This is a genomic window from Nostoc sp. (assembly GCF_036917755.1).
In the GTDB taxonomy this organism is placed as follows: Bacteria; Cyanobacteriota; Cyanobacteriia; order Cyanobacteriales; family Nostocaceae; genus Nostoc.
In genome coordinates this window covers 1-40,372 of sequence record NZ_JBALFC010000043.1, presented here as the reverse complement: position 1 = coordinate 40,372, position 40,372 = coordinate 1, and the positions used below count along the sequence as shown (strand labels likewise).

The 40,372-nt window shown below is 42.8% G+C and carries 36 protein-coding genes and 1 pseudogene; 18 read left to right on the top strand and 19 right to left on the bottom strand.

Features of this window, described 5'->3' with window-relative positions; all coding sequences use genetic code 11:
* Nucleotides 1-130: 130 nt before the first annotated feature.
* Nucleotides 131-262, top strand: a complete 132-nt coding sequence (locus tag V7L05_RS10970; protein ID WP_335164182.1) for a hypothetical protein — start codon at nucleotides 131-133, stop codon at nucleotides 260-262.
* Between the two features lie 125 nt (nucleotides 263-387).
* On the opposite strand, the gene murI is transcribed toward V7L05_RS10970, so the two are convergent.
* From murI to V7L05_RS10955, 3 genes are all read right to left on the bottom strand, one after another.
* A complete protein-coding gene (murI, locus tag V7L05_RS10965; protein WP_334949502.1) occupies nucleotides 388-1,254 on the bottom strand; it encodes a glutamate racemase in 867 nt (288 codons plus the stop codon).
* Between the two features lie 129 nt (nucleotides 1,255-1,383).
* A complete protein-coding gene (locus tag V7L05_RS10960) occupies nucleotides 1,384-3,294 on the bottom strand; it encodes an N-acetylmuramoyl-L-alanine amidase (protein WP_335164181.1) in 1,911 nt (636 codons plus the stop codon).
* Nucleotides 3,295-3,830: 536 nt separating this feature from the next.
* The gene (locus V7L05_RS10955; protein WP_335164180.1) at nucleotides 3,831-5,723 is read right to left on the bottom strand and encodes an N-acetylmuramoyl-L-alanine amidase; all 1,893 of its coding nucleotides are present in this window, start codon (nucleotides 5,721-5,723) and stop codon (nucleotides 3,831-3,833) included.
* A gap of 605 nt (nucleotides 5,724-6,328) precedes the next feature.
* Here V7L05_RS10955 and V7L05_RS10950 point away from each other — a divergent pair.
* A complete protein-coding gene (locus V7L05_RS10950; RefSeq protein WP_335164179.1) occupies nucleotides 6,329-6,436 on the top strand; it encodes a histidine kinase in 108 nt (35 codons plus the stop codon).
* On the opposite strand, the gene V7L05_RS10945 is transcribed toward V7L05_RS10950, so the two are convergent.
* The 3 genes from V7L05_RS10945 to V7L05_RS10935 all read right to left on the bottom strand — a co-directional run bounded on the left by V7L05_RS10945 (nucleotide 6,437) and on the right by V7L05_RS10935 (nucleotide 8,612).
* Nucleotides 6,437-7,915 carry a cation:proton antiporter gene (locus V7L05_RS10945; RefSeq protein ID WP_335164178.1) on the bottom strand — a complete coding sequence of 493 codons (1,479 nt, stop codon included), beginning with the start codon at nucleotides 7,913-7,915 and terminating at the stop codon, nucleotides 6,437-6,439.
* Nucleotides 7,916-8,001: 86 nt separating this feature from the next.
* A complete protein-coding gene (locus V7L05_RS10940) occupies nucleotides 8,002-8,415 on the bottom strand; it encodes an EVE domain-containing protein (protein ID WP_334949506.1) in 414 nt (137 codons plus the stop codon).
* Nucleotides 8,397-8,612, bottom strand: coding sequence for a hypothetical protein (locus tag V7L05_RS10935; RefSeq protein WP_335164177.1), 216 nt, complete (start codon nucleotides 8,610-8,612; stop codon nucleotides 8,397-8,399). The genes V7L05_RS10940 and V7L05_RS10935 overlap by 19 nt, the downstream gene beginning before the upstream one ends.
* Nucleotides 8,613-8,641: 29 nt before the next feature.
* Here V7L05_RS10935 and V7L05_RS10930 point away from each other — a divergent pair, with 29 nt between their 5' ends.
* Complete coding sequence (locus V7L05_RS10930; RefSeq protein ID WP_335164176.1) at nucleotides 8,642-9,382, top strand: SIMPL domain-containing protein; 741 nt, start codon at nucleotides 8,642-8,644, stop codon at nucleotides 9,380-9,382.
* Nucleotides 9,383-9,621: 239 nt separating this feature from the next.
* Here V7L05_RS10930 and V7L05_RS10925 read toward each other — a convergent pair whose 3' ends face one another.
* Complete coding sequence (locus V7L05_RS10925) at nucleotides 9,622-9,984, bottom strand: single-stranded DNA-binding protein (RefSeq protein ID WP_334823126.1); 363 nt, start codon at nucleotides 9,982-9,984, stop codon at nucleotides 9,622-9,624.
* 372 nt (nucleotides 9,985-10,356) lie between these two features.
* Between V7L05_RS10925 and V7L05_RS10920 the strand changes: the two genes are divergently transcribed.
* From V7L05_RS10920 to mreD, 3 genes are all read left to right on the top strand, one after another.
* Nucleotides 10,357-11,364 (top strand): rod shape-determining protein, encoded by a 1,008-nt coding sequence (locus tag V7L05_RS10920; RefSeq protein ID WP_292793711.1) that lies wholly within the window; start codon nucleotides 10,357-10,359, stop codon nucleotides 11,362-11,364.
* 101 nt (nucleotides 11,365-11,465) lie between these two features.
* Entirely contained in the window at nucleotides 11,466-12,260 is a 795-nt protein-coding gene (mreC, locus tag V7L05_RS10915; RefSeq protein ID WP_335164175.1) for a rod shape-determining protein MreC, read from the top strand.
* A 25-nt stretch (nucleotides 12,261-12,285) separates the two neighbouring features.
* A complete protein-coding gene (gene mreD / locus V7L05_RS10910; RefSeq protein ID WP_335164174.1) occupies nucleotides 12,286-12,945 on the top strand; it encodes a rod shape-determining protein MreD in 660 nt (219 codons plus the stop codon).
* A 431-nt stretch (nucleotides 12,946-13,376) separates the two neighbouring features.
* Here the strand turns inward: mreD and msrB are convergent, their stop codons facing one another.
* The gene (gene msrB, locus V7L05_RS10905) at nucleotides 13,377-13,871 is read right to left on the bottom strand and encodes a peptide-methionine (R)-S-oxide reductase MsrB (RefSeq protein WP_335164173.1); all 495 of its coding nucleotides are present in this window, start codon (nucleotides 13,869-13,871) and stop codon (nucleotides 13,377-13,379) included.
* Between the two features lie 654 nt (nucleotides 13,872-14,525).
* On the opposite strand from msrB, the gene ssuD reads away from it, so the two are divergent.
* Genes ssuD through ssuE form a run of 3 tightly spaced genes read left to right on the top strand, consistent with a single transcriptional unit; the run spans nucleotide 14,526 to nucleotide 16,915 of the window.
* Nucleotides 14,526-15,686: an FMNH2-dependent alkanesulfonate monooxygenase gene (ssuD, locus tag V7L05_RS10900; RefSeq protein ID WP_335164172.1), complete on the top strand. Its 1,161-nt coding sequence runs from the start codon at nucleotides 14,526-14,528 to the stop codon at nucleotides 15,684-15,686.
* Nucleotides 15,687-15,713: 27 nt separating this feature from the next.
* The gene (locus tag V7L05_RS10895) at nucleotides 15,714-16,352 is read left to right on the top strand and encodes a beta-class carbonic anhydrase (RefSeq protein ID WP_334949515.1); all 639 of its coding nucleotides are present in this window, start codon (nucleotides 15,714-15,716) and stop codon (nucleotides 16,350-16,352) included.
* On the top strand, nucleotides 16,349-16,915 hold the full coding sequence (gene ssuE / locus V7L05_RS10890) for an NADPH-dependent FMN reductase (protein WP_335164171.1): 567 nt from the start codon (nucleotides 16,349-16,351) through the stop codon (nucleotides 16,913-16,915). The genes V7L05_RS10895 and ssuE overlap by 4 nt, the downstream gene beginning before the upstream one ends.
* A gap of 80 nt (nucleotides 16,916-16,995) precedes the next feature.
* Here the strand turns inward: ssuE and V7L05_RS10885 are convergent, their stop codons facing one another.
* The 5 genes from V7L05_RS10885 to V7L05_RS10865 all read right to left on the bottom strand — a co-directional run bounded on the left by V7L05_RS10885 (nucleotide 16,996) and on the right by V7L05_RS10865 (nucleotide 22,081).
* Nucleotides 16,996-18,228 carry an LL-diaminopimelate aminotransferase gene (locus tag V7L05_RS10885; RefSeq protein ID WP_335164170.1) on the bottom strand — a complete coding sequence of 411 codons (1,233 nt, stop codon included), beginning with the start codon at nucleotides 18,226-18,228 and terminating at the stop codon, nucleotides 16,996-16,998.
* Between the two features lie 38 nt (nucleotides 18,229-18,266).
* Entirely contained in the window at nucleotides 18,267-18,602 is a 336-nt protein-coding gene (locus V7L05_RS10880) for a thioredoxin family protein (protein WP_335164169.1), read from the bottom strand.
* A gap of 126 nt (nucleotides 18,603-18,728) precedes the next feature.
* Nucleotides 18,729-19,511 carry a PspA/IM30 family protein gene (locus V7L05_RS10875; protein ID WP_335164168.1) on the bottom strand — a complete coding sequence of 261 codons (783 nt, stop codon included), beginning with the start codon at nucleotides 19,509-19,511 and terminating at the stop codon, nucleotides 18,729-18,731.
* A 162-nt stretch (nucleotides 19,512-19,673) separates the two neighbouring features.
* The gene (locus tag V7L05_RS10870) at nucleotides 19,674-20,429 is read right to left on the bottom strand and encodes a PspA/IM30 family protein (RefSeq protein ID WP_335164167.1); all 756 of its coding nucleotides are present in this window, start codon (nucleotides 20,427-20,429) and stop codon (nucleotides 19,674-19,676) included.
* A gap of 296 nt (nucleotides 20,430-20,725) precedes the next feature.
* Nucleotides 20,726-22,081, bottom strand: a complete 1,356-nt coding sequence (locus tag V7L05_RS10865; protein ID WP_335164166.1) for a hypothetical protein — start codon at nucleotides 22,079-22,081, stop codon at nucleotides 20,726-20,728.
* Nucleotides 22,082-22,365: 284 nt separating this feature from the next.
* Between V7L05_RS10865 and V7L05_RS10860 the strand changes: the two genes are divergently transcribed.
* Nucleotides 22,366-22,905 carry a DUF721 domain-containing protein gene (locus V7L05_RS10860; protein ID WP_335164165.1) on the top strand — a complete coding sequence of 180 codons (540 nt, stop codon included), beginning with the start codon at nucleotides 22,366-22,368 and terminating at the stop codon, nucleotides 22,903-22,905.
* A 466-nt stretch (nucleotides 22,906-23,371) separates the two neighbouring features.
* A complete protein-coding gene (locus V7L05_RS10855; protein WP_335164164.1) occupies nucleotides 23,372-23,686 on the top strand; it encodes a hypothetical protein in 315 nt (104 codons plus the stop codon).
* Nucleotides 23,687-24,086: 400 nt separating this feature from the next.
* On the opposite strand, the gene menB is transcribed toward V7L05_RS10855, so the two are convergent.
* Complete coding sequence (gene menB / locus V7L05_RS10850) at nucleotides 24,087-24,920, bottom strand: 1,4-dihydroxy-2-naphthoyl-CoA synthase (protein ID WP_335164183.1); 834 nt, start codon at nucleotides 24,918-24,920, stop codon at nucleotides 24,087-24,089.
* Between the two features lie 115 nt (nucleotides 24,921-25,035).
* Here menB and V7L05_RS10845 point away from each other — a divergent pair.
* A pseudogene (locus tag V7L05_RS10845) lies at nucleotides 25,036-25,921 on the top strand (Rpn family recombination-promoting nuclease/putative transposase).
* A gap of 370 nt (nucleotides 25,922-26,291) precedes the next feature.
* Nucleotides 26,292-27,425, top strand: a complete 1,134-nt coding sequence (locus V7L05_RS10840; RefSeq protein WP_335164163.1) for a hypothetical protein — start codon at nucleotides 26,292-26,294, stop codon at nucleotides 27,423-27,425.
* Between the two features lie 177 nt (nucleotides 27,426-27,602).
* Here the strand turns inward: V7L05_RS10840 and menD are convergent, their stop codons facing one another.
* Nucleotides 27,603-29,402: a 2-succinyl-5-enolpyruvyl-6-hydroxy-3-cyclohexene-1-carboxylic-acid synthase gene (gene menD, locus V7L05_RS10835; protein WP_335164162.1), complete on the bottom strand. Its 1,800-nt coding sequence runs from the start codon at nucleotides 29,400-29,402 to the stop codon at nucleotides 27,603-27,605.
* Between the two features lie 128 nt (nucleotides 29,403-29,530).
* On the opposite strand from menD, the gene folB reads away from it, so the two are divergent.
* From folB to V7L05_RS10820, 3 genes are all read left to right on the top strand, one after another.
* Nucleotides 29,531-29,899, top strand: a complete 369-nt coding sequence (gene folB, locus V7L05_RS10830) for a dihydroneopterin aldolase (protein ID WP_335164161.1) — start codon at nucleotides 29,531-29,533, stop codon at nucleotides 29,897-29,899.
* Nucleotides 29,900-31,238: 1,339 nt separating this feature from the next.
* Nucleotides 31,239-32,522: a GGDEF domain-containing response regulator gene (locus tag V7L05_RS10825; protein WP_335164160.1), complete on the top strand. Its 1,284-nt coding sequence runs from the start codon at nucleotides 31,239-31,241 to the stop codon at nucleotides 32,520-32,522.
* A 122-nt stretch (nucleotides 32,523-32,644) separates the two neighbouring features.
* Nucleotides 32,645-33,205 (top strand): sugar O-acetyltransferase, encoded by a 561-nt coding sequence (locus V7L05_RS10820; RefSeq protein ID WP_335164159.1) that lies wholly within the window; start codon nucleotides 32,645-32,647, stop codon nucleotides 33,203-33,205.
* 146 nt (nucleotides 33,206-33,351) lie between these two features.
* Here V7L05_RS10820 and V7L05_RS10815 read toward each other — a convergent pair whose 3' ends face one another.
* Nucleotides 33,352-33,843, bottom strand: a complete 492-nt coding sequence (locus tag V7L05_RS10815) for a hypothetical protein (protein ID WP_335164158.1) — start codon at nucleotides 33,841-33,843, stop codon at nucleotides 33,352-33,354.
* A 1,214-nt stretch (nucleotides 33,844-35,057) separates the two neighbouring features.
* A complete protein-coding gene (locus V7L05_RS10810) occupies nucleotides 35,058-36,026 on the bottom strand; it encodes a DUF1517 domain-containing protein (protein WP_335164157.1) in 969 nt (322 codons plus the stop codon).
* Between the two features lie 863 nt (nucleotides 36,027-36,889).
* On the opposite strand from V7L05_RS10810, the gene V7L05_RS10805 reads away from it, so the two are divergent.
* Complete coding sequence (locus tag V7L05_RS10805; protein ID WP_335164156.1) at nucleotides 36,890-38,122, top strand: glycosyltransferase family 4 protein; 1,233 nt, start codon at nucleotides 36,890-36,892, stop codon at nucleotides 38,120-38,122.
* Nucleotides 38,123-38,417: 295 nt separating this feature from the next.
* On the opposite strand, the gene thiS is transcribed toward V7L05_RS10805, so the two are convergent.
* Nucleotides 38,418-38,630, bottom strand: coding sequence for a sulfur carrier protein ThiS (gene thiS, locus V7L05_RS10800; RefSeq protein WP_335164155.1), 213 nt, complete (start codon nucleotides 38,628-38,630; stop codon nucleotides 38,418-38,420).
* 67 nt (nucleotides 38,631-38,697) lie between these two features.
* Nucleotides 38,698-39,813 (bottom strand): thiamine phosphate synthase, encoded by a 1,116-nt coding sequence (locus V7L05_RS10795; protein WP_335164154.1) that lies wholly within the window; start codon nucleotides 39,811-39,813, stop codon nucleotides 38,698-38,700.
* A 227-nt stretch (nucleotides 39,814-40,040) separates the two neighbouring features.
* Here V7L05_RS10795 and V7L05_RS10790 point away from each other — a divergent pair.
* Nucleotides 40,041-40,372: hypothetical protein (locus V7L05_RS10790; protein ID WP_335164153.1), on the top strand; the 332-nt coding region annotated here is incomplete at its 3' end.

The window sequence follows — 40,372 nt, the reverse complement described above, 5'->3', positions numbered from 1 at the left end:
AAATGCTTGAAACAAGACTCCAAGAATATGACTCCAAGTGACCTCGTGATTGCCGCATAATTTCCGACCCTTTTTTACGGTGACGTGTACTTAGTTATTTAAATAGTAAGCTGATTATCAAGAGGTTGCTTTGGCTGTTGCTACTAAAAAAGTAGATGCAGGAGTCAGTTCAGCATCGATTGCTAGTGCCTTTGGATTGGAATTTATTCCCTTACATAAGTTACGCAGTGCTTGGAGTTGTGCTAAACCGCGTCCATTTTGAAAGCTGGAGTTTTAAGGAGAGCATATTAATCAGCCAAGGCTTGAGTTTTGTGCTGTACCCTGATGACAAAAAACTATAGTTTTCAAGGTAGACGAGGTTTAACTTCTCATTTACTTCACATAGTTTTATTGGAGTTGGGAAATAGCGATATCAGTGAAGGAAACCTCTTCAACCATTGGGGTATAGCCTAGCCACTGCAATCCTGACTGGGAAAACTGTTGCGGACAACCGCTAACAGCGAAGCGAGTTGGTAGTGGTGGGTGAGTATTTCTTAAGCCTAGTAAGTCTAGCTCTTGGGCACAAGCTGCTACAACATGAACAGCTGGATCAATCAACTGGACTTGAGAGGGGAGGAGCGATCGCAATACTGGTGTAAGGTGGGGATAATGGGTACATCCGTGTACTAAGGTGTCAATTTCCTTCTCTAATAAAGGCTCTAGGTAGGCTCGTGCTACTTCAGCTGTGTAAGGGTCGTGAATGCGGTTTTGCTCGATGAGTGGCACAAACTCTGGACATCCAACTTGCCAAACTTGGACATTAGGATCAATTTCGAGTATGGCGTGCTTATAAGCATTACTCTTAGCCGTAGCTGGAGTGGCAATTACACCAATGCGTTTTCCTTGCTGTACTGCTGCCCTTGCCCCTGGTAAGATAATGTCAAGGATTGGTAGAGAAAATTCCTTACTTACTGTCTCCAGCGCTAGTGCCGAACTGGTGTTGCAAGCCATAACAACCATTTTCACACCCTGCTTTTCCATCCAGGTGAGGATTTCACGCATAAACTGGATAATTTCTGCTTGTGAGCGGATGCCATAGGGAACTCGAGCTGTATCCCCAAAGTAAATAATAGATTCATTGGGGAGTTGCCGATAGAGTTGTCGCAATACTGTCAGACCACCCACACCACTATCAAAGATGCCAATTGGGGCACGTTGGGGTTCTTGATCTGAAAACCCGTCAAGATTTCCTTCAAAGATGGAAGATGAATACACAGGCAGATATTGATTTAGGTTTTTGGATATAAAATACAGAATCTAGCAGAGAATTCGCTAATTTACTACTAAATTCTGCACTGAAAAGAGGTCTAAATACCACCTTTTGAATGAGTAATTTGTACTATATTAGCGGTGTAAGTATTTGAGGATACCACGAGCGATCGCTTCTGCCATGCGATTTTGATACTCTCGTGTTCCCAATCTAGGATTATCCTCGTAACCAGTCATATAGCCTGTTTCCACTAAAATAGAAGGTATGGAGTTTTTTCTGAGAACGTAGAATCTGGCTTTGCGGGTTCCCCGGTTTTTGATAGTACCGATGTCCTGAAGGATGGTATTGCGAACTACTTCAGCCAGAGCATAACCACTGTCGTAATAATATACTTCTAACCCATTCACATCAGGGCGATTATCAACCGAATTAGCGTGAATGCTAACAAACAAAGTCGCGTTAACTCGTTTGGCAATCTCTACCCGTCCCGGAAGTTCTACGAAAAAGTCAGCATCGCGTGTTAGTACTGCTTGCACACCATTTTGCTCTAAAATTGCTGCTACCCTTTTACCAATAGGCAGAATTACATCCTTTTCTAAAAGTCCGCCCAGACCGGGGGCACCTGAATCTTTTCCACCATGTCCTGGGTCAATAACTACTACCAATTTCCCTTTGGGAACCGATGTGTGTGTCCGTGGCTGGGAGATTGGCCGGGGATTATCTGTGGGATTTGGGAATTGTCCTGAGTTTAGCGATGGCAGGGGAGGTAAAGCAATGGGGGGTGTGATGCTACTGCTACTAGAGCGTTTTAATTCTAAAGCTAAAAGCTGGTCGCCAACCTGGTTGAGTTCCCCAATTTGCACTCCGGCTGCTGGTTGAACTAAGACGACGACAGTATTTGATTCTTGTGGTTGCAGGCGTACCCGCAGGATAGGGCTATTAGCATTAAAAGCAGGACCTATGACTTTGGGAGCTAATTTAGCATTGTTAATAGTGATGCGGAACAGACCAGAAGTTGTATCCCAGCCGCCTGTAGCAGATAAAGTTTGGTCGGCTCTAATTAGCAGTTGTGTACCATTATTAACCAGTTCCACAGACTGAATAGTAGCATTTGAGGAGGTGTTAGCAGGTTGTATAATCGGGCGTGGACTATTACCTCCAGGCAACTGGGCAACGCCACGATTGGGTAGAATCACAAAACCACCAACACTGCTAGTGGTTGTTCGCCAATTTGGACTATTTTCATCTACCTGTAAAGTCAGGCGAACAACAGATGGGCTTGTTTGCAGTTGGGTGAACTGGATACGGCTGACACCAAAGCGATTAATCGACAAATCTCTCTGCTCTAGATTGGGTGATAAAGTTGCGCCAGCAATGTCGATGTTGATTGCTTTTTGATCGTTGCTCCGATTTACCTGAATCTGAGGATTACCACCACTTGTACTGATGAAAAAACCATCGCCTGTGACTTGTAATTTCTCAATTTGAGTAACTCTGGCGACAACCATTCTGTTGTTAAGTGGATTGACAGAGCCGGTTCTCACTACATTGTAAATATTCCTTGGGGAGAAAGTTGGTGTAGATGTTCTCGGTGAAGTTTCTCTGGCTATAACTTCTCCTTGCTGCCCCTCAGTATTTTTTGAGGGGAGATTTTCGGCTTCTGGCGTAGGTAATTGCACTGTCCAGCGATCGCCAGTTGTAGCTACAAATTGCACTCCTTTGGGGTCAAGAGTATAACCAGGTGTCAATTCAACGACTATCCGCGTTGTTTGTTCATCAAACTGCCCAACCCGGATGGAACGAATTCCACCGCCCACTTGTTGGGTCAGCTGCGGACGCCCAAACGTGGTTCCTGGCAAATCAATTACCAAACGAGTCGGGTTAAAAATTAATTGTGCTTGGGGTTGAACATTCCCTAAAGTATTAAACTCCAGCCTGTTTTGATTGGCATCGAAACGCCAAGATTCTAGTTTCGCGGCCATTGCCGGCGACGATAGCATGAAGATAGTTCCAATAGTACTGGATAGTAACCAGTGTAATTTCACAGTCCTTTCTCCTGATTCACATTCATGGCAGCCGTCAACATCTGAACATATTGGCAAATCCTCACACCATCACCGCACACACTTGAGTTTTTTGCTGTTATTAACACACAGCTAATGGCGTAGAATATATCATGCTCCTCTGATTTTGCCATGCCATTAGCCCATATAAATTTGACTGCCAATTTTAGATTTTAGATTCCCGATTGAAGAAAATCCGATTTTAGATTCATGCTGAACTAAGGTCCGGCTACGCTAAGACTCTTTGTGAGTAACACAAATCGCAAATTTAAAATCTAAAAGCGTTCGACTGACTTGTACTGAACTTTGCCGTTGGCGTAGCCTCTCGTAGAGAAGTAGCGTCTTTGCACTGAGCGAAGTCCAAAATCTAAAATCTGCTTACTTGCAAGCTATCAGACGACAATAACAAAGAAGCTACTCTTGCCCCGCAGCAAGAATACTTAAATTGTTGTACTACTAAAGTTGGATAAAAATGGTAAAGATTAGATGTATTTACTCAATAGTTTCGACTAAATTACTTATCTTCTCTTTAGATACTGAAGGACACCACGAGCGATCGCTTCTGCCATTTGATTTTGGTAAGCTGAAGTTCTCAGCCTAGCCATATCCTCTCGACCAGTCATATAACCCGTTTCCACGAGAATGGAGGGCATAGAACTTTTTCTGAGGACATAAAATCTGGCTCGTCGCACTCCTCTGTCTTTGATAGTCCCAATACTTTGGAGAATGCTACTGCGGACAATCCGAGCTAGATCCAGACCACTGTCGTAATAATACACTTCCAAGCCATTAACATCTGGACGACTCGCACCTGCTGAATTAGCGTGGATGCTCACAAACACATCAGCATTAGCTCGTTCTGCTAATTGCACTCGTCCTGGAAGGGTAACAAAATAGTCAGAATCTCGCGTCAAAATTACTTGTATACCATTTTGCTGCAAAATCTGAGCAAGTTTCCTACCAATAGGCAAGATAACATCCTTTTCGCGTGCCCCCCCAAGGCCAAGCGCTCCAGAGTCTTTACCGCCATGCCCGGGGTCAATAATCACTACCACTCGCCCATTGCTAACTCGGCGCTGTGGTTGTAATAGAGGCTGGGGATTGGGATTATTTGGGTCTGGGAATGGCCCCCGGTTTGGCGGTGGTAGCCCCGGTAAAGCAAAGGGGGGTCTTCCGGGGAGGGCGACAACTCGCCGAGAGCCTTGTATGGGTAGAGACAAAAGCTGGTCGCCGATTTGCTTGGGTTGCCCAATTTGCACTCCGGCTGCTGCTTGAATTAAGACAACGACAGTGTTGGATTTTTGGGGTTGCAAACGTACCCGGAGAATGGGGCTATTGGCAGAAAAGGTAGGCCCTGTGACTCTCTTAGCTAGGTTAGCATTGGGAATTGTGACGCGGAACAGACCAGAGGCTCTATCCCAAGTTCCCGTAGCAGATAAAGGTTGGTCGCCTCTAATTAGCAATTGTGTGCCATTATCAGCCAGTTGCACAGACTCAATTGTGGCTGGCGAGTTGTTGGCAGATGGTCTGCTGGCAAAGGAAGCGGATTCTGATTGATTGTCCGGTAGGTTGTTTGAATTACGACTTTCAGGCAGTCTGACAAGCCGACTAGGTAGAACTACCAAACCAGTGCCGTTACTATTAGTTACTCGCCAATCTGGGCTATTTTTATCTACCCGCAAAGTCAGGCGGACGCCAGGAGGTTGGGTTTGCAATGAGCTGAATTCGACGCGGCTAAGACCATATTTATTAACGGGTATATTATTATGTTGTGCCAGACGTGGTGATAAAGATGCGTCAGAGATATCCATGAAGATGGTAGCGCGATCGCGGCTGCGAATTACCTGAATCGGAGGATTGCCACCACTGGTGCGAATGAACAACCCATCGCCTGTTACTTGTAAGTTCTCAAGTTGAGTCGCTCCTCGTGTAGTAGTAGCAACCCTTGAAATCCGAGGTTGAGGCTGAGAGTTTGGGGTAACAACACTGTAAGCACTTCTCGGAGATGAGGCAACTTTATCAACTTCCGGTCTAGGTAATTGCACCGTCCAGCGATCGCCAGTTGTCCCAACAAATTGGACTCCTTTGGGGTCTAAAGTATAACCAGGAGTCAGTTCGATGACTATACGTGTTGTTTCTGTATCAAACTGTCCGACACGGATCGAGCGAATTCCACCGCCCACCTGTTGGGTTAGCTGCGGACGCCCAAATGTAGTTCCTGGCAAATCAATTACCAGCCGAGTCGGGTTGAAAATTAGTTGTGCCTGGGGTTGAACTGCTCCTACAGTCTTAATTTCCAGCCTGTTTTGATTGGCATCAAAGCGCCAAGATTCAAGTCTCGCGGCCATTGCCGGCGACGATAGCATGAAGATAGTTCCAATAGTGCTGGGTAGTAACCAGTGTAATTTCACAGTCCTTTCTCCTAATTCACGTTCATGGGAGCCGTCATATCTCAACTTATTGGTAAATCATCACACCGTCACCACCTCAACTTGACCTCTGATGCCTTTTTTGATTTTTAAGCTGGTATTACACCACTTTTCAAGTAATTGAACTACACCACTCCCGTCTCAGTCGTAGTCTAAATACTTGAAAACTGCTGTAAGTACACACTTAAATCAGTTATCAGCTTTCATATTGGGTCTAAATCCCCATGCTAAATCTCCACCTGTAGAGGTGGGGGACTCTGACTCCCAATAAAGCTAGAAAACTGATAACTGATAGCCGTTCACTGATAAGTGTTTATTCTTTGTTGCCATTGATGCACTGAGTAAATTATTCCCATTACTGTCAGATGATCTAGCAAAATCTATGGGTGTTACTCCCAATTACCTGGAAAATATTCAGATAAAGGCTCACAAGCCGAGGACTGACAACTGAGACGGAAATAAGTAACATTCTGAATGCTGGTAGAAATTACAAACAAACGATTATTCTACAATCACACGGGACGGAGATTTAGGAAGAGAAGTTTCCACTGCACAATCGCAACATCCCAAGGCACTTGAGATAGCCTTTGGGAGATGGGGGAGATGGGGGAGATGAGGGAAATAACCAATGCCCAATGCCCCATGCCCAATGCCCAATGCCCAATGCCCAATGCCCAATGCCCAATGCCCAATGATTAACGATCGCCAGAATCTGGGGTTACTTCCAAATTGCCATTGTCATTTGATGCTGGCACCCTCGACGGAGGTGGTTCAATTACCAACGATGTCCCAGAGGAACCGTCTAAAATTAGTTGCTCTGAGCCTGCGTCTACAGTTTTTGGGTCTGGAAATACAAAGCGTAACAAAGGAGGAGCTAAAAAGGTTGTCAAGATAACCATCATGATAATTGCTGCCCCTAATGGTTTCGAGAGAGCGCCACTGGCAGCGCCGACACCAGCAAACACTAACCCAACTTCGCCTCTAGGTATCATCCCCACACCGATCGCTAAACGGTTGATTTCCGGTTGACCAAACACGCTTAAACCTGTGATTACTTTACCGAGAATGGCTACTGTGATCAGGAAAGTTGCCATAATTAGACCTTCACGATTGTCGGGAATTGCTGGGTTTAACACTCCCAAATCGGTTTTTGCCCCAACAGTCACAAAGAAAATTGGCACCAATATATCGGCAATGGGATAGACTTGGTTTTGCAGTTCTTTGCGCTTATCTGTCTCTTCTAAGACTAAACCCGCCGCAAAAGCTCCTAGAATTGCTTCTAAGTGGATGACGGCGGCAAAGTATGCCATAGCAAAGGCGAAGATGAATGCTGGTATTACTAGTCCACCGCGTGTTTTGAGTTGATCAGCGATCGCCACAAAGGACTTATTGAAAACATTACCTAGTAGGATTGCTCCCAAAATAAAACCAGTGGCGCTGATCATCAAATAAATGACTTTGCTGACATCGACCACGCCATCTTTAGCTAAACTGGCAACTACTGCTAAAACGATGATTCCTAGTACATCGTCAATTACGGCAGCACCCAAAATAATCTGCCCTTCTTTAGAATTGAGTCGCCCCAATTCTGACAGCACTTTGGAAGTAATACCAATACTAGTGGCAGTCAAAGCTGCCCCAGCAAAAATTGCGGGTACAGCGCCAATACCAAACAAAGTCATCAGTCCCACAGTCCCAGCAGCAAAGGGTACTACTACCCCGACTATTGCGACGACGGTAGCTTGGATACCAACTGCCATTAAATCTTTTAAATTCGACTCCAAGCCGATTTCAAACAGCAAGATGATCACACCCAATTCTGCTAAAACGGAAACGACCTCGGACTGCGCTGCAAACACCCCTGGAGTGGCTTCAGGTGTTAAACCGGCAGTGATTTGAAGGAAGGACATGATCAAAGAGCTAGAACTGTCTGTGCTGCCTTCTGGAAACACTAAAAGGTGGAAAGCAGAGATGCCAACTATCACACCACCTACGAGTTCTCCTAAGACAGGCGGCAAACCCACTTGGTTTGATAACTCTCCACCAACTTTGCTGGCGAGATAAATGACTACTAAGCTTAGTAGCACTGCTGCGACTACCATTGAACTGTCTGCGGCTTGTGTTGCGCTAGCCAGCAGAGGAAAAGTGAAGCTGATTGGATCTAACAAATGCATGGGTTCTGTGAAAATCCTTCTCTTTGATTCTGACGCGTTTCTGAAAAACATCTATCAATGGAGACGCAATTGGCAGCTTTTAAACCTTACTTTGTACCATTTGTCAACTCAATCAAGCGCTGCCAGTAGACTTCCCCAACCGGGACTACAGACAGTCTCGGAAGTCGCAGTAAGTCAAAATCTGTAAATTTATTGTCCTGTTTTATTTGGGCTAGGGTAACGGGTTGGTGTACTCTTCGTAATGCCCGCACATCTACAACTGCCCGTTTGCTGTCATTAAGTGCTGGATCGATATAGGGTTGACCAATTATCTCTGCTAAACCAATGACTTGCCGTTCTTTGCCTGTGTGATAAATTAACGCCAAGTCACCAAGAAGCATGGTACGTATATGTTTCAGCGCTAGAGAATTGTTGACTCCATCCCAAACTGTACTGCCATCCCGTTCCAAATCGAAGTAGGAATAATTTTCCGGTTCAGTTTTTAGCAGCCAATACGCCACGACAAAATCTCCAAAAAGGCGAGTGTAATTTTTTTAGTTTCCAAAAATGTAACCATTTCAGCATTTGACGATCGCAGTGTCAAAGTAAGAACATACAAATCGGATCTAGCGATCGCACTTAAGTTATGAAAAACTTGTGGTAGCCGTTGACTCTCAACGGCCACCAAAAGATTGTTACATACGTTTATCAAAAACATCTGTGGATACTTTGAGGAGTGCAAATCTTATGACTAGAGCCGCTTTTCCCGGTTCTCAGTTTCCCAATGGAAACTTGTGGAAAATACTGCCTTTAGCAATGCTTTTATGTGCAACTTTTGTACTACCTGCGTTGGCACAAGAAAAGGAGAAATTGTGGCGAACCCTTAGTGTCAGTGGTCGCGGAGTCGAAACAATTCCGACAACCCTGGCGCAAGTCAGTTTAGGAGTGGAGATTCAGGGGAAAACAGCACAGGAGGTACAGCAAGAAGCCGCCCGGAGGTCATCTGCTGTAGTTGCGTTTCTCAAGAGCAAAAATGTCGAAAAATTACAAACTACTGGTATCAGTCTCAACCCAGTTTACAGCTACACCAATAATGTGCAGAGGATTACAGGCTATGCTGCCAATAACACCGTGAGCTTTCGCATTCCTACCGAGCAAGCTGGTACATTATTCGATGATGCAGTGAAAGCGGGTGCAACACAAATTAACGGTATTAGTTTTGTTGCGAATGATGAAGCGATCGCCTTAGCGCAAAAACAAGCATTAAAAGAAGCCACTCAAGATGCCCAGCAGCAAGCTGATGCTGTTTTCAGTGCTTTGGGTTTAAAATCCAAAGAAATAGTGAGCATTCAAGTTAATAATGCCAGTCCACCTAGACCACCCATGTTTTTACGGGCTGAGGCTGCCAAGTCAGCAGATGCTTCCACCCCTGTAATTGGGGGTGAACAGGAAGTAGAAGCATCAGTGACGTTGCAAATTAGTTATTAGTCATTGGTCATTGGTCATTGGTCATTGGTCATTTGTCATTTGTCATTTGTCATTAGCATTACTAAGAACTAATGACCAATGATAAATTAAAAATGTTCTGAAGACGTATCTGCTGTACTGCCCTCTCCATCTCGCTTAGACGTAGGTTAGGTGGAGCGGAGCGCAGGGTTACGCAAAGCCTCCACCCAACCTACTAATAATCAATGCCCAATGCCCAATGCCCAATGCCCAATGCCCTATTAAAAATGTTCTGAAGACGTATCTCCCGTACCGCCCTCTCCGTCGCGCTTAGAGCCTAATAAATCTAATTGGTCTACTCTAATAATTGGTGTAGAACGATTTGCTCCTGTTTGCCGATCGCTCCATGTGTCAAACTTTAAGGAACCTTTGATACCAATTAGACTTCCCTTACGCACATAATTACCTGCTACCTCAGCCGTCTTATCCCATAATTCCAGCGTGAACCAGTCAGGCTCATCGCTGTTGCGCGATCGCCTTTTTACAGCTAGTGTCAATCTACACTTAACACTACCAGATTCAAAATATTTTATATCAGGGTCGCTACCTACACGACCAACAAGGGTGACAATATTAATACTCATGTGCGTTACCTTTCAGTACAGGTGTACTCATTAATTCTGACTTTCATCATAGCGAATTATGAAACACTTGAAAATAATGTGTTAAACAGTTAACAATATAGTTGACTTGAAAAATTATACATACTACTTGGAGAAACACATAAAAGTATACGGATATACTTAGTTAATCAGAAAATATCAAAAAATTGAAGCTTGAGAGATAGTAAATATTCCTGGGAATCATCTAAAAATATAGTCTAGTTTACTCAACTCAGGATACAAACTTCATCAAATCCGGCACGATTAACTCTTACCGTTGTAGTCAAAAAGTATCGCACATAGGGGGCTTAGAGACGCGTGGGTATTTTTAGGAACTTTCGCACATCATGGGATATGGGTATCGACCTCGGTACCGCTAACACCCTGGTTTATGTATCTGGTAAAGGTATTGTACTGCAAGAACCTTCTGTAGTTGCGATCGATGTCAACGAAAAGGTCGCACTAGCAGTGGGAGAAGAAGCCAAAAAAATGCTCGGTCGCACACCCGGAAATGTGATTGCCCTCCGCCCCTTGCGTGATGGTGTAATTGCTGATTTCGATATAGCCGAGCTAATGCTGAAAAGCTTTATTCAGCGTGTAAATGAAGGCAGATCCCTAATTTTACCCCGGATTGTTATTGGTATTCCCAGTGGTGTCACAGGAGTAGAAAGGCGAGCTGTAATGGATGCAGCCCATCAAGCAGGGGCAAGAAAAGTGTATTTAATCGATGAACCAATAGCTGCGGCAATTGGTGCAGGATTACCTGTTGCTGAACCGACTGGCAACATGATCATCGATATTGGTGGTGGCACAACAGAAGTTGCGGTGCTAAGTCTTCAGGGTACAGTAATCAGCGAATCAGTACGCATTGCTGGAGATGAACTGACAGAAGCGATCATTCAGTATATTAAGAAAGTTCATAACTTAGTCATTGGTGAACGTACAGCCGAAGACATCAAGATTCGGCTTGGTTCTGCCTATCCGACTCATGATGATAATGAAGCCATGATGGAAGTCCGAGGCTTACACCTGCTTTCTGGTCTACCGCGAACTGTCACAATCAAAGCCCCAGAAATCCGTGAAAGCATGTTGGAACCACTATCAGTAATTATAGAAGCTGTGAAGCGGACACTGGAACGCACACCTCCAGAACTGGCAGCAGACATTATTGACAGAGGTATTATGTTAGCTGGTGGCGGTGCTTTGCTGAAAGGCATAGATACCCTAATTAGCCATGAAACAGGGATTATTACCCACATTGCTGCCGATCCTTTGTGCTGTGTTGTGCTGGGAACAGGTCGTGTGTTAGAAAACTTCAAACAGTTGGAACGAGTTGTCACCGAAAGCTCTCGCAATATGTAGCAAAAAAAATATCATATTTGAGTTCTATTTGAGTTCTATTTGGGTTCTATATAAATAGAATCCAAGTAGAACTTCATTTATATAGGTAGATAAAGGTATATATGGTTACAATACGGCGTTGGTGGGATCGTAAAGGGTTACAAATCGGGTTGTTAGCTTTAGTAGTTGCTAGTGCTTGGATATTGCGACAGACTCAAGGTGAACTGGTGCTTGAGACATACCAGGCAATTACCCGTCCATTAGAGATGTTGCAGTCAGGGCCAACTCCAGAAGAACGTCTCAGAGATGCCCGGATATTGGAATTGCAAACTCGGATAGTAGATTTGGAAAGTCAAAAAACAAAACTACAAGATTTATTAGGTTATGTGGAAAAAGAGCCACTGACATCACGGCCAATTCCAGCACGGGTGGTAGGACGTAGTGCTGACCAGTGGTGGCAACAAGTTACCCTGAATCGTGGTGCGAATGTGGGGATTGGTGAAGGCTTCATAGTCAAGGCAGATGGCGGATTAGTGGGTCTGGTGGAGAGTGTAACTCCCAATACTAGCCGCGTGTTGTTAATCAGTGACCTCAATAGTCAAGTGGGTGTATCAGTTAGCCGCACGTCAGCTAAAGGCGTTTTGCGAGGAGATTCTTCGGCGGAAGCTGTGCTGGAGTTTTATGAAAAAGTCCCAAATGTCAAAGTAGGAGATTTAGTTTCCACATCTACTTATAGTCAGAAATTTCCCTCTGGCTTGGCAGTAGGACGAATTAAATCGCTGGATTTAAAGAAACTTCCCGCATCAGTGGCGAAAATTGAGCTTTTTCCGCCAATCCGCTCTCTCGATTGGGTAGCTGTTTATCCAAAGCCAGAAAACCAAGAGTCGGAAAATCAAGTGCCGCAAAAGTCTAAGTAAATTCTTTGAGAAAATCTATAGAAAAATGAAGATTCCTGCATTTGGTAACAGCAGGCAGACAAAGCCAAAATCGTCAGAGCGAAAATCGAAATTCCAAATCCCGCCGCTTTCTCGTTGGCATCCCGGTATACGTCAGTTGTTGGGTTGGATAGTGACGGTTGGATCTGTACTGTTATGTTTATTATTATTGCCAACTCGCCTGCCAGGGATGGAATTATTGGGAATTGGCCCTAATTGGCTGTTAATTTGGGTGGTGGCTTGGAGTGTGAAGCGCCCAGTGTTTTCTGGAGCATTCGCAGGTATAGTTCTGGGGCTACTTCAAGATTCAATGACATCACTTAACCCTACTCATGCGCTCAGTTTAGGTATAGTGGGAATTTTAACTAGTCTGCTCCAAAAACAACGTTTTATCGAAGAAGATTTTATTTCGATTGCTGTAATTGTCTTTGGTATGGCAGTTTTGGCAGAAACTATCTTTGGGTTGCAATTAACTTTGATCAGCGACGATGCCGAAGGCGGGCACAGCCTACGCAAAATAACAGATATTTGGACATATTACCAACGTGTCGCCCTAGCTTCTGCCATTCTTAGTAGTCTGTGGGCACCTGTAGTCTATTATCCCCTAAATCATTGGTGGCAGAGGATGAAATCGTTAGAGCAATTAGAAAAGGGAGTTAGGAGTTAAGAAGGAGATAGGTTACAGGTGAGAGTCAAAAAAATTATCCTGTATCCTAAATCTTTATGGAATTTGGGCAACCTCTGGCAATATAGATTTAACTGACAGTGAATTAAACAACACCCTATGATGGTAGTTGGTAGCATTCATGTCTGATGCTTTCTTTTTTGCCTTAAAAAAAAATCAGGTAAGTCATCTCCTGATTTCCTGAGGGCAGAATGTGGAAGCTTTCACTGATTAACCTAGTTGGAGAACGCTAATGTCTAAGGAAAGAAAAAGTAATAAAGAAGCTAAAAAACCTAAAAAAGATCCCAAAGACAAAAAGGAGAAACAAGAGCCAAGCAAATAGATGATTTAGGTTAGGGGGTGCGATATCTACCAAGGGCTGTGACGCTCGTGACGCTCAATGACTCGCTAACGCTATCGGTGACGCAACTGAATCAAGCAGGAGTAAACTTCAGCGAAACACCGTTCATGCAGTAGCGCTTACCAGTGGGTGCAGGGCCGTCATCAAAAACATGACCCAGATGACCACCACAGCGACTACAATGTACTTCAGTTCTGGTCATAAACAACGACTTATCTACAGTTAGAGCGATCGCACCTTCAATTGGATTAAAAAAGCTCGGCCAACCAGTACCACTGTTAAATTTTGTATCAGATGTAAACAGTGGCTGTTCACACGCGGCACAAAAATAAGTGCCATTGTCGTATTCCTTATCCAATGGGCTGGTGTGAGGGCGTTCAGTCCCATGCTTACGCAACACACTAAACTGTTCTGGCGTTAAAATCGTGCGCCACTCTGACTCTGGTTTGGTAATTTCAAATCCACTCTGAGAAGTTGTCATCGCTTCTGACTCCCAATTGATATACCTTGATAACAATGCTGTGCCGACTATTACTGCACTAGCCTGTAAAAAATAGCGTTTGTCCATATATCTATTATTTTCTATTTTCTCCTTAACTGGCCAATCAACTCCAGTACGGGATTCACTACTTCATGACTATAATCAGCGATCGCTCTGAATTAGCGCTGATAATCTCATTAAAATTAGCTAAGAAATAACAAAAGACTGCACGGGAATCAGATCAACTTTACCTGATTTTGGACAGTACACCTGGATGTGTGTTACAGGTCGTGCATAGATGTAGGGGAAGCAGGGGAGCCATAGGTGTCAACTTAAGCTGAAAGCCAGTCTATAAGCAGCTTTTAGAGATTTTCTCGTTCCCAGTCGGAGACTGGGAATGCCTATTAGAGGCTCCGCCTCAAGACTAGCGGCAGAGCCGCAATGAGCAGCATTTCCAGCCAGAGGCTGGAAACGAGGTTTGAAAAGGGTTTTGGCTTAAGTTGACACCAATGTAGTCGAGCAGGGGGACAATTGATGCCCAATGCCCAATGCCCAATGCCCAATGCCCAATTTTTCCGATCGCCACCTGATTGAACACAGCTTAATATACATTGGTTTGATAGAGATACCGTAGTTTTCTGAAAACTTTTTGCTTAATTAAGTAGAATATGTGCTACTTTCAGAACTATAAACAAAATACGGTATTTCTATCGACTTATCGTAGTTTTAAGGACAGGACTCATGCAGCTACTATGGTTCATCCCAACCCACGGCGACGGACGTTACCTTGCAACTGCTACAGGCGGACGGGCAGTAAGCTTTCCTTATCTGCGGCAGATAGCCCAAGCGGTGGATGACCTTGGTTATACAGGGGCATTGTTGCCCACGGGACGTTCTTGCGAAGATGCTTGGATTGTAGCGTCAACGTTGGTATCACTGACGCGACAGATGCGTTTTTTGGTGGCGATTCGTCCCGGCTTGGTATCACCTGGGGTAGCAGCACGGATGGCGGCGACTTTTGATCGCCTCTCTGGAGGACGGTTGCTGATTAATGTTGTTACCGGGGGCGATCCTGTGGAGTTGGCGGGAGATGGCTTGCATTTGGATCACGATCAGCGCTATGAATTAACAGATGAATTTTTGACAGTATGGCGAGCGATCGCTAGTGGTGAACAAGCCAATCTTCAGGGCGACTATCTCAACATTCAGGATGGTAAACTGCTGTTTCCACCCGTTCAGAAGCCATATCCGCCCTTGTGGTTTGGCGGTTCTTCTGGTGTTGCTCAAAAAATTGCTGCCAAACATATAGATGTCTATCTAACTTGGGGCGAACCACCGGCACAAGTAGCCGAGAAGATTGCATCAGTTCGCAGACTTGCTTTATCAGAAGGCCGGACTTTGCGGTTTGGGATTCGCCTACATGTGATTGTGCGCGAAACCGAGAGTCAAGCTTGGGATGCGGCGAATGACTTAATTCGGTATGTGGATGACGAAGCGATCGCTAAAGCTCAAAAAGCTTATGCCCGGATGGATTCAGAAGGACAACGCCGCATGACCCAATTACACCACGGTAATCGTGAGGCGCTAGAGATAAGCCCGAACCTCTGGGCAGGAGTCGGTTTGGTGCGGGGTGGTGCGGGAACGGCCTTAGTAGGCGATCCTCAAACCGTAGCTGCCAGGATGTTGGAATACGCTTCTTTGGGTGTTGAGTCCTTTATCCTCTCTGGCTATCCCCACCTAGAGGAAGCTTATCGAGTCGCAGAACTTCTATTTCCCCATCTGCCCTTGGAGAATCTGCCAGCAGTGGAAAAACAACATGTTTTGAGCCCATTTGGTGAGATTGTGGCAAATGAAGATTTCCCTAAGCAACAGCCTCAAGAAAGAGCTACGTCCATATCCTAGTAATTAAGAACTAGTAGATTACCAGCCATGTTGCACCAACAAATTGACCAAAAAATCTCAGAAAAAGAAGCGTGGGCATTGCGTCGTCAGGTGGGGATACCTAACAATAAACGCTTGTGGGTGCTAGCTTGCATGGACGAACGTTTACCTGTGGAGAAAGCATTAGGAATTGGTGAAGGAGATGCTCATATTTTCCGTAATGCGGGTGGGTTAGTTACAGATGATGCTATTCGGTCAGCGATGTTAACTACACAGTTTTTTGGCACAAAAGAAATCATCGTTATTAATCATACCGAATGTGGCATGATGACAGCATCAGGAGACTTTCTCAGTGAGGTATTGCGAAATCAAGGTATTGACGTGGATCAAGTTAGTGTCGATCCTGCTTTGCCAGAGTTGAAGCTACCAAAAGGCGTTTTTTCCAAATGGATCAAAACGTTTACCGATGTGGATGAAATCTGCATACAGCAGGTGGAATTGCTGCGTAATTCTGCTTTAATTCCCCAGGATGTAGTTATTCATGGCTACATCTGGGAAGTAGAGAGTATGAGTTTACGCCGTCCCTACAAACGTCTGAGTGAGAAGGTTAACACAGCATCAGCTATGAAGACCAAAACCACAAAACATACTCAACCCATTTTAGAAATTGGGAGTTTAATTGAATGACTCATATTCTAGCGATCGCTGGTAGTCCAACCCACCCATCTAGAACCTATGGTGTTGTCGAATACACTGCCAAGCTTTTACAAAAAGAAGGCTTGGATGTAGACATTATTTCAGTTCGGGATCTGCCTGCTGAAGATTTAATTTTTGGACGATACGATAGCCCTGCTTTAGAACACCCAAAAGCTTTATTAGCAAAGGCTGATGGTGTGATTATTGCCACTCCAATCTACAAAGCTGCTTACACAGGAGTGCTGAAAACATTTCTAGATTTGCTCCCACAAAAATCATTCACAGGTAAACCCGTGTTACCAATTGCTCTTGGTGGGACGATCGCTCATTTATTGGCAATTGAATATGCCTTGAAACCTGTGTTATCTGAATTAGGAGCGCGACATATCCTAGCGACTATTTATGCGGTAGACAAACAAGTTCAACGACAAGCTGATAACAGCGTCCTGTTAGATGAGGAAATTGAGCAAAGACTCAAAGATGTTCTCAAGGAATTTGTTAAAGCTGTAGAATATGATGCCGCAGCGCCTCAAGAATTGGTTCATGCCAATTAAATAATCAAGTTTATACCTCCGTTTGCTTGTAGCAGAGGGGTAAAAATTACCCCTCTGCTACCTTTTTTTTAAAAAGAAATTCAATCAAGGAACTGGGCGATTCTTTCCACAGCCGTTTCTAACAAAGGTGGCTCATGCACCAAGGCAAAACGGACATATCCTTCTCCAGATTTGCCAAAGCCAGCACCAGGGGAAGCAGCTACACCAGTTTGTTTGACTAGCTGAGTACAAAATTCTATGGAGTTTTGACTCCAAGGTGAGGGCAATTTTGCCCAGATGTACATTGTGGCTTGGGGAGTGGGAACGTTCCAGCCAATGCGGTGTAAAGCGTTGATGAAAGCATCACGCCGCCCCTGAAAAGTCGCAACAGCAGATTTTACCCCAGATTGAGAGCCAGTCAGGGCAGCGATCGCACCATTCAAAATCCCCCGATACTGATTAAAATCAACGGCGGCTTTTACCTGGCGTAAGGCGTTAATTAACTGAGGATTACCGATGGCGTAACCGATGCGGAAGCCGCCCATATTGTAGGACTTGGAAAGGGTGAAAAATTCAATCGAGACGCTTTTCTGTTGATCAGCTTGCAGAATTGAAGGAACTAGCGATTTTGGATTTTGGATTTTGGATTTTGGATTGGGAGAAGAATCTGTCCAGTCCCCACTCTCGCCAAATACCAAATCTACGTAGGGGAAATCGTGAACCAGCACGAGATTGTGTTGTTGACAGAAGGCGACAGCTTCTTGGAAGAAAGATAAAGGTGCGATCGCAGCTGTGGGATTGTGAGGATAACTTAATACCATCATCCGCGATTGAGCCAAGACAGGGGCAGGAATATCAGCAAACACTGGTAAAAAACCGTTTTCTGCCCGTAGTGGCATCGGGTAGATTTGACCACTAGCTAAGTAGACTCCCCCGGCGTGAGAGGGATAACCTGGATCGAGTAACAGGGCGAAATCTCCGGGATTGAGTATTGCTAGGGGTAAATGGGCGGTGCCTTCTTGAGAACCAATCAGAGGTAGTACCTCAGTTTCGGGATCGACTTTGATGCCAAATTTTTGTTCGTACCAGTTGGCTGCGGCTTGGCGAAACCCAAGGGTACCGTTAAACAATAGATAGCCGTGGGTACTGCGATCGTGTAGAGACTGGGCGATCGCCTCAATGACATGTGCTTCAGCTGGTAAATCAGAAGACCCCAACGACAAATCAATTACTTGTCGTCCAGCTGCCAAAGCGACTGCCTTGGCTCTGTCCATATCAGCAAATACATTAGATCGCAGGGGTTGTAAACGCTTTGCAAATTGTATGTTAGTCATTTGTCATTAGTCATTTGTCATTTGTCATGAATTATTGACTAATTACTATTTAAGTGCGTATCTAGGAGAGCGAGTAATTTATCTTTGCTGATGACTCCCTCAGTGGATATCAAAACTTCCTGGTCTTGAAATAGTCTAAGGGCGGGAACACCTTCCACTTGGTACTGCTTAACAGTGAGTGGGTTGGGGTCGATTTCCATTTTAACGACTTTGAGGCGATCGCTATATGTGGTAGCAGCTGAAGAGATCGCGGGCGACATCAATTGACAAGGCCCACACCAGGAAGCCCAAAAGTAAACTAATACAGGCTGCTCGGCTTTTAATACTTCGGTTTCAAACTCAGCATCAGTTATGGTGATTACAGCCTTACTCATTGCAGTCTCCATCAGGTAGCGATCAAACTTGGCACACACAATACTTTATCCCAAAGTATTGACTAATGACGTAAAATCCCACAGCCAACAGGCGTGGGACTGGCTCAAATAAGTTTTCTGCCAATTTTACAATTGATCCAATTGCTTGCGTAGGGAATCCAACTCGGCATCAACCACCTCATTAGACTTAGGAGCAGGAGCAGTGGTTTGTTGTTGTGGTGGTAGTTGGGGTTGATTTTGGGGAGTAGCGGGTGGTAACATTTGCGCTTTCAAAGCTGCCAATTCATCATCAACATCGCTACCACCTTCCAACTGAGCAAATTGGGTTTCTAAATCTGCACCAGCTAACTCTCCTAGTGCCTGGGCGCGAGATTCTTGGATCAAGACTTTTTCTTCCATCCGCTCGAAGGCAGCCATTGCACTACTGGTATTCATCCCACTCACCATGCCTTGAAGTTGCTCTTGGGCTTTGGCAGTAGTGATTCTAGCTCTGAGCATTTCTTTCTTGGTTTTAGCCTCAGAAATCTTGCTTTCCAGCTGGATTAAGTTGCGCTTGAGGGTTTCAACTTGAGTGCTTTGTGTATCCAAACTAGCTTTGAGGGCGGCGCTGGTGTCAGTATAAGTTTTCTTGCGCTCTAGAGCTTGTCGTGCTAAGTTCTCATCACCTTTTTGCAGCGCTAGTTGGGCATTGCGTTGCCACTTATTGATTTCATTTTGGGCATCATTGTACTGTTTTTCACTGCGTTTTTGGCTGGCGATCGTCTGGGCTACTCCCTGACGCAGTTGAACCAAGTCTTCCTGCATTTCCAGGATGGCTTGCTCTAGCATTTTTTCGGGGTCTTCGGCTTTGTTAACCAGGTCATTGAGGTTAGAACTAACTACTCGCTTAATGCGATCAAATAATCCCATAACTTTGTTTTTCCTTGTCTGGTTTACGCTTTTTGTTGGACAGTTAGCTTTTTTACTTTTTAATAGCTACCTATTTCAATGTAATCTTTCTGGTTTGAATCAGTACCTTCTAACAACTCTTAATTTTTAAGATATCTCGAAACTGGGGTAATTAGCCGAACTTCATGAGTCCTGAGTTTTAGGTAACTGCTGTTGGGGAGGCTGCGCTGTGTTCTGGTTCTCCTCAGTGAGGAGACTGTTGTGCTGTGTATTTTCTGCCTGGTTTAAAACCTGCACCTTCATTGCTGCCAATTCGGTATCTACATCATTAGTAGATTCCAAAGAAGTAAATTGTGTTTCCAAATCGTCGCTACTGAGTTGAGCGATCGCTTCTGATTTAGCTTCTATTTGCAAAACTTTTTCTTCCATGCGCTCAAAGGCACTCAGACTGCTGGTAGCAGAAACTCCGCCGAGCATTTCCTGGAGGCGATAAGACGCTTCCGCAGAACGGGCGCGAGCAATATACATATCTTTTTTAGTTTTGGCCTCGCCAATTTTTAACTCTAGCGATCGCATATCCTTTTTTAGCCTACCTACTATCTCATTTTGCTGCTCTATCTGGGAAAAGAGGGCTGTACTGGTTTCTTTATAGGCTTGGCGCTTAGTCAAAGCTTCGCGTGCTAGAGGTTCGTTGCCTTGTTGCAGGGCTAATTGGGCGCGGCGATACCATTCTTCTGTTTGAGACTGAGCAGCCCCCGCCTGTCGTTCAGTACGTTTTTGGGTAGCGATCGCTTGTGCGACACCCTGCCGCAACCGCACCAGATTTTCCTGCATCTCCAAGACAGCTTGCTCCAGAATCTTCTCTGGATCTTCTGCACCACCGATCAAACTATTGAGATTAGCGCGAATCACGCGCAAGATACGTTTGATTAATTCCATGTCGGCTCTCCATTCACGAATTAGCCAGGACTATTTCATTCTCCCCTAGCCCGCCAGGGAATAAATTCCCCATTTCACAGCTAAACTCGGTTAAAACCGACTATCAATAAGCTTTTGAGTCAGTTAAAACGGACTTGGGCTATTAGCCAGAAAATTTATTTCTGGGCGGGTTATGCCAAGAATGAAATAGCCCTGACTACTCAGCACTCCTAACTCCTGTACAGACGCGATTAATCGCGTCTCTCCTAACTCCTAACTCCGCACTGTTATCTCATGGTATCGTAGAATTTTGCAACTCATGGCTGCTGAACTCGTGCGTTAATTCCCTTTGCCTGTAACAGTTGCATCTGTTGTTTTATTTGCGCTTTAGTCTTAAAAGCACCCAGATAAATCAATTCTTTGTTAGGTGATAAATAAGCATCGGGAACTAGTTGTCGTGCTGAGGCTAAAGCCGCGCCTTTATTGTCTATCACTATATGATAGAACCCATCTGTTCCTGGTTTGATTTCTGCATTCGGCTTTGGTGAGGTTGCGATTGGGTTGGGCGAGGTTTTTGCTGGTGAAGTGGGAGGCAAATTCAAAAGAGGCAAGCGCTGTACCGTCGGTACTGGTGCTAAGGCGATCGGATTTGTCGCCTTTAGAGCTATGTTGGGAGTAGGCAACGCTGCTTGAGGATTTGCTCTTTTTTGGGGAACGACTGGATTAGGCACTACTGCGAGGGTTGGTTGGACTTTGGGTTGTAAGCCAACTACATCATTGGGATCTCTCACTTCAGGGAACTCTTGGGCAGCTAGATTGGGATACTTAGGTATAGAACTGCTTGGTGGCTGTATTTGAGGTTGGATATTACTCTCAACTTGCTCAGTATTTTCTGGTGCCAGAGAGGAGTTCCCGTTAAACAACTTGCCTAAATTCCATTGTGAGAAGCTTTTAGGATTGAACACTACATAACCCAAGGTAAGACTCGCCACCAATAGCAGCAACATGGAGCCGATACCCAAAGGTGATAGCAGACTGTCGTTATAATTGCCTGGCTTCTTAGTTTCTGGTTGTTCTTCTTTCAGACTTCGCAGCAGTGCTTCACTAGATTCCAAATAGTCATCTGGGTGCTTAGGGGTGTCATCTGACTGCAAGAGATTTTTGCTTTTAGTATCTTTAACGACAACTGGCACAATGCTGCTACTTAAGTTAGGCGGGGGTGGTGGAAGTTGAGTTTGTGTTTTAGCAGAATCTGAGATCGAGGGCACATTGAGATTATTTACTTCTTCAGTATTTGCCGTAGCTGGCGCTGGGTTCATTTCAGGATTCACAGCTACAGATGCGGGTGCTACGTCAATTTTTGCCATAGCTGGCGTTCCCTGATGATTCATCGGTACAGATACAGACGGCACGTTGGTTTTAATTTCCGTTACTGATGACTGAGTTGTGCCCGATGTTGTATTAATGGCAGTCAAAGGCTGGGGTTGACTGCTCATGTAACTTGAAATACGGGGATGGTTCGATGACATCAAACTAGTTCGCGTGCGTCGGTATCGAGCTAACTCTTGATCTAGCGGCACCTCTAAACTCGCTAGTGCTGCTGCTAGTGCTGGTTTCAACCCAGGTGTTTTAGACGATTGAGTACCGGAATCATTCAGGGGGTTTTGAGTCATTGTCTCTGTGCCTCAAACGTAAACTGCTGGAATTAACTTTAGATATATTTGTGACAATAGTAACGGAAATTATAAAGACTGGGCATGGGGCATGGGGCATTGGGCATGGGGCATTGGTTATTCTCCTCTAGGACTTACGCAAAATATCTCTCAAACTCTGATTTCTCCGTGTCCTCTGCGCCTCTGCGGTTCGTTATTCCGTAACTCATGCGTAAGTCCTATCCTCGTCTCCCTCATCTCCCTCATCTCCCCCACTCCCCACTCCCCACTCAGCACTTTTAACGATGTCGTTGAAATCAATTAATGATATTTTAGGCGTTCTGGAAAAGCAGGCTAAATGGCAGGAGCAACCATTTCAACTTCTGCTCAAGTTTTGGGAAGAAATTGTTGGCCCAGTAGTTGCCGCACATACTCGACCATTGTCAATCCAGCGCGATGTTTTGTGGGTAGCAACTTCTAGTGCTGCTTGGGCGCAAAACCTGACTTTTGGTCGCTCATCTCTGCTTTTAAAGTTGAATAAAAAGCTGCCAACGCCTTTGGTTGATATTCGCTTCTCTACTGCTAGCTGGCAGAATCCATCTGTGGAGAGAAAACAACAACAAACGGTTTCAGCCGATGAGCATCCCAGTTACCTTGGTGATGAGATTAGCCGCCCTGATGCTACACCCACCAAGGATGTAAATGCTGCTTTTAGACATTGGACTAGGGTCATGCGATCGCGATCGCATGACTTACCCCTTTGTCCCCAGTGTCAATCTCCCACCCCACCCGGTGAACTCCAGCGCTGGGAAGTCTGTTCTATTTGTGCTGCTAAACAGTTTTGAAGGGAATCAATCCTGACCTAAATTAAAAGCAAAATAATTTAGCGATTATTGGTTGAGCAGAATTTATCCTGAACTAACTTGCTGCTACCACATAAAATAGTTCTGATTCTGGATAAAAAGATATTTTCATCCGAGAAATGCCGAATTTGGGATTTAAAGCAGACTATTTATCTTAAATTCTCTCCCTTAAACTATCCTTAAGGAGGAAGTTAAAAGGCTGGATAAATCAAAATATTGAGTTTTAGTCTTGATCCCTAATAATTTTTAGCTAAAATCTATATGTAAGTACTCTCAAGATTATTGAAATATATAACAAGAATATAAAAATATCCTAAAGTTTATTTTTAGCTTGCAATCGCTGAAACCTATAGAAAATAATCACTTTTTGGCTCTTATCCCTGTTTATACATAGAAGCAAAATATAAGAGTGAAATGCAGCCGAAAACGACATTAAAGATGAATCAATATGAAACCGATTAAATTTTTAACATCTGCCTGTAGATATTGCCGTCATTACCAGCCTGAGGGTCGCCGTGGCGGAATGTGCCAGCAGTTGGGCGCACCAGTTCAAGCAACTTGGAAGGCTTGCTCTTTGGCGCTCCCACCTTTTGCACCTACTTGGGAAACCTTGGAAGATGCTTGGAGTTTGCCAGATGCAGCCCCAGTTTTAACCTCTTCTCACTCCTTGACCTCAGATTTAGACAATGCTGCTCTTGCCCCTGTAAAGGAAATAACTGCCTCTATATCTGAACAGGTAAAGAGTAAAGCAGTGGTTATTTAGTCATCCATTATTACTGGACTGAGTTTGTAGTCTGCTTAAAATAAGATTTGTTTTTAAGATTTTTAGCTTCAACAGCAGAAGCCCCGCATCTGAACGTCGATAGTAGTGTGGGATGAATGCGAATAAGTTGTTGACGACTGTCTTATTTTTAGATGTGCGTAAGCACGAGAAAAATAAGACCTGGAGGAAACAAACAAATTTAAGTTAAAATAAAATTAATAAGTAGGGGCGGTAGGGCATTCCGTCTCTTTAATAAAGCTCATCGCCTCCTAAGCAATAGCCGGATTGGGTGAGAAGCCCACACTGTATTGCTTGCAATCAGTGGTGGGAGTATGTCACTGCTGTAAAAGTTGACATCTACAAAAATCGCACCCTTTAGTTAGATGCGATTTTTGCAATTTTAAGGCAACCAAGGAAAAGAGCGAAAATCTGGTGGACGCTTTTCGAGAAAGGCTTGTTTGCCCTCAGACCCTTCTTCTGTCATGTAATAAAGTAGGGTGGCATTGCCAGCGAGTTCTTGTAAACCAGCTTGTCCGTCACAATCAGCATTGAAGGCGGCTTTGAGACACCGAATTGCGATCGGACTTTTTTCTAAAATCTCCTGCGCCCATTGAATACCTTCGGCTTCTAGTTGTTCCACTGGGACGACGGAATTAATTAAGCCCATTTCTAGAGCTTGTTGTGCATCATATTGGCGGCAGAGAAACCAAATTTCTCTGGCTTTTTTTTGCCCCACGATGCGGGCGAGATAGCTGGCTCCAAAACCACCGTCGAAACTGCCGACTTTGGGGCCAGTCTGTCCGAAAATAGCGTTATCGGCGGCAATGGTAAGGTCACAAATCAAGTGTAGGACATGTCCACCACCGATCGCATATCCAGCTACTAGGGCAATCACCACTTTTGGCATGGAACGAATCAGGCGTTGTAAGTCCAGCACATTCAACCGGGGAATGCCAGTTTCGTCCACATAACCCGCATGTCCGCGCACACTTTGATCGCCACCAGAACAGAAGGCATATTTGCCATCAGTGTGTGGCCCATATCCAGTAAATAGGACAACACCAATAGTAGTATCTTCACGAGCATCAGAGAAAGCATCGTATAGTTCAAAGACAGTTTTAGGACGGAAGGCATTGCGTTTGTGGGGGCGGTTAATGGTGATTTTCGCAATGCCATTATTTTTTTGATACAGAATATCTTCGTAGGTTTTGGCAGTTTCCCAGTTAATTTGCATTGGCATGGAGTGCGCGGTTGTGCTTGAGAATTTTATCGCGGTCTGAGGGCGATCGCTAAAATTGTTGTCTCAAGCCTTTACAATCTGGTAATTGTCTGGGTGTTGAGGAATAAAAATGCGACGTGACACCATCTTCTACAAATTATTTAAGCAATTTCCCGGTTTGCTGTTTGAATTGGTAGATGAACCACCCGCAGAAGCGGAAAACTACCAGTTTGAATCAGTTGAGGTGAAAGAAACGGCGTTTCGGATTGATGGCGTGTTTTTACCTCCCGCGAATGCAGTTTCCAAAACCGTCTTTTTTGCGGAAGTCCAGTTTCAGAAGGACGAAGACTTATATCACCGCTTCTTTAGCGAATTGTTTTTGTTTCTCTACCGCCACTCTATTCGTTATGATGACTGGTTTGGGGTAATAATTTTTGGCTCTCGCAGCCTGGAACCTTCTTCCTCTTCGATTCACCGCGCTTTGTTGGAAAGTGGTCAAGTCAGGCGGGTTTATCTGGATGAGTTGGGGGATTTGCGAGAACAACCTTTGGGATTAGGTTTGATGTTGCTGACAAATGTAACTTCTGAAACCGAAGCAGTGGAAGGGGCGCGGTTTTTGCTGGAACAAGCACGGCAACAATCGGAGCAAGCGATAATTGATTTAGTGACGACGATTATTGTTTACAAGTTTTCTAACCTTAAGTCGAGAGGAGATTCAAGCAATGTTGGGACTGAATTTGGAAGAACCACGGGCTATTCTGGAAGCGAAGGAAGAAGGGCGAGAGGAAGGACGAGAGGAAGGGCGAGAAGAAGGGCGAGAAGAAGGAAAAGTTGAAGGAGAAAGAATGATCGTTTTACGACTATTAAATCGGCGCGTGGGTAATATTCCTGATGCGCTTCTGTCCCAGATTCAAGAGTTATCGGTGGAACAGTTGGAAGCTTTAGGTGATGCTTTGTTGGATTTCTCTACTCTTGCTGATTTGTCAGGGTGGTTACAAGGTGAAGTAAGCGGGTAAGTTGCACTCAGAGATACGGCAATAGAAAGGTCTTTGGGTGAATAAATAATTAAAAATATGTTGCTGAACTATCTGTACTGTTCCTAAGTTTTTGCCCACGCACAATATTGGTAATCAGAATTATATTTTGTAGAGTGGGCATAGCTTTGAATACTTCTGAACCTATTCTACATTTTTTTTGTAATGCCCAACTTGTTAGATATGATCGCTGACTTGGAAGGGTAGTTATAAGGTCAACCAAAAGGGTAAATATCACGCAGAAAAGGAGAGCGATCGCTGAAATTAGTCTCTTGCACTTTTGCCCAACTAACATTTAATTTTGTCATTTTTTATGATGTTTATTTATAAAAATTAGCAGAACAAATTACATATGAGTCTTGAAAAATACCATTTGAATATTAAAAAGACAGGTTTTGATTTAGAATTCCGTATTTCTGAAATCCTTCGGAAATCTGGATGGTCTACAATAAACAATAAATATTATATTGATGATGTGAAAGAAGAGGTAAGAGAAATTGATATAATAGCTTACAAGGTTATGACTACGAAGGATATTAGAATTTTTACTACACTTATTATTAGCTGTAAGAAAAGTGAAAAAAATCTTTGGGCTTTACTTTCCAAGAAACTTGACGAAAAAGATCCAAACTTGGAATTAAAACCTGTTCATGTTTGGTCTAATAATAAAGTTTTAGAATTTATTACCTCTATGAGTGAATTTAAAAATGATTATTATGAAAATATAATTAACAAGAAAGTTGGCAGAGCTTTATGTACACCTAAATTTCAAATTTTTGCATATCAAGAAATGGATATTGATAGTGGAAATCCAAAAAATGACACGGCGATCTTTACCTCTATTAGTTCATTAATGAAAGCGCAGTCCTATGAAATTAATTCTCTACCAAAACGAAGAATAGGAGAAAAATTAAATTATATTTATCAGTTCAATCTTATTTCGATAATAGATTCAAAATTAATAAGAATACTCTTTGAAGAAAAAAATATTAATACATTTGAAATAGATGAAGATAATTATATTGCTAGATATATTATAAATAAAGAAGAAATTATTGCTCGCGTTCATTTTATTAAAGCTGAAGTTTTTAGCGATGTATTAGAAGAATATAATCTTTATCATCTAGCTAATTGCAATTTCTTCCAGCAAAAATATGATAACTTTTATATCGATGCTACAAGTAATGAAGATAAATTAAAACTATTATTTAATGAGTTTTACGATTTAATAAAGACTAGTTTGTATTTTGAACTACTTCAATATGGATATAGAAAGGCGCTTGATGATTTTGTGAAAGATGTAAAAGCAGATATTGATTGGAACGAAGTTAGTAAATCCATTATAATATCGTTAGATATACCAACAAAGTTTATTGACTCTTTAAATGAAAATAAAAAAATAGGCTCAATAGTAGCCAGAAATTTGAATAAAATTTACCGCTATGACGGTAGATTTGAGTTTGTAGATGTATATATACCTTTTTAAAAAATTGTGAATTATGGATTCTATATTTAAGGGTTTCACAAGTCAATTCAGAAACTTAGAAGACTGTAAATTAACATCAGTAATTGAAATACTTTTGATAAAGTACTTTTAACTTTGATACCAGAAATATTTATTAATTTTCACCTAATCGCTATTCAGAAACACCTAACGTAATAGTTAAATTGCAATATCTGCGGCAAACTTCCTTAAATTATCCTGTCGCCACTTGGCATCTAATTTGCGATTTGTCTGCAACTCCAAAACTCGAATTCCTGTAGTTGGAAGTGGGTTTAATCTTTCCTGCAACTGCTGCCAAGAAGTAATCAATTCATGCTGCACATTATAAGTAGCACATAACTGAGCAAAATCAATATCCTGGGGAGTGCCAAAAAACTCTTCAAATGGTGGGTCAAATTTGGCAATGGGTAACATTTCAAAAATGCCACCGCCATTGTTGTTAATTAACACAATCGTAAGATGTCCGATAAACTTATTGCGAATTAAAAAACCATTGGTGTCATGCAACAAAGCTAAATCTCCCGTTAGCATCACACTACTTTGCTGGCGGTGTGCCATTCCTAAAGCTGTGGATAATGTGCCATCAATGCCATTTGCACCCCGGTTAAAATACGATCGCACTCCTAAATTATTCGGTTTCCAGAAATATTCCACATCCCGCACAGGCATACTATTGCCAATAAACAGAGGCGTTCCTGGTGGTAAAATCTGAGAAATTAACCAAGCTGCTTTACTCTCAATGATTTCATCTATTTTCCCCATCGTCTGGTCAATAACTAACCTAACCTGAGTTTCCGCATCACACCATTTCTTTCCATAGTCTGAGGAGAAAGATAAATTTCTCTCCTCTGCTTTTATGTCTTCTACAGATATCCGTAAATGCGTCGTTCTCCCATGCAAAGGGTCGAGGTTTTGATCACTATTGTCAATTATCCAACGTCGGGGTTGCGTTGCATCTATCCAGTTACGCAGTTCTTTACTTGTAGGCATTTCACCCACCTGAATCACCATTTCAGGCACTAGCTGCTTTGCTAGTTGCTGATTTCGCAAAATCAGGTCATAGGTGGAGATTAAATAGGGGTTGAGTTCGGCATAATTTCTGACTGGGGAGAGTCCCTCAGCTAGCACTGGCCATTGGAGAGTTTGGGAAAGGTGCGCGATCGCTCTACAATATTCCTGTGGTTGCGACGGTTGGGCAACACCTGCAATGATAATGCCGCGATCGCATTCTTTCCATTCTTTGGGTATGGGGCATGGGGCATGGGGGAGCCAGTGCGTTGGGCGGCTCTGCCGACTTGAAGCAACTGGCGTCATGGGGCATGGGTTTGCTATTTCTGCGAAGAAATCTTCTGGTTGAAACTGTGATTGCAAATAACTCAAGTCAGTTCCATCAGGAATAGGCGCTAAAGGATCGCGAAAGGGAATATTCAAATGTACTGGCCCCTTTGTAGGAGTTTGCGTTCTTTCCCAACTATGAATTACCGTTTGTCGCAGATAAGCTAGCATTCCCATATCAGGGGAAGGTAAGGCTAACTCTGTTTGCCAATTTGGATAGTTTCCATATAATCTCAATTGATCTATAGTTTGCCCAGAGTGACAATCTCGCAATTCTGGCGGTCTATCGGTGGTTAATATTAACAGTGGCACGCGACTATATGAAGCTTCAATGACTGCTGAATAAAAATTTGCTCCTGCTGTACCAGAGGTGCAAACAAGTACCACAGGGCGTCCGGTTGCTTTCGCTTGTCCCAAGGCAAAAAAGGCGGCGGAACGTTCATCGAGAATGGAAATCGCTTCAATCTCAGGTACTTGTTGAGCAAAAGCGATCGCTAAGGGTGTAGAGCGTGAACCAGGACAAATGATAGCACAAGTCAATCCCAGGCGCTTTAGTGTCTCTGTTAAAATATAAGCCCAAAGTTGATTAACATTTTTAAAGGCGATCGGTATCAAATCAGACATAGCTATAAAAAATCTGAAATTTTAGATTTTGTCTAGGGAAATTCAATTTAAAATCCATCTGGGAAAGAAAATCTCCAAGCAAACTTGCTCCACTTTCTACAAAATATACAATTTGCTCTCAAACTCTTATGGACTGCATTCATTTAACGGGAATTCGCGGCTATGGCTACACTGGGTATCTACGAGAAGAACAGGTGCTAGGGCAATGGTTTGAGGTGGATGTCAAGTTATGGTTGGATATCTCCACAGCGGCCAAGACTGACGCGATCGAAGACACTTTAGATTATCGCAGCGTCATTAGCTTGATACAACATCTGGTGAAAACGTCTAAGTTTGCTTTGGTGGAGAAATTGGTAGCAACGATCGCAGATTCTATTCTCCAAGAATACGATCGTGTAACACAAGTCCAAGTCATTCTGAGCAAACCTGCCGCACCTATCCCAGACTTTAGTGGCAAAATTAGCATTGAACTCACTAAAAGTAAGTCCAATCTTTAAAGCACAAAACGACTAAAAAATATTTTTTCAATATGATTGTGGGGTGGACATTTTGCCCGCCCTGATAATGCAAGTTGTATACTTAACAACTTACTCACAATTCCAAATTTAAGACAGTTTCAGACGCTCTCTACGAGACGCTACGCGAACGCTAATTTGCTCTATAGCGGTTCTCAGTTGAGTGAGGTACAAGAACCCCACCCCCAACCCCCTAATACCGTTTTACTTTAATAATGATACAAATACGTTGGTAGAGGCACAGCAATGCTCATGCGTGTCAACTTCAGGTGAAAACCAGCCTAGAATCAGCTTTTAGCAGATTATCTCATTATCTCGAAAAGAAGTCTCCGACTGGGAATGCTCCTCATTGAGGCTCCGCCTCCGTAACTTGCGGCAGAGCCACCAGGAACTGCATTTCCAGCAAGAGGCTGGAAACGAGGTTTTAAAAGGTTTTGGCTTAAGTTAACACCAATGAGCTTTTTCTGTGCCCCTACGAGAAATCTATATGTATCAGGGTTTGTGTGAAATGGTATAAAAGCAAGCGAGGAGGGAACTATGATGTACCTCATGTGATTAGGAAACGCTATAAAGATAAGGAACGTGGATTAAATAAAATGCAAAAGTTCATCCTGTATTTAGCTTCCCTCTCGAATATATCGGAGAGGGATTGAGGGTGAGGTAAGCCAGGGACATTAATTGTATGTTATTTAATTCTTATTCCTAAGCGTTCGCATAGCAACTCTAAGAGTTGCTATGCCTTTGGCGACGCTCGTTCGCCAAAGGCATCTCCCCTTGGAAGAATACTCGCTACCGCAACGCTTACACCAGTCACAAAAAATTCAATTCTGAATTCTGGCTCCTGACTCCTGAATTCTGTTTTTAAAATCTTTAATTCCAGATAATTATTAATTTGTATTAGGAGAAAAATATTTATATTTTTGAAAATCAGTTTTTGATTGCCGATAATTACATCGTAACTTATATTGATCTTAATTACATGACATTAACTGCATGAACTCATCAGAATTAGCTTTGACAAACACAAAAATTATCGGAGGTTAATAACATGATGTTATTTGATCCTTAGTTGAATATTTAGATCAGGCAAACGCATCTAAAGTATAAGAATCCTTTAATACTAAGGGTTTGGGCATTGGCTATTTTTTTCATCAAGATTCTTGTCCAGTAAATGTTTTAGAAATCCCGTGTATTTGCCCTGGTATTTATGTGAAACAAGAACATAGGTAGTTAGAGATTGTTTATGATAAGAGTAATGACTTTTCTATCGAGTTAACACTCACAAGAAAAATTTGAACCTTAGCAAACAGGTTATCCTAAAATGTTCAGCTGCAAAATCCTAGTTGTTGAGGATGAAAAAATCCCAGCCTCAAATATTAAAAAAAGTTTACAAAAACTAGGTTACTCTGTTTCAGAAATAACTAAGTGTGGTGAAGAGGTAATAAAAAAAGTAGCAGAAACTCATCCACATTTAGTATTAATTAATATCTGCCTAGCTGGGGAAATTGACGGTTTACACGTAGCGCATACTATCGAGAATCGCTTCCATGTGCCTGTAGTATATCTAACAGAGGGTTCGGAATATAAAACATTACATCGAAATCATCTAAGTGAGCCTTTTAATTACGTAGTCAAACCATTTATTGAAAGTGATTTACATTTTGCGATTGAAATGGCTCTATACAACTATCAGAGCAAAAAGATATTACACGAAGAAAAACACAGGCTGGGGGCAATTATTAACTGTATGGGATGTGCAGTGATTGTGACATATGCAAATGGTTGTATTCAAATGATGAATCCCATAGCAGAACTAATCACTGGTTGGAAGCAAAGTGAAGCGTTCGGTAAAGATTTAGTAGAAGTCGTTAACTTAGTTGATAAAGATGGAGCAGAAACAATTAAAAATTTAGCCATACATGTAATCAAAACAGGTGAAGTTTTAAATTTACCAGAAAACTCTACACTGATTACCAAAGATGGCAATGAAATAGCGATTGGGGATAATGTTGCACCCATCCGCGATCAAAATGGCAATATTACTGGCTCGGTTTTAGTTTTTCAAGACATCACCAAACGTAAGCAGACAGAAGCACAACTGATTCACAATGCGTTTTATGATGGACTGACAGCATTACCGAATCGGGTTTTATTTTTAGATCGGCTCACACAAGCAATTGAACGTAGCAGACGCCGAAGCGATTATTATTTTGCAGTTTTATTTTTGGATTTAGATGGGTTCAAGAAGATTAACGATCGCTTTGGGCATGGAATCGGGGATGATTTTTTAGTAGCGATCGCTAGACGTTTAGAGTCGTGCTTACGCAGTGCCGATACTGTAGCACGATTTGGTGGTGATGAATTTACTGTTCTGTTGGAGGATATCAAAGATATTACCGATGCCACCAATTTTGCCCAACGTATTCAAGACTCCTTGCGATCGCCACTTAACCTGAATGGACATCAATTATCTGCTACAGCCAGCATTGGTATTACTTGGAATTTTAGAAATTATGAGGAGCCTGCAAATTTGCTGCGGGATGCTGATATTGCGATGTACAGAGCTAAACGGCAGGGAAAAGGGACTTATGCCATATTTAATTAAGGAATAAGAATTAAATAACATACAATTTATGTCCCTGGCTTACCTCACCTCAATCCCTCTCCGATATATTGGAGAGGGAAGCTAGATACAGGATGAAGTGTTGCATTTTATATAAGTCTGTCATGGAGAAAACCGAAAAACAGAAAATGCTCGCAGGCGAATTATATCTGGCGGAAGATCCAGAATTGGCTGCCGAAAATAAACGAGCTAGTCGTCTGTTGCGAAGGTATAATTCTACAACCGAAGAACAGCAAGAGCAACGGCAGCAAATTTTACAAGAATTATTTGGAAAGATCGGTAATAAAGCATCAATTGTGCCACCCTTTCACTGTGACTATGGCAGTAATATTTATGCTGACGAAAAACTATATATGAACTATGGCTGCGTCATTTTAGACTGCAATACAGTTCATATTGGTGAAAATGTTTTGTGCGCTCCTTATGTACAAATTTACACTGCTTATCACCCAACAGAGCCGGAAATTCGTCTTTCTGGTAGAGAATTAGCTGCCCCAATTAACATTGGTAATAATGTCTGGATTGGTGGCAGTGCAATTATTTGCCCCGGTGTAACTATTGGTGATAACACAACCATTGGTGCGGGCAGTGTAGTTGTCAAAGATATACCTAAGAATGTTGTCGCTGCTGGTAATCCCTGCCGCGTCATTCGCTATTTATCTTAGAATTTAACTATTTAGCCTTCGTCCTTTGCGCTCATTTGCTACTCCAAATCAGTGTATGCAGGATGCAACTTATATCCTCTCGCAATCCAATAGAGCCAGTCAATGATGACAAATTAGAAGTCACACTTCTGTCTTCAATCAACAGGTTAAGGGTTGCAAGTAGGCGGGTTTGTTGAGGTGTTAGGTTTGATGCAAAGTGGCCCGAGGTTGGTTAGAGAATTAGGTCGGCTAATAAATCCTAATGGACCAGCCTTGTGTTCACCATTAAAGGGGGTAGGCTTGCTAACATCAAAGCCACACGCAGCAGCATCTTTAGGGTTGTTAAACCAAAACCCGATATGGAAAGTGTTAGTAGGTGGTAAGTTCACTTGCGGATCAAAACCGAAAATCTGATCTAGCAGGATAGTTTTAATTGTCACAAGTCCAGGCTCAACGTCAGATTGATACCAAGCCAGACCAAAGTTCTTGAAATTTGGGTTTGGAGTACCGAATGCCTGCTGAGGACTATTCTCTACAGTAAACAGGTCAAACTGCAAACCAGGCTTGAAATTTGTCAGCCTCAAAGTCAGACTGTCATTCAGATTGCCACGCTTGACGATGGCTTGAACCCGAGGCGTGACTCCAGGAGTAGCTGCCATGCAATTAATGAACTGCTTGTTAGGAAATAACTCAAAACTAGTTTGATCAGAACTTGATGAAAGCTGCGCTGTGGCCAGCTCGCTGAACCCAAATACTAATAGCAACCCTCCTGCAAATACGCGGAAAGCTATTAAGGATGGAAATTTGCCAAACATAAATTTTAACTCTCTTATTAAATTTCAAGTTTTTCAAAGCAGTATTGAGTCTTTCAACAGTTCAGTGTAAAACTGTTGAAGATTGGTTGTTGTCTGGGTTGAAGTATAGGAATCCTAAATCATTTGTGAAAATCCTAAGCCTCAGAAACCGATTTTCTTTAAGAAACCGGTTTCTGAGGCTTTTACAAATCATTTATAACTCCTATAGTTATCGTCATATATTTTCTCCTTTGATGGATGAATATTGATTGCCGAGTGATTATCAGGACTTACGCAACGATGATTGCTCAATGCGAGGCAAACGCAGTTAAGCGAAGCAATGCTTGCAATGACGAAAATACGTTACATTTGCGTAAGTCCTGATCATATAGCTCAATGCCAATCTGTTTGTAGAACCGAAGTCCACCTTGGCAGGCTTTGCTTCTGGTTCTTACAGCTATTTTCAAGTAATTGAATTATGTAAACTACACCAACTGAATTCGTTCAGCTGAGTCATTGTGAGCTATTTATTTGAAAATAACTTTAAGCAAATTGCTTGGTGAATACAATCTAAGTTAATTATTTGTAACCGTTCAGGGGGGTAACGAGAAAATGAGGGTTACAGGCGATTTAATCGGACGATTTAGCCTTGTTGTCCATTCATGAGAGTTTAAAACTGTATACCATTTGTCAATAAGCAATAGTACTTAAAATTTTGCTGGAATCGGGGTCGAAAACACAATTTTTGAGCAGGCGATAACTTCGTTAAGCTCCGCTAAGGCGTAATATTGATACGCATCATTCATTGTTGCGCCAGAACTTCAGTATAATAGTTAGCTTTATGCCTGCGCTTGTCCTAAGTTATAAATATAATTACTAATAGACAAAAGTAAAGTTATTTAATCTATCACGGAGGTGTGTTGCATAGATTTTTGAAAATGGTATAAGCTCTACAAAAAACCGCTTGTGAATGACAAGCGGTTTGCTACTGGTTGCCCTGAAGGGGGAACTTATTTGTTGTTTGTTGCGCCAAGATGTAAAGCTTTTTCTTAGCACTAAAACGCGAAATTTTTCAGAGATTAAACAAGTCTCAAATCAGGATAATTTGCCAAGACATCATCAGATGTGAGCGTATCATTTTCAGCTTGCGGAGTCCAAAGAACTTCAATTGCTAGAAGCTTTTCGCTAGGAATACTACCAATTTGCCGCAAAGCTTGACGCAAATCATCAGCACTGTTAATCGCTGTGGGGATTTCAAACTTACCTAATGTCGCCGCCAGCAAGGTGACGATAATGTATTCACCAGGACCTTCGGTAAATAGGCGGGTGGGGTTGTCGAGTTCACCAGCCGGGGGTAAAGCATCTTTGGCAAGGGCTGCTTTTAGCTGGTTGTTGACATTAGAAAGAGTTTCTTCGCTAAACTTGCTGCGTTCGGCCAGTGACAGCCGGTTAAACTGACCTTCAGCTGAATTTAAACTGGCTTGTTGAGTGCCACCACCTGCATATACAAAGTATTCGGGATGGCGGAGTAAAGCTAGGCTGGCTTCTTGTAGAACTTCTGCTCTCCCCTCTGGGGTGTTAGTATCAGCAGTTTCAGCAATGTGGTTGAGTTCATTTTGCAATTGGCGGGCTTGAGCTAACAAACCTACTTGCAAACGAGTTACAGAAACAGGAGAGTTGCTGCTGTAATCGGCTTCGCCCGTTTCACCACTAGAGACGCGGCGGAAAGTTTGCAATAAGAAATTAGCGATCGCCAAGAAAATTAAGATGGTAAATATACCACCAAATCCTCCTCCAACACCCCAGAAGGGAATTAGGAAGGGAAAGCCAAAGCCACCACCAGGATAGTATCCGCCCCCACCAGGAGGTGCATAGGTGCGCGGTGTATAGGTGCGACTGGAAGGCGCTCTAAAGGACCCACCACCGATCCTACCCCCAGTGCGGGCTAATGCTCCATCGGCGTGACCAAGAGCCAAAGCTAACACCAGCACTAGGGCTAAGAAGGTTTTTAACAGAGGTTTGATGGTTTGTTGTAGTTTTTTACGCATAATACAGTCGCTTGAAAAACAGAATTTTTTATGATTTCTCCCCATGCTCTTAGGAGTATTGCGGTATGTCGCTAACGCCAGACCGTAACAAGCAAGCGAGTTTCTCGCATTCACGTAGCATTTACTTTTAAAGGCTACATATTCAATTTACCGCGTCTCATGTTGGCTAGGCAGTGATCGCAGGGGGGATTTCTCGACTGGGGAACCGTACCTTAAGATATGTTCATCATCACACAAATTTGCGCTCGAGCAATTGTTGCGATGTATTAAGACTAGCACTTTCAGACTACAGTTTTGAATTATACAGATGATTTTAATTTTTAGTGATTATTTTGACTAATTTTTTTAATATTTCATCCTACTTGTTTTGTTATAAGGTGGGAGGATATTTTTAACTTCTGAACAGCATTTACTACATCTAGCGGCTTTGTACTTACGTATGTACAACAGGCTAGCAAGTGTCCGTGATGCCCATCAGTAATACCAGCCAGACACCAGATAGCGATCAAATACTTATCCAACTTTTTGGCATTTTGGCACAAGAGTCTAGAGTATTCAGGATATTCTAGTGAACGTAGCTAAATTTCGTAATTTTCCCAACATTTGTTCACTGAGCAATTTGGCTACAAGTGCTAGCTTTTTTTGTTTATCATGCACAGAAATTCTCAAGTAGTGAGAAATTTGCAGAAAAAATAAAATTAACACAATAAAAAAATAATCTTCGTGGCTAATCTTCTAAAATAGCCTTCAAATTTATCTACCAGATTCGTTTTAAAAGAAATAAAATAATAATTATGGCTTTGAAAGTAATCCTAATTGTCAATAAATTAACAATTATTTGAAATATAGTCATCAACTTGATTATGGAACATATTTCTCAACTAACAGCCGAAATCAGAGACAAAGCTGCATACCCAGATATCCTAGTCATATCCCGGATCTTCCTGCCCAAAGAAGCTGTAATTGGGGAATATATCTATGATCGCTGTCTCCAAGATCCAGAACGAGTTATTGTGCTAGCGGCTGGTTGCTCAGGAGATAAAGTATTTGACGAAGGTCAACAGTTTCCCGTGTATCGCTGGTCTAATCCGAGATTCTGGCGTAGTGGCTGTGTGGGAAATATCCTGAAGCCTTTAGTCAATATCGTCTGCTCATTTGTGCTAGCAATCAAACTCTATTTTCGCTATCACTACCGTTATATAGAGTGGGGTCACGGCTATGACTTCCCTTCACTGTTGCTATTGAGCTATTTCCTACCTATTCGCTTTTTTATCTATCTGCACGGCAATGATCTGCTTTCTACTTTACACAATCCCGTGCTGCGATCGCTCTTTAAACTAACACTTCATAGAGCCGAAGGTATTGTTTGTAACAGTTCTTATACACAAGACTATCTCAGAACTGCTTTGCGATTAGATACCCCTACCCACGTCATCAACCCAGTAATCAGACCAGAAAAATTTGGTAATAATGTCGCAAGTCCAAGTAGCCTTGATGATTTACGTGTTCGCGTGCGTCAGAGATATAACATTCCCGAAACAACAATAGTTATTCTCTCGGTAGGAAGGCTAGTAAAACATAAAGGTTTCGACCAAGTGATTGATAACATCCCACTATTGCTAACTTTTGGGGTCGATGTCCACTATATAATCTGCGGTCAAGGGCCTTGTGAGTCGGAACTGAAATCTCTGGCGCATCGTTTGCGGGTAGATAAGCGCGTACACTTTGCCGGATATGTGCCAGAGCGGGAATTAGCAGGTTATTATGCAGCTTGCGACATATTTGCCATGCTGACTTTATTGGATACGAAGCCTAATAATATGGAAGGTTTTGGTATGGTTTATTTAGAAGCAAGTTACTTCGGTAAACCTGTAATTGCCCCTCGTTTAGGCGGTGTTCTAGACACAGTTCAACATGAGGAAAATGGCATACTAGTTAATCCTAATTCTGGTTATGAAGTTTTTCAAGCTTTCAATCGATTGTGCAAAGACCAGCAACTACGTGAGAAACTTGGCCGCAAAGGTAAAGAATTAGCCAAGCGTAGAACTCTTCACCGATCGCTATATAAATCAGACGGGAGAAACGCGATTTTGTGAACAACGAGATCCCCGACTTCTCTAGGAAGTCGGGAATCTGAGTCTTGTGATTTGAGACGTTCGGACGTTCGGTGAGCGCTCAGTCAAACGGTCTAAATCCGCGTCACAAAACTTAGAAATAAGAATTAAATAACATACAATTTATGTTTATGTCCCTGGCTTACCTCACCCTCAATCCCTCTCCGATATATTGGAGAGGGAAGCTAGATACAGGATCAAGTTTTGCATTTTGCATTTTATTTAATCCACGTTCCTTAATTACGAATTACGAATTACGAATTACGAATTATTTTTACTAACCACCACCAACAATAGTTACCACTTCTAAGCGATCGCCTGGTTGCACTTTTGTTTGTGTCCAAAACTGGCGGTGTAAAATTTCGCCGTTATACTCCACAGCCACCAAGCGAGGATTGAAACCCAACTGTTGCAGCAAGTCGGGTAAGGGAGTTTGAGATGAGCAACTATGGGTTTCCCCATTTACCTGAACGGTAATCTCATTAGACATAAGCTATGTGGGGAATTGGGCATTGGGCATTGGGCATGGGGCATTGGGCTAATGACTAATGACTCTTTTAAAGTTCTGGTTTAATGCGATTGAGTTGGGAGAGCAAATATTGCGTCACGAGGGTAGGCTGTTCGGCTTGGATGAGCGATCGCACCACCGCTACACGTTCGGCTCCTGCATCAATCACATCATTGATATTATTGGCATCTATTCCCCCAATGGCAAACCAGGGAATTGAGCAATTTTTGGCAGCATAGCTGACATATTCTAAACCTGTTGCTGCCTTACCTACTTTCGTGGGAGTTTCATAAACTGGCCCCACGCCAATGTAATCTACACCTTCAGCAATTGCTGCTTGCATTTCTTCTTTATTTGTGGTAGAAAGACCGATCAAACGCTGGGAGCCAAGTAATTGCCGAGCAACAGCAATAGGCATATCTTGTTGTCCCAGATGCACTCCATCTGCATTGACAGCTAAAGCTACATCCACGCGATCGTTAACGATGAACAAAGCACCGTAGATATGGCATAACTGCCGTAATTTTCTCGCTTGTTCCAGACGCAGAGAATCATCGGCGGTTTTGTCGCGGTATTGTAGGAGCGTTAATCCACCTTTGAGCGCGGCTTCGACGGTGTTCAACAAAGTTTCACTAGGGGAAGTCACAAAATACAGACGCGATCGCCACAACAATTGATGGCGCTGATGACCCATTAAACTACTTTCTAAGGTATAAACTTGATAACGCATCTGCTTACAAGCTTTAGCCATATTAGGCAGGGTTAGCTTGCTATATTCTTCCAACACCCGTAATGCTTCTTCTATGCGGCAAAAGTTAGCTTGCAACACCGATTTGATACTAGCTCGTTGTTCTTCCTGAGGATGGGTTAACTCAGTCCCCGGATCGCCTGGTGTATCTCGCGCCGCCCGCAATTCTGAGGTATGCCACTGGGCTAGCTCTTGTCGCAGACGCTTGCATTCAAGAGACAACTGGGCATTATTCAATCCAAACCGACACCATTCTTCAATAATTCGCAAGCCCTCACGAGCGCGGTCTAAATTGGCATCTAAAATGCGGTAGACAACCTGCTGTATTTGCTCTTTTTGGCTGTATGGCTCGACCATTACAACAACCCCATTAGTGCTTTCATCGAAATGTGAATTATCATAAGTGCTAGTAAGCATAAGTTAATGAATTTGCTTTTTTTACTCAATTTTGACTAAATCTACGCAAAAAAACGTGTTAGCCAGGGTTACGCTAAATTATCCCATGTTCCTATAAGCAGCGATCGGGGTAGTTTGAGGCTACAGTTTTGCACTAAGATTAGTCAAGTATTTTACGGTAAACCATAAGCTTACAAAGAACTGGCAAGAGCGGATACACCATTTCATTAATTTGTAGGGAATTAAATTTGGCAATACCCTGCATTGTGAATGCGTTGGCTTGCATTGTGAATGCGTTGGCTTGCATTGTTTATGCGTTAGCTTGCATTGTTTATGCGTTAGCTTGCATTGTTTATGCGTTGGCTTGCATTGTTTATGCTTCTCAATGCAATGCCAATGCATTCCCTTGGAATGTTAAGTCTTCCCCTGTATTAAAAACCTACGTTTTTACGCAAAACTGTACTAAGTCTTTGAATATCAAGCAATTGGTTGAGTCGATGGGGGATATTATTCCCCGCACCTCTCAGTTAGATCCGTGCGTACCCGTTTCCGTGTACACGGCTCCCGATGTTCTTAGCTT

What these genes read in the sequence shown, in the direction of transcription:
- V7L05_RS10795 (WP_335164154.1), bottom strand. Translation starts at nt 39,813, where the DNA reads ATGCTTACTAGCACTTATGATAATTCACATTTCGATGAAAGCACTAAT.
- folB (WP_335164161.1), top strand. Translation starts at nt 29,531, where the DNA reads ATGGACTGCATTCATTTAACGGGAATTCGCGGCTATGGCTACACTGGG.
- V7L05_RS10875 (WP_335164168.1), bottom strand. Translation starts at nt 19,511, where the DNA reads ATGGGATTATTTGATCGCATTAAGCGAGTAGTTAGTTCTAACCTCAAT.
- V7L05_RS10945 (WP_335164178.1), bottom strand. Translation starts at nt 7,915, where the DNA reads ATGCATTTGTTAGATCCAATCAGCTTCACTTTTCCTCTGCTGGCTAGC.
- V7L05_RS10920 (WP_292793711.1), top strand. Translation starts at nt 10,357, where the DNA reads ATGGGTATCGACCTCGGTACCGCTAACACCCTGGTTTATGTATCTGGT.
- menD (WP_335164162.1), bottom strand. Translation starts at nt 29,402, where the DNA reads ATGTCTGATTTGATACCGATCGCCTTTAAAAATGTTAATCAACTTTGG.
- V7L05_RS10805 (WP_335164156.1), top strand. Translation starts at nt 36,890, where the DNA reads ATGGAACATATTTCTCAACTAACAGCCGAAATCAGAGACAAAGCTGCA.
- V7L05_RS10930 (WP_335164176.1), top strand. Translation starts at nt 8,642, where the DNA reads ATGACTAGAGCCGCTTTTCCCGGTTCTCAGTTTCCCAATGGAAACTTG.
- V7L05_RS10885 (WP_335164170.1), bottom strand. Translation starts at nt 18,228, where the DNA reads ATGACTAACATACAATTTGCAAAGCGTTTACAACCCCTGCGATCTAAT.
- V7L05_RS10815 (WP_335164158.1), bottom strand. Translation starts at nt 33,843, where the DNA reads ATGGCAGCTACTCCTGGAGTCACGCCTCGGGTTCAAGCCATCGTCAAG.
- V7L05_RS10880 (WP_335164169.1), bottom strand. Translation starts at nt 18,602, where the DNA reads ATGAGTAAGGCTGTAATCACCATAACTGATGCTGAGTTTGAAACCGAA.
- thiS (WP_335164155.1), bottom strand. Translation starts at nt 38,630, where the DNA reads ATGTCTAATGAGATTACCGTTCAGGTAAATGGGGAAACCCATAGTTGC.
- V7L05_RS10820 (WP_335164159.1), top strand. Translation starts at nt 32,645, where the DNA reads ATGGAGAAAACCGAAAAACAGAAAATGCTCGCAGGCGAATTATATCTG.
- menB (WP_335164183.1), bottom strand. Translation starts at nt 24,920, where the DNA reads ATGCAAATTAACTGGGAAACTGCCAAAACCTACGAAGATATTCTGTAT.
- V7L05_RS10825 (WP_335164160.1), top strand. Translation starts at nt 31,239, where the DNA reads ATGTTCAGCTGCAAAATCCTAGTTGTTGAGGATGAAAAAATCCCAGCC.
- V7L05_RS10840 (WP_335164163.1), top strand. Translation starts at nt 26,292, where the DNA reads ATGAGTCTTGAAAAATACCATTTGAATATTAAAAAGACAGGTTTTGAT.
- mreC (WP_335164175.1), top strand. Translation starts at nt 11,466, where the DNA reads ATGGTTACAATACGGCGTTGGTGGGATCGTAAAGGGTTACAAATCGGG.
- V7L05_RS10860 (WP_335164165.1), top strand. Translation starts at nt 22,366, where the DNA reads ATGTCGTTGAAATCAATTAATGATATTTTAGGCGTTCTGGAAAAGCAG.
- ssuE (WP_335164171.1), top strand. Translation starts at nt 16,349, where the DNA reads ATGACTCATATTCTAGCGATCGCTGGTAGTCCAACCCACCCATCTAGA.
- mreD (WP_335164174.1), top strand. Translation starts at nt 12,286, where the DNA reads ATGAAGATTCCTGCATTTGGTAACAGCAGGCAGACAAAGCCAAAATCG.
- V7L05_RS10925 (WP_334823126.1), bottom strand. Translation starts at nt 9,984, where the DNA reads ATGAGTATTAATATTGTCACCCTTGTTGGTCGTGTAGGTAGCGACCCT.
- V7L05_RS10855 (WP_335164164.1), top strand. Translation starts at nt 23,372, where the DNA reads ATGAAACCGATTAAATTTTTAACATCTGCCTGTAGATATTGCCGTCAT.
- ssuD (WP_335164172.1), top strand. Translation starts at nt 14,526, where the DNA reads ATGCAGCTACTATGGTTCATCCCAACCCACGGCGACGGACGTTACCTT.
- V7L05_RS10935 (WP_335164177.1), bottom strand. Translation starts at nt 8,612, where the DNA reads ATGTTTTTGATAAACGTATGTAACAATCTTTTGGTGGCCGTTGAGAGT.
- msrB (WP_335164173.1), bottom strand. Translation starts at nt 13,871, where the DNA reads ATGGACAAACGCTATTTTTTACAGGCTAGTGCAGTAATAGTCGGCACA.
- V7L05_RS10870 (WP_335164167.1), bottom strand. Translation starts at nt 20,429, where the DNA reads ATGGAATTAATCAAACGTATCTTGCGCGTGATTCGCGCTAATCTCAAT.
- V7L05_RS10865 (WP_335164166.1), bottom strand. Translation starts at nt 22,081, where the DNA reads ATGACTCAAAACCCCCTGAATGATTCCGGTACTCAATCGTCTAAAACA.
- V7L05_RS10895 (WP_334949515.1), top strand. Translation starts at nt 15,714, where the DNA reads ATGTTGCACCAACAAATTGACCAAAAAATCTCAGAAAAAGAAGCGTGG.
- V7L05_RS10810 (WP_335164157.1), bottom strand. Translation starts at nt 36,026, where the DNA reads ATGCGTAAAAAACTACAACAAACCATCAAACCTCTGTTAAAAACCTTC.